We start from the raw sequence: 57671 nt of genomic DNA on the forward strand, positions 1-57671 counted from the left end.
TGTTAGGTGGTACGCGAGAAGAAATTAATAATGCATTGTCTCATGCATGGATTGATAATTCTAGTTTACGTACATATCGTCATGCTCCAAATACAGGGTCTCGTAAATCATGGGCAGCTGGGGATGCAACGAGCCGCGGTGTTCATCTTGCACTTATGGCACTAAAAGGTGAAATGGGTTATCCGACAGCATTATCTGCGCCAGGTTGGGGATTCCAAGATGTATTATTTAATAAACAAGAGCTGAAGTTAGGAAGATCTTTAGATTCTTATGTAATGGAAAATGTGTTATTTAAAGTATCATACCCAGCAGAATTCCATGCACAAACAGCTGCAGAATGTGCTGTGAAACTGCATCCAGTAATCAAAGATCGTTTAGACGAAATTGACCGTATTACAATTACGACGCATGAATCAGCAGTTCGTATTATTGATAAAGAAGGTCCGCTTAACAATCCGGCTGACCGTGATCATTGCTTACAATATATTACTGCAATTGGTCTATTAAAAGGCGATATCGTTGCGGATGACTATGAAAACGAAGTGGCACTTGATCCTCGAGTAGACGGCTTACGAGATAAGATGGTCGTTGTAGAAAATAAACAGTACAGTCTTGATTATCTTGATCCGAACAAGCGCTCAATCGCCAACGCAGTTCAAGTTCACTTTAAAGATGGTACAGTAACAGAAAATGTAGAGTGTGAGTATCCACTTGGTCATCGTTTCCGTAGAGAAGAAGCGATTCCGAAAGTCGTACAAAAGTTTACAGCGAACATTGCTGTTCATTATTCAAATAAACAACAGGAACAGATTCATGAAGCTTGTTTGAATGAAGAAAAATTAGAAAATATGAATATAAACGAATTTGTTGATCTTTTCTTAATTTAAGTGAGGAGGAATGGGCATGGCTTGGATTGTGAAACAACAGTCAACACAAGAAGAGTTGGCTAATCGCTTTCGAGCTTTAGTAGATGCACCTGAAATTTTACAAATTCCTGGTGCACATGATGCAATGGCTGCCCTTGTTGCGAAAAATGCTGGATTTTCAGCTCTCTATTTATCGGGAGCTGCTTATACAGCGAGCAAGGGTTTACCAGACTTAGGAATTGTGACGTCTACTGAAGTAGCTGAAAGAGCAAGAGATCTTGTACGAGCAACAGATTTACCTGTTCTCGTTGACATTGATACAGGATTTGGCGGGGTGCTAAATGTAGCACGTACTGCGATGGAAATGTTAGAAGCAAATGTAGCAGCCGTTCAAATTGAAGATCAACAATTGCCGAAGAAATGCGGCCATTTAAATGGGAAAAAACTCGTCTCTACTGAAGAGCTGGTACAAAAGATTAAAGCGATTAAAGAAGTTGCACCAACATTGGTTGTTGTTGCGCGTACCGATGCTCGCGGGGTAGAAGGTTTAGATGCAGCGATTGAAAGAGCGGTTGCTTACGTAAACGCTGGTGCAGACGCTGTATTCCCAGAAGCACTTCAATCTGAAGAAGAATTTCGTTTATTTACAAATAAAGTGAATGTTCCACTGCTTGCAAATATGACCGAATTTGGGAAAACACCATATTATAGTGCAGAAGAATTTGCAAATATGGGATTCCAAATGGTCATCTATCCAGTAACATCACTTCGCGTAGCCGCGAAAGCATATGAGCGTGTATTTCAATTAATTAAGGAAACAGGCTCTCAAAAAGAAGGACTTTCCAATATGCAAACGAGAAGTGAATTATATGAAACAATTTCATATCATGATTTCGAGGAATTAGATAACGGAATTGCGAAAACAGTTTTATCTGACGATCAATAGAACAAAGAAGAAAGGCGATGATGATACATCTTTGGCAAATACAGCTGCTTGATGTGGAAATTCATCGTCTTTTTATATCGGTGAAGTGTTTTGCTTAAGGGGTGAAAATATGATTTCTACAGAAGATTACTCCGTAAGAAAGTGGATGAATCAAGATTTTCAGTTTGTGAGAATAAACGATACGATTTCTGACGCAGTCCGGCTTTTTATTACATCCGAAAGAAATGAACTTCCTGTGTTAGAAGGGAAGCGAATGGTTGGAATTGTCAAATTACTAGATTGTGTTCAGTGGCAAGAAAAACATGGGGATGGGGATGCACCAGTCAAGATGATAGTGAATCATTTTTTTGAACGGGGCAGTGTATCTGTTTCTATGCAAGAATTAGAGCGTATTCCATTCTATGTAAGGAACGAACATGATGGGATACTGGAAGGAATAATAGAACAGCATGAGCTTTTTTCCTTTCAAAAATATATAGAACAGCAATTAAACGAGGCACAACATATGATTGAATGGTTAAAGTTATCATTTGACACTGCCTATGAAGGAATTACGATTGTTGACGAACATGGCGTCATTCAAATGTTTAATGAAACGTATAGTCGCTTTGTTGGGGTAACAAAAGAGGAAGCAATTGGTCAGCTCGTTGAAAATGTAATTGATAATACGCGGCTTCCAGTTGTGTTGAAAACAGGTGTTCCAGAGCGAAATCAAGTGCACCGTTTGCAAGGACAAAACTTAGTTGTGCATCGCATGCCAATATGGAAGCAAGGAAGAGTAATTGGTGCTGTTGGGATGCTCATACATGAAGGAATTTCGGATATTTATAAAATATTAGAGCGTTTTGATCAAAATGATAGTGCAATAAAACCATTGTTTGCTAAGCCGAAAAAGAAACAACGCCTTGTTCGATTTGAAGATATTCTTGGAGAAAGTCCGGCCATTTCTGAAACGAAAAAAATTGCTCGGAAAGCAGCACAATCAAAAGCATCTGTTTTGATTACAGGTGAAAGTGGTGTTGGGAAAGAGCAATTTGCACGGGCTATTCATGATACTGGGGTAACAAAGAATGGTCCATTCGTCAGTGTAAACTGTGCGGCAATTCCAGATAATTTATTAGAATCTGAGTTGTTTGGCTATGCTGAAGGAGCCTTTACAGGTGCGAAAAAGAATGGAAAAACAGGGAAATTTGAACTTGCACATAATGGAACGTTATTTTTAGATGAGATTGGCGATATGTCCTTATTAACACAAGTGAAGATTTTGCGTGTTTTACAAGAACGAGAAATTGAAAGAATTGGTGGTACACATCCGATTCATGTTGATTTTCGGTTGATTGCAGCGACGAATAAAGATTTAAAACAGATGGTGAGAGACGGAGAATTTCGAGAGGATTTATACCATCGTCTCCATGTGATTCCAATTGATATTCCACCGCTTCGTTATCGTAAGCAAGATATCCCGCTTATTGTTGAAGAATATATACAAAAACTTTGTCAAATTTACGGTGCCGAAGAGAAAACACTCGATAAGGAAGTATTAAGGCTTATGTTTCATTACAATTGGCCTGGCAATGTGCGTGAATTGATCAATGTGTTAGAAAGACTATATGCTCTATCAGATGATACGCATATACGAGCTAAGGATTTGCCAGAAGAGTTCTTTTACCGAGAAATGGAACAGAAAAAATTAGTACCAATGATTCACTCTTTACCAGAGCGGAAGCAAGCAATGAAAGTGGTTCGCGAAGAAGAAGAGCGTGGATTAATCGAACGTGTTTTACAAGAAGCGAATGGAAATAAATCGAAAGCAGCGGCGTTGTTAGGAATTTCTAGAGCTACTCTTTATAACAAACTGTCACGTTTCAAAATCTAAACAGATTGTTTTGAAAGGTGTAAAACTGTCTAGACAGTTTTACGTTTTATTCTCAATTTGACCTATTTCTATCAAGTTTTTAGTTTGGCACAGATTTTGCATATAAAGAAATGAAGACCGAATAGATAGGAGGATACATATGGGGAAAACAAAATTGCAATGGAATGAATTTTTTTCGCTGAACACGGTTGTAAATACAAATCTTTTTACACCTGAAGATTTTTCAGGTGATGAAGATTTAATTGCAAAAACGACAGAGCAATTTGTAAAGCAGGAGATTGTCCCACAAATCGAAAATATTGAACAGCACAATTATCCGGTTTCTCGTCAATTATTTCAAAAAGCTGGAGAGCTCGGGCTACTAAGCATTGAGGTTCCAGAAGAATATGGTGGATTTGAATTAGGAAAAACCGTTTCCGGACTTGTTGCGGAAAAGATGGGATATGCAGGAGCATTCAGTGTTTCATTTAATATTCATGCTGGCGTAGGGACATTGCCGTATGTTTATTTTGGAACAGAGGAACAAAAGGAAAAGTACTTACCTAAACTTGCATCAGGTGAGTGGATTGGCGCCTATGCTTTAACAGAGCCTAATGCTGGTTCAGACGCTTTAAGTGCAAAAACGAGTGCTGTATTAAATGAAGATGGAACCGCGTGGAAATTAAATGGGGAAAAGCAATGGATTACAAATGCTCACATGGCTGATGTATATGTCGTTTTTGCGAAAACAAATAAAGGAATGACAGCATTTATTGTCGAAAGAACATGTGAGGGCGTTTCGATTGGCTTAGAAGAAAAGAAGATGGGGATTAAAGGATCCTCGACTGCAACTCTTATTTTAGAGGATGTTATGATTCCTGCTGAAAATGTATTAGGTGAAGTGGGGAAAGGTCATCACGTTGCGCTCAACATTCTCAACTTTGCCCGTTTGAAACTCGCTTTCGGAAATATTGGAACAGCAAAGCAAGCAATTGGTTTGTCCGTTCAATACGGAAAAGAGCGAAAACAGTTCCAAACAGAATTGGTTGATTTTACGATGATCCAAGAAAAGATTGCAAATATGATCATCGCTACATATGGTGCAGAAAGTGCTGCTTACCGAACAGCGGGGGTGATTGATGAGGCGATTCATGAAACAGCCAAAGATGATAGCATCATTCAAAAGATGTCCCAATATGCAATGGAATGTGCAATTAATAAAGTGAATGCTTCAGAAATACTTGGGAATATTGTTGATGAAGCTGTACAAATTCATGGTGGTTATGGATATATGCAAGAGTACGAGGTAGAACGATTATATCGCGATGCTAGAATTAGTCGTATTTTTGAAGGAACGAATGAAATTAATCGATTAACAGTTGCAAAAATGTTATTGAAACAAATGCAGCAATTAGAACCTCAGGCCGATGAAATGATCGGTGAAAATGTAGAAAGAAATCATCGCTACATTTTATTATCGAAACAATTATTGAAGCAATCTTTGAAAACGCTATCTCAATCTCCTGATTTAAAAATTGAACAAGAGCAAGAATACTCACGTGTATTAGCTGACATGATGAAAGATGTATACGTAATGGAATCAGCATTTTTACGTACGAAAAAAGCAGTAAGTAAAAATGGTGAGGAAAAAGAACGTACAAAGCAATTCGTAACAGATGTTATTTGTGAAGAGGGATATCGTCAAATAGAAGCAGCGGCAATTAGTCTTTTATCTGCAGCTGAACAAGACGAACAAAATAGAAGCGTTTTATTAGACGAAATTCGCAATCTGTCCGTACCGCTTTATACGAATTTGTTCACGAAAAAGAGAGAAATCGCAAAAGCTATTATAAACCGTGCTAAGTATATTGTTTAAGTAGGAGGAGAAGGGTATGAAAAAGGTTGGTTTTATCGGTTTAGGGAATATGGGTCTTCCGATGTCTAAAAATTTAGTGGATTCTAATTTTAATGTATATGGAGTCGATTTGAATACAGAAGCTGAAGCTTCTTTTGAGCAAGCAGGTGGTATCATCGGTTTGTCGATTGCGAAATTAGCAGAAACATGTGACTTGATTTTTACAAGTTTACCATCTTCACGAGCAGTTGAAGCTGTCTATTTTGGGGAAGACGGACTGATTGAAAATAGTCATCCGAATGTTGTTTTAATTGATACAAGTACAGTAGCGCCGCAGCTCAATAAAAAACTTGCTGAAGCTGCAAATGATAAGAAAATTGACTTTTTAGCAGCTCCAGTAAGCGGCGGGGTTATCGGAGCTGAAAATCGCACACTTACTTTTATGGTTGGTGGTCAAAAAGAAGTGTTTGAAAAAGGGTTACCAGCTATGAAGGTGCTCGGCGCAAATGTTTTTCATGTGAGTGAGCAAATTGACAGTGGAACAACTGTGAAACTGATTAACAACTTGTTAATCGGCTTCTATACAGCAGGGGTCAGTGAAGCGCTTACGTTAGCAAAGAAAAACAATATGGACCTAGACAAAATGTTTGATATATTAAACGTTAGCTATGGCCAAAGCCGAATTTATGAGCGCAATTATAAAAGCTTTATCGCGCCTGAAAACTATGAGCCTGGTTTTACAGTGAATCTTTTAAAGAAAGATTTAGGATTTGCGATTGATTTAGCAAAAGAGAACGAACTTCATCTACCAATCAGTGAAATGCTATTGAATTTGTATGATGAAGCAGGAAAAGCTGGATATGGAGAAAAAGATATGTCTGCATTATATAAGAAGGTAAGTGAACAATTGATATCTAGTCATGAATAATGGGTGATGATAGCATTTTTATAAAATGAAAAAGGAGCGAATACAATGATTACAACAGATATTAAACGAGTGAAAAATCATATTAATGGTGAATGGGTAGAATCTACTGGTACAGAAGTGGAAGCAGTTCCGAATCCTGCGACTGGGAAAATTATCGCTTACGTTCCACTATCTCCAAAAGAAGATGTCGATCGCGCTGTTGAAGCAGCAAAGGCTGCTTATGAAACATGGTCTCAAGTACCAGTTCCAAACCGAGCTAGACAACTCTATAAATATTTACAGCTTTTACAAGAAAACAAAGATGAATTAGCAAAAATTATTACGTTAGAAAATGGAAAGACATTAAAAGATGCAAGCGGAGAAGTACAGCGCGGTATTGAGGCTGTGGAACTTGCAACATCCACACCGAATTTAATGATGGGACAAGCACTTCCAAATATTGCTGGTGGTATTGACGGTTCGATTTGGCGTTATCCAATTGGGGTTGTTGCGGGAATTACACCATTCAATTTCCCAATGATGATTCCACTTTGGATGTTCCCACTTGCGATTGCTTGCGGTAATACATTCGTTTTAAAAACATCTGAAAGAACACCACTTTTAGCAGAGAGACTTGTAGAGTTATTCTATGAAGCTGGTTTCCCAAAAGGTGTATTAAATTTAGTTCAAGGCGGAAAAGACGTTGTAAATAGCATTCTAGAAAACAAAGACATTCAAGCAGTTTCTTTCGTTGGATCTGAGCCAGTTGCGAAATACGTATATGAAACAGGAACGAAACATGGCAAACGCGTACAAGCACTTGCTGGTGCGAAAAACCATGCTGTTGTTATGCCTGACTGCAACCTTGAAAAAACAGTGCAAGGCATAATTGGTTCGGCATTTGCGAGTAGTGGAGAGCGCTGCATGGCATGCTCTGTTGTAGCAGTAGTGGATGAGATTGCTGATGAATTGATTGATGTTCTTGTCTCAGAAACACGCAAGTTAAAAGTAGGCGATGGTTTTCACGAAGACAATTATGTAGGACCATTAATTCGTGATACGCATAAAGAGCGTGTACTCGGCTATATTAATAGCGGCGTAGCGGAAGGGGCTACATTATTAGTAGATGGTCGTAAAATTAAAGAAGATGTTGGAGAAGGGTATTTTGTAGGAGCGACAATCTTTGATGGAGTAAATCAAGATATGAAGATTTGGCAAGATGAGATCTTTGCTCCAGTGTTAAGTATTGTAAGAGTAAAAGATCTTGAAGAGGGAATTAAACTTACAAATCAATCGAAATTTGCAAATGGTGCCGTTATTTATACTTCAAGCGGTAAACATGCTCAAACTTTCCGCGATAACATCGATGCAGGCATGATCGGTGTGAACGTAAATGTTCCTGCACCAATGGCGTTCTTCGCATTTGCTGGAAATAAAGCTTCTTTCTACGGCGATCTTGGAACGAATGGAACAGATGGTGTTCAATTTTATACACGTAAAAAAGTTGTGACAGAGCGCTGGTTTTAATAAAAACAGTCTGTAAACTGTTACACATTCTATTATTATTGGTACACCACTTATTTAAAAGTGGTGTGCTTTTTTTGTTCTCTTTATAGCTTCGTATACTTTTAAATAAAGCACCCTTTTTCTTAAATGAAAAACACCCCATTGCTTTGTATACAAAGCAATGGGGTGTACATATAATCTATAAGATTTTTTCCTATTTGTAATGGTTACGTCAACTATGTTTTTCTAAAGCTAATTTTATTCCAAATCCTATAAGAATAACCCCGGTAATCCCTTGAATATATCGATGTGTAGAAGGTTTTTTCATAAAAATACTAATTTTGTCAATTAATACTATATAAAAAGCAAACCATATTGCGGTCAATATGAGATAAGTTATCCCCATTATAAGAAATTGTATAAGTGTGTTTTGTTCAGGATTCAAAAACTGTGGTAAAAAAGTTAAAAAGAAAACAGCCACTTTCGGATTTAGGAGGTTAGTAAGGAATCCTTGCCGGAAATAAGATGTGCTTTCAAATTTATTTTTTTGGTTCAAATCACTTCCAGTTGTTACATCTTTATTTTTTAAAGACCATAATGCCTTAAAACCTAAATAAACTAAATAAATGGCACCAACATATTTAAAAATAGAAAATAAGAAGGCAGATTTAACAATAATAGCTGAAAGACCAATTACAGCAGCAAAAGTATGGATAAGAAGAGCGGTACATGTGCCTAAGACGGTTTTAAGGCCTCCAACTTTTCCTTGGGCGAGGGTATTTTTCGTAGCCATAGCGGTGTCAGGTCCAGGTAAAATAATAAGACAAATAGACATGATAACAAAAAGAAAATAGTTTCCCACTTTATTCTCCACCTTTCTAGAGTTAGTTGTATTTGATTAAATTAAAGATATTTTAACACAATTTCACTTCGAATATAGGGAATAATGCGAAAATTATTTCGTGTATGAAACATAAATAGGAGCATCTATATATAACCAAGATACTATTATGTAATAAGCTCTAGGAAATAACTCTTTTAGTATTCGAATGATAAGAATCAGTGTTTTATAACATAGGGAGTTAGAATTTTATCCTAACAAAATACGAATAACTATCAAGTCGTTTTAAATCAGAGGGTAAAAACCGAGTAAGAGGTCTATATCATATTCAAAACGTAAATAACTATCACAGTCATCTTAAAGACTGGATTGACCGTTTCAATGGAGTGGCAACTAAATACCTTGACCACTATTTGAGTGGGTTTCAATTCTTAGATGTTATTAAACACCAAAATAACGAAACAGTAAGTAAGATGGTTGTAGATAGCTGCTTATTCACAACTGATGCAACCTATGATAGGCTGAGATTATCAATATTTACCATTTAGGAAAATAGCTTATTGGACAAACGGGGACAGGTTATTTGATTGGGACTGCAGAACATTATAATATTACAATGCTTTTCCCTTGTTTTATTTTTCTAAATCAACTTAATATGAATGGAGTATATCATGATAATTAACAAACAAGAATCTTATGTTAATGGGCTAAATTATACTGTTAGATCTGCAATCGATAAAGATGCAAAAGATTTGTCTGAATTAAGATTACAGATTGATGGAGAGACGGAAAATTTGGACAGAGAAAAAGGGGAGGCGTTCATAGATATACCAGGATTTGAAGAGATTATAAAAACGGACACTGTGAATCCAAGAAACTTATTTTTAGTTGCTGTAGTTCATGATCGGATCGTCGGGTTTTCAAGATGCGAAGGAATTTATTTAAATAGATTCTCTCATAAAGTAGAATTTGGAGTATGCGTATTAAAAGATTTTTGGGGATATGGTATTGGGAAAAATCTTTTAAAAGAATCTATTTCTTGGGCTGACTCCAATGGCATTAAAAAAATTACTTTGAATGTTTTAGAAACAAACGATAAAGCTATTAAACTGTATAAAAGGCTTGGATTTGAAATCGAAGGTATATTAAAAAACGACAAAATTCTTGCCGACGATAAATATTATAACACCATTATTATGGGAAGATTTAATGAATAATATTTTATAAAACTGTATGTTCATAAATTCACATGTAAGTAAGATAATTTAAATATATGAAACTTCTATACTATATCCTAAATTCAACATAGATGTTTAACATATATAAATCCATTTTGATTTTTCGACATATAAGCCGCGGCTATGGATAACAAAAGGTGACCTGCACTCGTTTTCTCTCTTTGTTTTCACTATGTCTGGGCAGGAAAAGGATCTGACCGCTTCTATGCATGAACGGATGCTCTCTCCCACCTAAAAAGAAGGGTTTTATGTCGGTTTTTTAATTTGTATTTATATAGCCTAAAAAATAAAAGGGTTGGCAGAATACTAGAGGTTAGCAACAAAAGGTTAAAATACTAGTAAAGAGGGACTTTCGTATTTGGAAGTCCCTCTTTGTTAATACGATTCTTTACATTATGCATTAAGAAGATTAAAGAAACGATTTACAACTTCATCTGAAACATCAGCTAATTGTTTATATTTATATTGAGGATTTTGATCTTTATCAACTACGACGGAACGTACGCCTTCAAAGAAATCTTCATGTCTCATGAAATTTTTGGCAAGGACGAGATCTGTCGCAAAGCATTGTTCCAATGATTTTTCTTCTCCGTCCATGAGTTGTTTTAATGTTACTTTTAAAGAAAATGGTGATTTTGATAAGAGTGTTTCTTTTGTTTTCAGTGAGAAAGGACTACTATCTTTTTCTAAAGAATTGATGATTTCTTCTAATGTATGAAGAGAAAAATGTGTATCAATTTCTTCTTGCACAGAAGCGAGTTCACTTTCTGTAGAAGGAGATGTTGCAAATGTATCAAGTAGCTCTTTTAAAGACGTATGTACGTTTTGCTGATGCCAATTTACTTTTTCAATTTCAGCAAGAAAAGTAGGTAACGTTTCAGATGACATATAACGATCTGCAGCATTTATATACAATACATCAGAGGCTTTCAGGACAGATGCTGTTAAAGCTACATAACGACCTGTATGCCCGGGAGCTTTATTTAAGAAATAAGCTGCTCCGACATCTGGGAAAAATCCAATGTTCATCTCAGGCATCGCCCATTTGGTCCGTTCTGTTACAATTCTATGACTTGCTCCGTTTGTGAGGCCAACTCCTCCGCCCATTACAATCCCATCTAAACATGCGATAATTGGTTTTGAGAATTTGTAAATAAAAGTATCTATTTCGTATTCTTCTTCAAAAAATTGCTCTGCTTTTTGTAATGCAGTTTCATTTGAACGTGCCTCATATAATGTTTTAATATCACCACCAGCACAAAATCCTTTTGTACCAGCACCCTTCATAATTACGATTGCAATACGATCATCGTTTTCCCATTCTTTTAGTTTTTGACCAATAGGTTGTAGCATATCATAAGATAATGAGTTAAGCGCCTTCGGACGGTTTAATGTAATTGAAGCGATGCCATTTTCGCTCACGGAAAATAAAACATGATCAGTCATTTTGAATCCTCCTCTTATATATATCGTTCAGTTCTTATTTCTCGATAATAGTTGAAATGTCCTTTATCATATTCATTTAATACTCATGCAAGTATTATGCCAGGTTAAGAGGTGCTTATTTACAAGGAATACTCGTAAAAAGGTGTCTAACTGTCTAAACATATTGACATGTAGAAACGATACATGAGGGGGTGTTTTCAATACCTTCGCATTTTTTGGCGAGTTATTTTTGCAGGATTTCAATAATGGAAAAGGAATATTAAAACATCAGTTACTCGAAAAAATTGATTTCTATTGCTTAAACTTGAAAAATCAGGAAATGATATTTTAATGATTAGTAAGAGTCGATTGGGACCTTGATAAGTGGTTTTTATTTTACCAAATTGTCTAACTTTCACCAGTGTGAGAGTTTGTATATAATAAGAAATAGAGAAAGGGGAGATCGGAATGCCAGGGCCTTTACTATTATCGGTTATTATTTTGTCTTCTCTCATGATAGGAATAACGCAGTATTTTCATGAAAAAGATACGACAGAAGAGATCAAAGATAAAGTACGTCTCGTGTTTCCGGTTTTTATATTATCTATTTCACTTTGTTTTGTGTTAAATAAAGACGGATATGCTGCAGTAGTATTCTCCTTTTTTATAGCGATTGTGTTAGTGACGGTCTTGTATCTTGTTATGAAAGATTATTTACAAAAATGAAAGTGTCTGAAGGGCATTTTTATTTTTGTAAGGGATTAATAATTTCACATACCGTATTGTAATAAAAAATAAATCAAACATTTTAAAAAATATAGCGAATCTAAAAGTAGATTCTTCATCATGTATTCACTTGTCAATCTAGAAGAGCCGCTATACTATTAAAGTATAGAGAATAAAAAAGGAGTTGTAGTCATATGAAATTTGAAATGCATACAAAGATTATTTCAAATGAAAAAGAAACGAGATTACATATAGAAGAAAATGTTTTTCAATTAATACTAGATGGCTATCATTTATTTGCAATTCATGAAATATTGCCTTTATATAAAACCGAACAAGAAAAAACAGGAAGTGCGATGGTACATAAAATAGCGTGGGAAAATGAAAAAACTACATTACACTATCAACTTGTATCGTTACACTCGGTAAATTAAAGGAGAGAAAGGAAGGAAAAGATGAAGTTTTTTCATACAGCGGATTGGCATTTAGGAAAACTCGTTCACGGCGTATATATGACTGAAGATCAACGGATTGTTTTAGATCAGTTTGTACAAGCAGTGCAAGAAGAAAAGCCAGATGCCGTAATTATTGCAGGAGATTTATATGATCGTGCAATTCCCCCAACAGAAGCAGTAGATTTATTAAATGATGTATTGAAAAAAATAGTAATTGATTTACAAACACCAGTGCTTGCGGTGGCAGGAAATCATGATAGCCCAGATCGCATTCATTTTGGCAGTAGTTTAATGAAGAAACAAGGTTTGCATATTATAGGACAATTTCAATTTCCATACGAACCAGTTGTGTTACATGATGAGTATGGGGCAGTACATTTTCACTTAATTCCATATGCAGATCCTAGTATTGTAAGACATGTTATCCAAAATGAAGACATTCGTTCGCATGATGATGCGATGCGTATCTTTATGAATGAACTATCGGAAACGATGGATCAAGAAGTACGACACGTTTTTGTGGGACATGCATTTATCACATCTTCAGGAGAAGCTGAAGAGAATACAAGTGACGCGGAACGTCCACTTTCAATTGGTGGTGCGGAATATGTAAACAGCCATTATTTTGATAAGTTTCATTACACAGCGCTTGGGCATTTACATCAAGCTCATTTTGTGCGAAATGAAACAATTCGCTATTCTGGATCACCACTTGCTTACTCGATTTCTGAAGAGCATCATAAAAAAGGGTATTATGTGGTTGAATTGGATGAAGAAGGACAAACAACAGTTGAAAAACGATTGTTTACACCACGTCGTAACATGCGAACAGTAGAAGCCAAAATAGATGAGTTACTGCAGTATCCAACAAGTGAGGATTATGTATTCGTAAAGCTGTTAGATGAAAATCCAGTACTACAGCCAATGGAAAAAATTCGTTCTGTTTACCCAAATGCTATGCATGTGGAGCGTTCTATCCAAAGACGTGAATTTACAGATGCAAATGAATCGGTTGTTTCTAGACATAAAACCGATGATCTTTCTCTTTTGAAAGCTTTTTATAAAGAAATGAAGGGTTCGGACTTATCAGAAGAAAAAGAACGTCTTTTCTTAGAAGTATTACAAACGGTGCATGAACGGGAAGGTGAACGAGGATGAGACCGCTTCAGCTTACAATGACCGCATTTGGTCCTTACAAGCAACATGAAATCATAAATTTCAATGATCTTGGCGACCATCGTATTTTTGCTATTTCAGGAAATACAGGTGCAGGGAAAACGACGATATTTGATGCGATTTGTTATGCGCTATATGGAGAAGCAAGTGGAGAAGAACGAAGTGACACGAGTATGCTCCGCAGCCAATTTGCTGACGATAATGTATATACAAGCGTAGAACTACAATTTCAACTAAAGGGAAAAATATATGAAATAAAAAGGCAGCTCGGTCATAAAAAACAAGGAAATAAAACAGTTACAGGACATGCTGTTGAATTCTATGAAATTGTAGATGATCAGCAGATCCCTTGTGTCGATCGCTTTCATGTAACGGATGTGAATAAGAAAGCGGAAGATTTAATTGGGCTCAGCAAGCATCAATTCAGTCAAATTGTTATGCTTCCACAAGGGGAATTTCGAAAATTACTAACATCTGAAACAGAAAATAAAGAAGAGATTTTACGACGCATCTTTAAAACAGATCGTTATAAGTTAATGCGTGAATTGTTAGATCAAAAGCGTAAACAGTGGAAAGATGTGCTACAAGAAAAGCAAAAAGAGAGAGAATTGTATTTCCGTAATGTCTTTAAGTTGCCAGTTCGTGATGGTTCATTACTAGAAAGATTAGCCCTGCAAGAGCATGTGAATACACATCAAGTTGTAGAAGCGCTAGAGCAAGAAACATCGAGCTATGAGGCTGAAGTAAAACAATTAGAAACGCAGCAAGGCGTGCAAACAAAACAATTAAAAGAAGCAGACACTCGCTTTTATGAAGCGAAGTCTATTAATGATAAGCTGCAAGACTTACAGCGAAAAGAGCAACAACAAGCAGCTTTGCAAGCAGAAAGGCCGTTAATAGAGAAACAAGAGCAACAATTTAAACGTGCGGAACAAGCAAGCCGATTATTGCCATTTGAACAATGGTACGAAGAAGCATTGCAAAGTGAACAAAAGGCTGAACAATTTTTGAACCAACTATCCTCTAAGAAAGAACAAACAGTGCGTGCATTTGGGCTGGCCAAGGAACAATATGAAGAATTAAAAGGAAAGGAATCCGTGCGTGAGGAAGCGAAGCGAAACGTACAGAAATTAGAAGAATTGCAACCGATTATTGCTTCATTAGCAGAGAAGAAGACAAAATTGCAAGAGGCAGAGCAACAGAGTGCGAAGCTGAAAGTAGAAGTTACCAAGCTAGAACAACAACAAGGAGTGAATCAAGTTCAAAAGCGAGAGGTAGCTGGAGAATTAAAACAGTTGGAAGAGGATCTCACGCAGTATGTAATAAAATTAGAAGAATTAAGTGGTATGCGAGATGATGCAAAAGTATTAAAACAAGCATATGATGTTGGGCAAGAAGTACAAAAATATGAACAGGGAAAAGAAGCTGCGCTTGAAAAGATGAGAGTAGCTCTTCAAGCTTATGATGAAGTAGAGCAGCGCTGGTTAAATGAACAAGCAGGAGTGTTGGCCCTTCATTTACACGATGGAGAATCTTGTCCGGTATGTGGTAGTATGTCTCATCCGAACAAGGCAACTGAACGAGGAACTTCTATTGATGAAAAGCAACTTAATGCACTTCGTGAAAGCAAAATAGCTGCAGAAAAAGTTCACTTCCAAATAGAAGAAAAGTGGAATTTCTATCGCTCGCAATATGAACAAGCTATAGCAGAAGTAATGAATCGTGGATATCGTGCAGAAGGATTGGCTGAGGCATATCAAACATTAGTACAAAGTGGAAAGCAACTAGCTGCTGAAGTCAATGAATTAAAAGAAAGTGAAGAAAAACGTAAAAGACTAGCACCACAGATGAAGCAGTTGGAAGAGCAAGTAGACAGATTAGAAAAACAAAAACGTGAAGTCGAAATGACGCAACACCGCACTGAAATGGAATGTATGCAGTTACGTACGTCATATGAACATGATCAGCAAAAAATTCCAGACAACTTACAAACGTTAGAAACGTGGAAACAACAATTTGAAACAGCTGTTTCTACACTTCGTCACATGGAGGAGGCATGGAAGAAAGTACAAGAAGCGTATCAGCACTGGCAAAATGAAAATGTTCGTATGCAAGCAGAGTACGACGGTGCAGTGAAACAAGTTACAGGGGCAAAAGAGAAGAAAGAAGAAGCTTTCGTACGCTTTATGACAGAGCTGGAACAAAGTGGTTTTGCAGATCAACAAACATATAAAGAAGCAAAATTATCTGAAGCAGAAAAAACAAATCTACAGCATAAAATTCAAAACTATTATTCGTCCCTTGAAGTGTTAACAAAACAAATCGAAGAGTTAGCAAATCATTTGAACGGGAAAGAATGGGCCGATATTACGGCGTTAGAAGAGCAGTTAAAAGAATTAGAAATTCAGCTTGATATTATAAAAGAAAAACGTCAGCGTGCGAACAATGCTGCCGAGTATATTTCGGATTTACATGAAAATATTAGACGGATTGATGAACAAATCCATGAAGAAGAAACTGCCTTCCAAGAGCTTGTTGATTTATATGAAGTCATGAAAGGTGATAATGAAAGTCGCATCTCCTTTGAGCGCTATATTTTAATTGAATATCTAGAACAAATCGTTCAAATTGCAAATGAACGCCTTCGTAAATTATCAAACGGACAATTTTACTTGAAACGAAGTGAACGAGTGGAAAAACGCAATCGTCAAAGTGGATTAGGTTTAGATGTGTATGATGCGTATACTGGTCAAACACGTGATGTAAAAACATTATCTGGCGGCGAAAAATTCAATGCGTCACTTTGTTTAGCGCTCGGTATGGCTGATGTGATTCAGTCCTATGAAGGCGGTATTTCCATTGAAACGATGTTTATTGATGAAGGCTTTGGCTCACTAGATGAAGAGTCATTAACAAAAGCAGTTGATGCTTTAATTGATTTACAAAAATCAGGTCGCTTCATCGGTGTAATTTCACACGTACAGGAATTAAAAATTGCGATGCCAGCAGTGTTAGAAGTAACGAAGCAAAAAGATGGTTGTAGTCAAACTCAGTTTGTGGTGAAATAACCTATCGAAAAGGTCCAAGTCATCTTAGAAGGCTGCTGAAAAGTACCTGCTTTGAGTAAGTAATGGAAGTTTTATCATATATAGAAAACGAAAAGAAGATAACCATCTATATACAGTAGGTGGTTATCTTCTTTTTTCTTTAAATGGACTTTTTCAGTGCTCTCTCACCTTAGTGATCACTTTTTTCGAATACCTCATCGAGCTTTTCGAATATAGTACGTTGCATATCTGGTAGTACATGGCTATACGTATTAAGGGTAGTACCTATATCGGAGTGACCTAACCTTTCTAACATTAGTTTTACATGTATGTTTTTGGCTATGTTAAACGATAGTGTTGATATTTTATCAAAATGAAAAAGGACCTCAAATGGGTCCTTTTTCATTTATTAAAACTTTCTCAACTTTCAATAAAATAATTTATATCTAATTATGTTAAAATGTGAATAGTATAAATTTTCAGAAAAGTGGGAAGTAATGTAAATATTTAAATAAAGGGGAATGAACAAATCACGCAAATGTTAAATAATTGGTATGTTGAAATCCGTAAAAGACATTTAGAAAAAGCGCAGCAACTAAAAAGTGAAATTGACAAAAAAATTTATAGTGTAGATGATGATCAAAACGTGCTTGTATACTATGCCTTATTAGATTTTCGCCATCAATACATGATGGACAGTTTAAGTATAAGCAAAGATAGCTTCAATAAAATAGAGTCATTTAATATGCCAACTGATGATCTCTTATTATACTATTATCACTTTTTCAAAGCGATGCACTCAACTATAATTGGAGATTACAATTCTGCTAAAGAACATTATGAAGAAGCAGAGAAAAAGCTAAAACAAATTCCAGACCAATTAGAACACGCCGAATTTTATTTTAAACTCTCTACATTTAATTGTCATAATCAACAATATGTTTTAGCTTTAAAACAAGTATCTAAAGCTAAAGAAATTTTTTCTAAATACAACGGTTATGAATTAAATATAGGATATTGTAATAACATTTATGGATTAGCATGTATACATTTAAAAGATTATGAAATAGCAGAAGAATACCTTATTTCTGCAATGAACATATTCCAAAAACACCAAGAGGAACAAGCTATATTATACGTTCGGCATAACTTAGGATTTATGTATGCGAATCAAAATTTATCAGAATTAGCAATCCGTTATTTATCCGAAGTATCTCAAAAAATACCAAACAACTACAAAGCAATTTTAATCGAAGCATGCGAACATGAAAAAATAGGTGAAAAAGATATTGCATTCAAGCTTTTTGAAAAAGGTCTAAAAATTAGTATAGAATTAAAAATTGAAGAATATCAGCACCATTTTAAAATTTTAAAAGCAATAAATGAAGAGGTTCCTGGACAACAATTAGAAACTTTAATAGTAGCAGGTAACGAATATTTCGAACGAGAAAATTTATATGAATACATTAACGAATATAATGAAAAATTGGCAATAAAGTTCTATCGTGAAGATAATGATTCAAAAGCAAGTAAATATTTTTACCTAAGTTCAAAAGCAAGAAAAAAAAGCCATGATAGGGAGGTACTAAAATGAAAAAAATAATTTTTGGCTTAATGGGAATCATAGCAGCTGTCACTTTAATAGTTGGTAATGATAATACTCTAAAAGAAACGCAAACATCCGCTGAAAAGATTGTACAATATTCACATGGTCATACTGGTGGTTAATAAATAAAGAGTATTCGGGAAGTTAATAAAGGTTGATTAAATCACGCTTAGTTACATAGATAAATATCATTTGTTTACCTCACTATTAAAACCTTGCTGTTTAAAGCAAGGTTTCTTTGTTGGGAAAAATTAAATTTTATGCAAAAAAAAATGAATAAAACGTCAAAAGGACCTATTATCCGTAGCAGGTCCTTTGTGACATTGACAATAGAAGGTTAACAGGAGATTACCTATATATTAACAAAATTGATAGCTTGCCCCCATACGTTCGTGTTGAGAAATAAAAGATTCACTGAAAAGTGGAACGAGTGATGAGGTATATTGAAGGGTTCTGGTGCAAAAACTTCAGGACAATTGCAACGAATCTATTTTTGTTAAGTTAATTGTAGATTATGTGATTAAAAATGGCATGATAGACAAGCAAGTCTTGCAAGAAGAACCTTTTAAAACAGTGGGTAGTATTGTTGAGTTGTTCCAAGACGATATGGATTATGCAAGAGGAGTTATAGGAATTATTGACCAGATTAATAGTAATGCTGAAGTGTTTATAGGGTCAGTTCAGTTATGCGGCTGTTTTTTCTGTTGTACTTTAAAATGCTATCATAACAATTCTAGAAAAAGGTAATTAAAGAGGTTGAGGAAAGAAGAACTGTGGGCTAACAATAATAATTTTTTTATGGAAAATTATTTAAAAACCAATATAATTAAACAAAGATTGTTCGTATATGAAATTCGATTGAAGATTGAAAACAAAAAGAGGAGGGCTATAGAATTGAGTCAAAATAATATAGACTTTGGCTATTTTATTGGCCAAATCGTCACCCACATAGATACAGATACAAACGTTTTTTTAAGGCTTATTTTTGAAGAGGGTCGATTATCGGCTGAATGCCCTTGGAGATTACGTAAGAAAAAAGAAATTCTTGTAGGTGAAACGGATTGTATATCTGCACCAGAAAAATATTCACGTTTACATTTAAACCGATTACTAAAAAATAAAAAGATATTAAGCATCTCATATTATGAAGAACTAGTTTTGCTTACGATTGAATTTGAAGGTGATTTGTTCTTTGATTTGTTCCATAATAGTAGTTATTTTGAAGGCTGGACACTACAAGGTAACAATGGATTGGAGGTATTTACTCTACCTGGCGGGGAAGTATGTTATTGAACGAACGGGTACTTTAGTTGAAGAAGAACTACATATCGATGTAAACTTAGAGAATGTAGCAGACCAAATTGGTCAATATATACTGTAAGGGGGGAACGCAAGTGGCAGAAATCAAATTTGATATAAAAGAAACCTTAGGCGCTTTATCACAGTCCCCTAAAGGTTGGAATAAAGAACTTAACTTAATTAGTTGGAATGGTAAAGAGCCAAAATATGATCTGCGTGATTGGGCACCTGAGCATGACAAGATGGGAAAAGGTGTAACATTGACAGCTGAAGATTTAAAAGCGTTAAGGGATATCTTAAACCGTATGGAACTATAAAAGTATATTGGGCACTTAAGGCACAGTTATAGTCTGTGCCTTTTTTAGTGCATATTTAGATACATAGGGGTTTATGTTCTCGAAGTTGTGTAAAGTTAAACCATTTGTGAAAAAGTGTCATTGAGACATCTCTTAGGGGATGATGATTCGTAATAAAAATTATCAATTGAATTGTTGGATGGTGTTTTAGTAAGTACCTTACAAAAAATTCTAATGTATCAGGAAACAACTTCTGTTTTAGATGTAACATACACTCAATATGCATGTTTGTTAAACAAATTTTATTCTAAAGCAACAGTAAAAACTAAATACGTTGTGAAGTAAAAAAACAATTTTGAATAGTTATTTCAAAATTGTTTTTTTATATTATATATGATGTGGATTTCAGCGTACTTCCCTTTACTACTTGATGTATGTATATGTAAGAATGGGTCTATAAACATCATCCGACCTTTATTGCTCCATCTTCTTTTTTCTGATATTTTGGCTTATAAATATATTGAGATACGATAAGTAAAACAACAATAAAAAATACTGGGAATATACTCGATACATACATACCATTATACATCAGAGTTGTAATGAAACTACTTAGGATAAATAGTGCTGTATACACATGAGAAACTTGTTGTTTTAATCGAATTTTGAATACTTCCATCAATGTTTCGCATGTTACAAATAGGATAAGAATACTTAAAAATATCACATTTGTATCATAAATGATTAAACAACAGATTAGGCCGAAAAAAGCTAGATATTCAATGAGTAATGGAATATTACGTGGCATAAGATATTACCGCACTAAGTAAGGCAGTGGATCAACTGCATTTGTTTTTTCAAAATTCCATTCTCCATTATGTAATTCAAAATGAAGATGTTGCCCAGTTGAGTGTCCTGTATTTCCCATTTGACCTAAAACCTGTCCAGTTTGAACGCGATCTCCGGCTTGTACGGAACGATTTTTCATGTGTGCATACACAGTTGTATATAATTTCCCTTTTATAGAATGGGTGACAAATACGACGTTCCCATAGCTGCTAGAATAGTAGGATTTAATAACTTTTCCTGCAGCTGCAGCATGAATAGAAATATCCCCAGTTGCTGTAAAATCGACACCATAATGCATTTGGCCCCATCTGACTTCAAAGGGCGAGCTAACTCGTCCTTGTGTTGGAAATGTAAAAACGGCAGGTATAGAAGGTGGAGTAGACGTTTCTTGTGGTTTGTTTTGTAATACATAATGCTGTGCTACATATCCATACCCCGAGCCAAAACGAATTTTATACCATGTACCTACTGTACCTACAACTTGTATTTGCGTTCCGTTTTGTAATGAACCAATAACAGCAGTATTTGTTCCCGCCCCACTTCGTACTCTTAATGTAGGGGTCGCAACATAATAAGAAGCATTACCTTGTACGGTGATTCCTTTGACTAATGGTTGAGAGCCATTCGATACAAAGTCTTTTTTTACATATCCCACTTTTCCGTTGTGAGAAATAAGATACCAGTCATTATGTGTTTCTTGAACAGAGATAAATGTTCCATTTGGTAATACGTCAAGGATTGAGGAGTGTATACTTGGTTCTGAACGAACATTTAAAGCACTTGCATTTACGATATGTTGGTTATGGAGCTGATTTAATTTTGTTAAAGATAGATCTGACTTATGTATGTAACCAATTTTATTTTGGGCGTTTACTTTATACCAGTTACTTGTTGTTTCAAGAATGATAACAGGTGTGTTGTATGAAATACTTCCAATGGAATCACTATTCGTTGTCGTACTTTGGTACAGCTGTACAGTATCAAGCTTTACGTATCCAATTTTTGTGTTGGTTTTTTGCTCCGCGGCAGCTGTTTGCAAGCCTTCTTCAGCTATGGATGGGAGAAGGGTAGCGACTGCGACAGTTGCTGCTGTCAATGCTGTAGCTTTCATATTCATCGTATAATAAGCCTCCTTGTAGTTTTTGTTGCAAAATTTAGAATTATATTAAAATGATAACAGATTTATCAATATTATGGAAATAAATGAGAGGTAATCTTATTTTTCTCAACATATAAGTTGTTTGTACAAAGGATAAGTAATATTGATAAATAGGAGATAACAGTCAACTATATTTCTCTGAAAGAAGCTGCTTTTTTCATTCGGGGATAGGCAATAACACTTACGGTAGGAGTGTAATAAATTTGGGATAAGTGTTTTTTAAAAGTAAGACTTGCGCTATTAGCAGATAAAATGAATGGAAATTTTAAAATATTATATATATTATTGGTCCAGATATAGAATATCCATATTGCAATGTAGTACTATAATATGGATGGAATATCCATATTTTTCGGTGTATAGCAGTATTTTGCTACAAGGGATGGTAAATTGAGTCTTTGATATTTTTATGAGAATTGATTATGAGTTCAAATAGGAATTAAGTAAAGTAAAGCATTTAATATATGAGTTGATTTGTAAGGAGGTTCGTACGAATAAAATGGTGGATGCTAAGGAATTAGTTAAAGAATTAGTAAAAGGTGATCCTGTTAACCAATCCTTTGATATAGTGAAATCAGAAGTGAAACAGACAAAGAAGGGAACGGATTACCTTTTTATTACGCTTAAATATGGAAATTTTACAATCATAGCAAATCGCTGGAACTGTACAGAAGAGGACAAGAATATTTTTGCGAACGGGGTGACTATCTGGATAAAGGGGAGCGTTACGGAATTTAAGGGAAATCCACAAATTGAAATTGATGAAATAAAACTACATCAATTACTATCAAAAGATACGAAACAAGAAGATAAAGAATCTATTCTTCCTGTTTCTAAGAAATTTGCTGAGCCAATGAATAATCAAAATAAGTCACATGAAATGGTAACGTATTTTAGGAATTCCCTTGCAGATGCAGAACGAATTAGTCCGGATGCAAGTAGAATTCATATATCGATTCTTGATGAATATGAGAATATAAAAAAAGGCTATTTAGCTGAAGAAAAATCCAAAGAGATTTTCAAAAAAGCAGAACAAGTCGCATCTAAAGGGAAGAAAGTCATGGATCCTGTTGAGGTTGTAGTGAATCCTTTTGTAGGCTACAGAAAATCCTTTTATGGACAGGATATTAATAGTGAGGGGGCCCCAGAGGAGTTAGTACCTTTTTGGTTACCTGCACTCTTATATAAGAATGGAAAACTTTCCCCTCATCCAATGAATAGGCCGTGGGTAGCAAGAGAGTGGCTCAGAGCATCTTCAACAGATTCGGTCAGGTTGGATTATCAAACAATTGGAGAAATCGATAGCGTAGATGTATTTCTTTCCTCTCATAAAGCGGATTTCAAAACATGGAGCGAAGTATGGGACTATGTAGATAAACTATCTATTGCAGTAACAGGAGAGAAGATGGCCCATTTAAAACATCCAACATATGTAAGAGGTGGAACTGGACAGAATTGTTATGTTCGACTTGTTGAGATTGGTCAAGGTATGACACGTAATATTATGGGGGTTTACAATGACTTGATTGGACATAAAAAAGATTTACCTCCCTTGCTAGAACGTTATGTATCTGTGGAAGATGAAAAGGAAATTGATATATTAAGTGGTCAGGAATATATAAATAGGACAGAGCAGCATGTAGGACAGATGAGTGATAAATTTCCAGTTTCAGGATCTCAAAGGCAGGCGATACACCATTTTTCAACTATGCAAGACAGTGAGATATTGGCTGTCAATGGCCCTCCAGGTACAGGGAAAACAACGATGCTTCAAAGTATCGTTGCTACTATGTGGACAAGAGCTGCAGTTGAGAAAAAACAGCCACCAGTCATTTTTGTAGCATCAACGAATAATAATGCTGTGACAAATGTTATAGAAAGTTTCGGTAAAGTAGAAGAGATAGATTCGCCTACCTTGGCTGGTAGGTGGCTTCCTCAAATTAATAGCTACGGTTTATATTTGGTGAGAGAAAAAAAAGAAGGTGCAGAAGCTTTTCAATGTTATCATCCAATTAATAAGACGAATCTTTCTAATGGACTGCCACATCTCATGGAAGATAGCACATATGTATTAGAGGCTGAAAAGTATTTTTTGGAGAAATATAATCAATATACAGGAGCTGCAATTACAGATGTAAATGAGGCGGTTACTGACTTACATGACAAGCTCATTCAAACGGTACAGCGTATTGAAGGCCAAACAAAGGTATATGTGTCTATCTCTGATAATAGTGAATTTATGGCGAAGATGGATACGAATGAGCGTTATCAGGCATTTAAATTAGCCACGCATTATTTTGAGGGACAATGGATTCTTGAGATGAAGCAAGAATTAAATAGGGACGATGCATATTTAGCGCTTACGCTGGAAAGTCAACAAAATAAATGGCATCGCTTTGCTAAGATAACGCCTTGTTTTGTTTCAACGATGCATATGACACCTTCCTTTTTTCGGTATGGCTTAACTTCTATTGAGTATCTATATGATTTTATTGACTTGTTGATAGTAGATGAGGCTGGACAGGTAAATCCAGAAGTAGCTGGAGCGACATTTGCGCTCGCAAAAAAAGCACTCGTAGTAGGGGATACTGTTCAAATTCCACCTATCTGGAATATACCATTAACGATTGACTTCCAAAATTTAATGAAGTTAGGAATTGTATGCAATGAAAAGGAAGCTCTTAAGCTTATACAAGATACGTATTTAGGTGCTTCAAGTGGATCAGTAATGAAAATTGCTCAAAGGGCATCAAAATATAGAATTGAGAAATCATTAGCACGGGGCATGTTCTTAAAAGAGCATCGACGTTGTGTAAAAGATATTATTAGTTATTGTAATAGACTTGCATACAATGGATTCTTAGAGCCGTTTACGAAAGAGTTCGAAACTAATACTTTCATCCTTCCGCACATGGGATACGCACATATTGAGGGAAGTCACGACAATACAAATGGAAACTCAAATATTATTGAGGCTGAGGCAATTATTACCTGGATTAATCAAAATAGAAAATTTTTAGAAGAATACTATTCAAACTATCATGAAAGAAAAGTATCTATTGATGAAATTATAGGGATTATAACACCATTTACTAAGCAAACAAGTGTATTTAAAAAAATTTTAAGTAAACAAGATTTAGGTAAGCTCACAGTAGGTACTGTTCATGCATTACAAGGGGGCGAAAGAAATATCTGTATTTTTTCACCTGTGTATGATGTGAATCATGAAGGCAGTTACTTTTTTGATAATGGAGTCAACATGCTAAATGTAGCTGTATCAAGAGCAAAACATAGCTTTTTAGTATTTGGTGATACCCGTATTTTCAGTCAAACGGATCATATAATTAGTTCTAAAAAAACACCTTCAGGTCTGTTAGGTGAATATATATTGAATGATTCCAATGAAATTAATCTTACGAAATCACTAGACAGTTCTAACGTATCTAACCCATATATATTAGGGGTAAAGTAAAGAGAATAAGCGCGTGAAAAATAATAAATAGAAGGATTTGCTAAAGCATTTTGTATTGAAACACAAGATGGTATTTACCAAGAAGTATTACTATTTTCGACGTAAGGCGAGCTACTTCTGATAAAAATGCAGAGGTAGCTCTTCAAAACGGAGTTCGTTTGTGGCCGTCATTTCACAAGTTTAGAAGAATTGACTTTAGAATTGAACGACTACGTAAACTGGTTTAACAATTTTAGAATTCATGGAACACTAGACTATTTGAGCCCTATTCAGTATAAACGGGAACACCTTAAAAGAATTGTCTAGTTTCGTGTTGACATACCAGAGATGTGTCAGCTCAACCATCTAATAGACGATTAACGATTGAGAACGTACTTGTTGTGGAGACACAATGGAAAAGTAGGCTAGGTATTTACGTTTAAGAATAGTTTAAATACATTTTAAGCCCGTATTTTGCTGAAAGTAAAAAGGATAAAATAGGTGCTATATAATGGAGTAAGGTATTTATATTTTAACGATTAAAAACGTAATGTAATGCGTAAATTTGTTAAGTTAAAGGGAACGGAGATAGGTTTGAAAAAGAGGGAATGAGTTGGGGCGAAATTAATGGAAGAAAGACGGAAGGAATGCTGTGGGGGATTATTCGACTGGCTTGTAAAATAGGTAATGGGGAATAGGTGTGACTCATACAAAAATAAAAAGCGTAGGAAAGAACTACGCTTGATATAATGGATGACATAACGCCTTGTCTTGCAACTGTTTCTATTGTAACCCTATCCCTTATACGCTTGTTTTAAAGTTTTCATGTCAATTTTTTTCTTCATTTGGAGCAATGCTTTCATAACTCTTTCTGATTTTTCAGGATCCGGGTCGCTTACCATCTCGGTTAGGTCGGTAGGAATAATTTGCCACGACACACCGTACTTATCTTTCAGCCAACCGCACACTTGAGCCTTCTCGTCTCCGCCTTCAGAGAGCTTTTCCCAATAATAGTCCACTTCTTCTTGTGACTCACAATTGACAATAAATGATATTGCCTCTGTGAATTTGAATTGCGGACCGCCATTTAATGCTACGAATTCTTGTCCTTCCAGTTGGAATTCCACGGTCATTACTGTCCCCTCTGGTATTCCGTGGATTTCATTCCTTTCTTTTCCATAGCGAGTGATTCTTCCAATCTTGGAATTTTTAAAGATAGAAGCGTAAAACTTCGCCGCCTCTTCTGCTTGTGTATCGAACCACAAGTTTAATGTGATTTTTTGGATTTTGTTTTTCACAATTTTCTCCTCCTTAATTTTCTGTACTATTATTCCCAATCAAATTTTGATAAACAACCTGTTTTTCAAAATTTGATTGAGAATAACATGACTGGTGTTCAGTTTGAAAAATGTTTTAGACTGCAGATGCTGTCATAACAGTCTTTTCATATATAGGGTGTAGTCAAATCATGCAAAAATAGTTGTAGACTGACCTAAGGTACATTTCAATTCTCTTTATAAAAAGTAAAAGAAGGTATTAGACTAGGAACTAGTTTCTAACGAAATAACGGTAAAATCAATACCCTTCAGTCTGATACTTTATTTGAATAGTCTACTGTTGATTTAAAATAAAGTTTGATAATTTGTAAAAAAGTTCGATAATTTATAATAAAGTTTGATCAAAAGTCCTGTATTAATATTATCAATGCAGGATTTTTTTGTTCCGCAATCGGGCCAGATTGTTGAGGAACGTTTTCAGGCAATAAGATGTGCATAATTTAGCAGTACTCCAACAGAAGTCCCCTTCCTCAAGCACGTGCAGGACATAGCCCAGGTGGTAGGGAGAGGATGAATGTTGGTCGTGCATAGCACGAAATTTCTATTTCCTTTTTATGTAACATCATGTATGATAGTACTAGAAATAGATGAGAACGTGCATTCTGTTTTGTGTTTAGGAATCGGAAACACTACAACGAAAAAAGAGGAAGGTGATGACAATGTTGCTAAGTCAAAAATACGAAATTTCCCCAACCAAAGAACAAAAAGAAATGTTAGAGCGTTGGCTACAATATTGTCGTCAAACCTATAATTTTGCTCTTTTAGACAAACAGAGAAAATATAAAGAAAACAAACAATCCTATACACGTTCTGATATGCAAAAGCAACAAACAATAGATAAGAAGACCTATCCTTTTCTAAAAGAAGTGCCATCACAGCCTTTACAAGAAGTATTTTTACGACTGAAAAAGGCATATGATGGCTTTTTTCGTGGGGATTCCAACTATCCAAAATTGAAAAAGTATAAAGAATATAACAGTCTCACTTTCACGCAATTTGGATTCAAACCGAATGGAAAACTATGTTCAGGTTTAATTGTACCAAGAGTACACAGGGAAAATGTATTTGATCTAACTTCTCTGGATTGGCAAGCTACTTTTGATCTTTTACATCAAGTTAAAGCATTGCTTGATAAAGAATATAAGCTAGATGGTAACAATGAAGTGGGTATGATTATAAAGGAGGGAAGTGCAAAACGATGGATTTTGAAATGGTTATGCAGGAACTGGAAGCGCTCGGTAAGGAACGAATCAAAAAGACTTACATAAGCAATGGTGCACACGAGCCGCTTTTTGGCGTGGCTACAGGTGGAATGAAGCCGCTCGCAAAGAAAATCAAGAAAAATCAGCTTTTGGCCGAGCAACTTTACGCCTCCGGGAACTACGATGCCATGTATTTTGCCGGCATCATTGCGGACCCAATGACAATGACTGAGGCGGATTTTGAGCGTTGGATGGATGCGGCGTATTTTTATATGCTGTCCGATTATGTGGTTGCAGTAACTTTGGCAGAAACCGATTTTGCGCAAGTTGTTGCCGATAAATGGATCGCAAGCGGTGAAGAACTTAGAATGTCGGCAGGCTGGAGCTGTTACTGCTGGCTTTTGGGTAATCGTCCGGACGGTGAATTTAGCGCAAGCAAGATTGCCAGTATGCTTGATCAGGTGGAAAATACGATTCACGATTCTCCAGATCGAACGAAATCCGCTATGAATAATTTTATCTACACAGTCGGGATTTCATATTTGCCGCTCCATGATAAGGCGGTTGAAACCGCGAAGGCAGTAGGCCCAGTCGAAGTCAAACGGGGCAAGAAAAAAAGCAGTATCCTGCTTGCTTCCGAAAATATTCAAAAGGATATAGATAGAGGACAGCTTGGTTTCAAACGCAAAAATGTAAGGTGTTAGCATAGTTTGTAGTGTAACTACACTAACGGGAACGAGAGCTCAATACATCATTCGAAGGTTGCTGACAAGTAAGGATCGGTGGCTATTCAGCAATCGGGCGTTTTAATGGAGGAAGGATCACAGAAATGGTCAAACTTTTTTATAAATAAATGATTCAATTGAATATATTAAGAGCGTGTTTTGATCAATCTTTTTATCAAAACACGCTCTTTCTTTTTGTGCATTAATTAAGGCTATTAGTATAGATTTAATCAAACTTTATTCCAAAGCTACAATTGTTGTTGATTTAAAATAAAGTTTGATAATTTGTAAAAAGATTGATAATTTATAAAAAAGTTTGATTAAAAGTCCTGTATTGATATGCAGGATTTTTTTGTTTCGCAATCGGGCCAGATTTTTCTTTTATTCTTTATATAAATTTTTGTGTAATGACATCCATATTTAATATAAAGTCAGGAAACTATCTAAAATGGCAGGGATGGGTCTTTCTTTAACATTTCAATGTTCGCTAATACCTATGAGAGTCCTTGGTTTCATTACTACAAAATCCCTTAATCCTTTTGAAAATAAAATGTCATCATTCATTTATTTTCTATGTAATTCAAATAAATTTCTATATGTGAAAGGCATTTGTTTTTAGGGATTTTCCAAAGTTGAAAAATATACGATATTCGCTGGTTTTGCGTGTATTTGTTAGTTTTGTAAAGAAAATTACCTTGCAAAGTACAAAATCCGGCTCTAAATAATCTTTATTTTCCCAATTAACAGTTTTTTGTTTTTTGTATAATTAGATTACATAAAAGAATAGATCACCCGTGATACTAGTTTATTTATGAACATAAAAATAGTCCTTGCTAGCATTTTATTCGCGCGCACTCCCTTAGTAGAATGAAGCCTAGAATAGACGGGAGTAAACGTGTTAGAAAGATTGTAAGCACCATGGGGTGGGGAATTCTTTAATTGCAGCTATTCATGTAAAAGAGGCATTTTCTTTTTTATTGCGTTCTAACAAAAATGGGGGGAAGAAAATGAAAAGAAAACAAAAAGTTCCGTATAAGGTAATAGCAACGGCAGTAATGTCTGCAATGCTGTTCACGACAACAGCATTTGCCGAAAACGAAACGAACAGCAAGGAACAGCAAGAAAATGTAGAACAAATTGTAAAGCAGGGGCAACAAATTTTCTTGGACGAGAAAAAGAAAGAAGCGCAAGAAGTAAAGGACAAACTTGGATATGAGAAAACAAAGAAGGAAATTCAGCCGTACACACCTTCAGAAAAAGTGAGAGTTATTGTGGAAGTTCAGCAGCCTTCAGGTTTAAAGTCTATTGGAGAAAAGAAAGCAAGCTATAAGGCGGTTCAAGATCAAGTAATTGCTCAAATCAAAAAAACAAAGTCTAATGTAAAAGTGAAGCACCGTTTTTATGAAGGGTTCAATGGTTTCAGTATGGAGACAGAATTCCAAAATGTGAAAAATATGAAAGATATTCCTGGTGTCACAAATGTACACATCGCAAAAACCTTCGAGCCTTCTATGGGATCAAGTAAAGAATTGGTCCAAGCACAAAAGGTTTGGGAACAGTATGGGTATGAAGGTGAAGGATTGCTCGTAGCAGTTGTGGACTCTGGTATTGATCATACTCATCAAGATATGAAGCTAACAGAAAAAGGACAACAAAAAGAGAAATGGAAACAAGAAAATATTCAAGAAAAATTTGCCGAAACAACAGTCAATGACGTTTGGTATAGTGATAAGATTCCAACGGGATACAATTGGGCGGATGAAGATACAGACGTTATTCCGAGAGATCCTCATGGTATGCATGTTGCTGGTACAGTAGGCGCAAATGGAAATGAAGAAGCTGATGGAGTAAAGGGCATTGCGCCTGGGGTACAGTTGCTTGCTGAAAAAGTATTTTCAGATAAGGGCGGCGGTGCTTATGAGGATGATATCATTGCAGGTATTGAACATGCAGTGACAATGGAAGCAGATGTCATCAATATGAGCCTAGGTTCGGATGCAGGGTTTGTTGGAGAAGAAAATGATCCGATTCAAAAAACAATTCGTCAAGCGACGGAACAAGGTACATTAGTAGTTGTTGCCGGAGGAAATTCAGCGTACAGCACAAAGAATAGTCTTTTGCCTACCTCCAAACAACCGTATGCGGAAAACGCTGATATAGGAACAGTAGGAGAACCAGGTGTAAGTCCGTATGCTTTATCAGTCGCTTCCTATGAAAATCCGAAAATACATATGGGATCCATGAAGAGCGAAGATGGATTTGAGCTCCCGTATAAAGATCAAACGCAGTATAATTTCAAACTTTCAAAGACTTTATCAGAGAATGAAAGCTATGAAATGGTGTATGTGGGCGAAGGGAGAGCGGAAGACTTTTCTGGTAAAGATGTAAACGGAAAAATCGTCGTTGCAAAACCGAAGCAGCCTTATGCGTTTTATTCGTACATTCAAAACGAAGCAAAAAAGAAAGGAGCAAAAGCGGTTATCGTAGTACCGCCTTCAATGATAGAAGATTATCCGTATTTAAATTTTAGTCCTGTCTTTATTCCAGCGGTAACAACTAGTAAAGCGGTAGGAGATGAGTTAATTGCAAAGCTTACAAGTGGAAAAGTTGTCAAGATGAAGCTGACAGGGAGTACTTGGGTAGAAAATGCAGATAAGAATACAATATCTGATTTTTCGTCATTCGGAGCACCACATACATTAGATTTTAAACCAGAGCTTTCTGCACCGGGCGGCAATATTTATTCTACTGTGCCTGGTAACGAATATGAAGTGATGAGTGGAACATCGATGGCGGCTCCGCACGTAGCTGGTGGTTCAACGTTGCTATTGCAAGCTCTTTACGAAAAAGGACTTTCTCATTCTAAAGACACAGCGTTAAAAGCGAAACTCGCATTGATGAATACGACGGCGATTGTTATGGACCCGAAAACGAATGGACAAGTTCCTTATTCACCGCGTATACAAGGATCCGGATTAATGCAAATTCAAAATGCGATCAATACGCCTGTACTTGTATCCAACAAGGGTGCTTCGCTTGAACAAGCAGGAGCGGTGGCATTGAAGGAAATAAAAGGCCAAACAGCGCGTTTTGATTTGAATTTAGAGGCTTTAAGTGAAAACGTGCCTGAAGAAATGGAATATACCGTATATGTAGATGTGCTGACTGACGATACAGAGACGAAAGAGTTTGATTTAAATAATGATAATAAGACAGATGTTTCTAAGAAATATTTAACACTAACAAGCAAGAGAGTGAAAGGCGCATATTCACTTATTAACGGAAAAAAAGTCACAGAATCAAAAGGAACTACTATCAAAATAAAACGCGGTCAAACGAGTAGTTTACAAGTGAATCTACTGCTTCCGAAAGAGTTGCAGAAAAATACTTTTGTAGAAGGGTATGTTCGACTTATTCCTACAGGTGCGAATAAAGATACGAGCGTACCACTAACTGTACCATATATGGGTTTTTATGGGGAATGGGATTCTATGAAAAACCTTGATCCAGTTGCATGGGATGAAAATGTATTCTTAGGATATACAGTGTTATGGGATGATGTGTCAGATCTTCCATTGGGATATGATCCGAAAACTGGTAAATTTAACGAGGAGCGAATAGCTGTCTCAACTCGTTCGATGCCGCCTGGTATTTTTTCAAGCTTTACAACGCTTCGTAATTTAGCAAAAACAGAGATGTATGTAGAAAATTCAAAGGGAGAACGTATTAAATGGCTAGGAGATTTTAGCGAGTACACAGGAGAGCCATGGAAATTCCGAAAGAATATTATGGCGTATAGAAACTTCAGCAACCAAGGCTATTTATGGGAAGTTAAAGATGAAAAAGGACAGCATGTACCAGATGGAACTTACAATTACGTTATTAAAACAACATTAGATTACAAAAACGCTAAGCCGCAAGAAGTAAAGATTCCGGTTAACGTGGATTCAGTAGCGCCTAAAGTATCAGACATTCAAGTACAACCTAAAAATGGAGAATATGAAATTTCCTTTAAAGCGGAAGATAATGAAAGAGGAAGTGGCTATAATGGTGCTATCGTTTGGTATAACGGGAAATACAAATCATTACAACCTGGACAAAAATCGTTAACCGTTAAAGAAGAAGTGAAAGGTGTAGTCGTAATGGCAGCAGATTACGCATACAATCAAAGCTACAGTGTATGGGGAGACCCTTCTTATATCAACGAAGGAATGCTCGTAAGCTATTTCAACGTGTATCCATACAAAGATGTAAATGCAAACACCCCTGTTCAAATTACAGGATATACTTCCAATCGTGTAGATTGGAAAGTGTACATCAAAGATGAAAAGGGTAATATAGTTGATACAATTACAAAAGAAGATGAGCATACTTTACGTGTTTCCTGGACACCGAAACCGGAGCTTCAAAACGGTACGTATACGGTTGAGGCTGAGGCTGTAAATGATAGTGGCTTTAAGGTAACGACAAAACCAAAAACAGTTACGGTTCTACAGCAATAAATGTGATGAGAATTTTCTTATATTAATGGAAGAGGGAGGGGGTCCCAAAAGTAGCTGAATAGTTACTTTTGGGAGGCATCCTTTTTATTGAAATAATGTAAAAAATAATACAAACCAGCCTTAAATTAAGGCTGGTTTGTATTATTTCACAGCTTCTTTTAATTCTTTACCTGCTTTAAATGCAGGTACTTTTCCAGCAGCAATTTGAATTTCTTCACCTGTTTGTGGATTACGTCCTGTACGAGCTGATCGTTCGCGTACTTCAAACGTGCCAAATCCGATAAGCTGTACTTTGTCACCAGTTTGCAAAGCATTTGTAATCGAATCAAATACGGATTGCACGGCTACAGTGGCTTCCTTTTGTGAAATTTCAGCTGTTTGGGCAACATGTTTAATTAATTCTGTTTTATTCATGTCTTCACCTCGTATATAAATTTTTGATATGAATACTATCATAGTGCATAAAAGAATAGAGACAGTTTTTTCTAACTGTAAGAAAGCAATGATAACAGCGATATTACTCTAATTTCGGTGAAAGTTGGTAAATCCCTGCTAACTCTAGCTGAATTTCTTTTTTACGGTATTTCTTAATTCATATGTATATAAATACATATGAATTAAGAAACCGACATAAAACCCTTCTTTTTAGGTGGGAGAGAGCATCCGGCCGGTCAGATCCTTTTCCTGCCCCATACCAAGTGAAAACAAAGAGAGAAAACGAGTGCAGGTCACCTTTTGTTATCCATAGCCGCGGCTATATGCCGAAAAATCAAAATGGATTTATATAGTTGAGTAAAAGCCCGATTGGTAAGGGCTTTTACTCAGTGGAGATGAAGAAAACCCCATTGATTAAAGTTTCGCTTTATAAAATTCCTATGTAAGAGTAGTGTGGAAAGATTCTATTAAGCACGTATACACTTTATCTATGTAAATGTGTTACAGTGGTTCTTACATATATAAGATATAATAGAGAGGAGTAAGTGATTATGATCATTCGTCAAAAAAAAGAAGAACTGATACTGATTCGGCAACATGATCATGGATTTCTGTCAGGAGAAATAGCAAAACATTTTACGACTCGTTTTTTTGCAAGTAAGGTTTATCTGAAAGAGTCTATCGCTGCTATTTATGAGCATGACCGTTGCTGGATTAAATTAGATAAAACTCCGATTTGGAATGATGCAAAAGAATTACCATACTCTTTTATGGATTGTCCGAGTTCATTACGGTTTGTTTTTTATACATTAGGGCTTGATGAGATTGAAGCTACGAATCCATATGGAGCACTACTTTGCAGTAAGCACTTTACTTCATTTCCACTTAATAATGAAGATACTGAAATGGTTCATTTTTATCAACAAGAGCAAAATCGTCAAAAAAGACTTTTGAAAACGTTAACAAACATTGCGCAATCTACTCTTGAGGAACATTATAAACTTCTCAAATTTTGTGATGAATTGTCTCTCTATGCCTGTATGAATGAACCTGGTGTAAAGAAAAATGAAGAAATTGATTTATTTAAAGAAGGATTTGAAGGGATGGAAATATATAATCGATATAGTGACAGTCCTATAATAGCTGAATGGATAGATGAAAAAAAGATTCGAGTTACACCATTTCCTTTTGCAACGGAATTTAAAACCCATGTAAGATTCAAGTCTTTACATAAGAATGAAATAGAAAAGAGTGGGATAGTTCAAGCAGATAAGAACGTAGAATTCAAAAAACAAGAAATTTGTTTTATCAGGTAAAATGTGTGAATGATACCCATTTTCATTATTTGTTGCATATGTACAGTTATATATAAATTTTAAAAGGCTAATGAAAAAAGGCTGACTCATAAAGAGATAAGTCAGCCCTTTTTCTGTTATATTAAGATTCTATATGATGATTAACTTGCAATCTGCTTATCGGATGCTTTTAACTTTTCAGCTTGCAAGAATCGATTTGTTTCAGCGACAACAACACCGCTCAATCCAATGAGACCAATTAAGTTTGGAATAGCCATGAGTCCATTGGCAATATCAGCAAATGTCCAAACGATGCCTAGTTTTAAGTTTGCACCAAGGGCAACAACCACAATGAAAATAATGCGGTAATATCGGACTGCATTACGGCCGAATAAATATTCTACACATTTTTCACCGTAATAGGACCACCCTAAAATTGTTGAGTAAGCGAATAAGATAATTGCGATACCAAGAATCATACTACCAGTGTTACCAAATACAGATTGGAAAGCTAGAGTCGTTGCTTCGACACCGGTTTTCCCTGATTTCCAAGCCCCTGTTGTAATAAGTACTAGACCTGTAATTGTACACACGATAAATGTATCAAGGAAAGTCCCTGTCATAGAGACAAGTGCTTGTTTAGCAGGTATATCCGTTTTGGCGGCTGCGGCTGCAATTGGTGCACTTCCTAGTCCAGCTTCATTTGCAAACACGCCTCGCGCCATCCCAATTTGGATTGCCGATGCAATGGTTGCTCCAGCAAATCCGCCAGCAGCAGCTGTACCATTAAAAGCACCAGAAAAAATAAGTGAGAACGCTTCTGGAATTTGATCAATGTGATAAAAGATAATAATAAGTCCTGCAAGTACATAAAAGAAAGCTTTAATAGGGACGAAAAATCCTGTGACTTTCCCGATTTTTTTTACACCACCTAAAATGACAATCGCAATTAAGAAAGCCATTAAAATACCAGTTAAGGCAGGAGGAAAAGAAAAGTTAAGTCTCATAGCTTCCGCAACGGAATTAGACTGTACCATATTACCAATTCCGAAAGAAGCAGTTGTCCCAAAAATAGCAAATAGAATAGCGAGCCATCTCTTTCCTAAACCTCGTTCTAAATAATACATTGGGCCACCGGAGTATTCACCATTAGGCCCATTCACTCGATATTTTACGGCAAGAATGGCTTCTGCATATTTCGTTGCCATGCCAAACAGGGCAGTCATCCACATCCAAAAAATTGCACCAGGACCTCCAATTGATACTGCAGTTGCAACACCAGCTATATTTCCCATTCCAATTGTAGCGGCCATAGCAGTCATTAATGCTTGGAAATGGCTAATATCTCCAGAAGAGGATTTATCTTCTGATTTTCCAAATGCTAGTTTATGTGCATACAAAAGTTTAACAAACTGCAAACCTCTTAGGCGCACTGTGAGAATGATTCCAGTTCCTACAAGAAGGAACAAGGTAGGTAGTCCCCATACGTAATGATTAATCTCTTCTAATACTTGACTTACTGTCTCCATCTCTATTCTCCTTTTAGAAAAAATAAAAACCATTTCACATGAATGAAATGGTCTCTGGAGAAACAAGGGATAGAAAAATAAACCGATGTAAATCGGCATTTTCTGTCGCTTGTCTCTGTCCTTTTACCTGAGAGATTATCCGTCAATTTGACGGATTTGCTCCTTCGGTGCTCTGTTTCCTCCGTGTTGTTGTACAACAGGAGGGAGTCTCTCCAGAGATTCGTCCCCATGCAGTTCTACTTGTAACCAAGACCTGAGAGTTTCAAAGCTAATTCATTAACTTTTTGCCCCGTCGGTAGATCGATTGATCTTCTCCTGAATGGTTCATCCGAATTATGTGATTAATAGAAGCTACTTTAGTCAGTTTAATTGAATGAAATCTAATATTAATATGACACAGCTTCTAGATAATAACTAGCGCAATTATATGATGCTTGCAAATAAATTGCAAATATTAATTATCCGAAGATAGTTTTTTAATATTTCGACTTCTTATTCTTTAACCTCAGTTCATTGATATGTATTATTACAAAAGTGTAAGGTTTTTGTAATGAAAATAGATAATTTAAATGTAGTGCTTGTGATAGTATACGAAATATCAAATTACAAAAATCTAAAGGTGAAAAATATGAAAAAATTATTCGTATCGATCGTAGCAATAGTCCTTGTTTCAATTGTCTATATAGGAATTGCTGAAAAAAATGATTTATTTGATATTAAAAAATGGGGAGCAAAAGAATACTATGTTCAAATTACTGAAGATGGTAAAGAAGAAATGGCTGAAGCGGATGATGGAACAACAGCTAAGCTGTATTGGTATACATTGAAAGCATATAATGAAAAAGGCGATGAGATAACCGTAAAATTTTTCGCAAATAAAAACTTGAAGTTAAATGCGTTTCTACGTGTTGATATAGGTGGTAAATATAAAGATAAAACTTACGGAATTGACAGTTATGAAGAAGTCAAATCAGACGACATACCTAAAAAGGCAAAAGAACAGATAGAAAAAAATAATATATAGTCCGGCTAGAGGACACCAATTCTTTAGAACAGCTCAAGCAGCTGTTTAAGAATCCGGTGGCCTTTTTATTTTGCAAAGGGAGATGTGGAGAATGAAGCCATTAAGATATCAATTACGTGAATGGAGTAAGGAGACGAAACAAGCAAAAAATAGAAAAGAAAGCCACTTAGCAAAACGTTAATCGGTTGAAGCGAAGGTTAGCAAAGATAAGATTTTACGAAAAATATAAGATATGGATAAGTAATGGGAAAAATATTCATAGTGAAATCTATAGATATTATATAATGATTTTTATGATGAAAAGTGCTGTATACGTTGCTTTTAAGCTGTTAAAAACTTATAGATAAGAGTTTATTCGGGTTCTTTTTTTTATTGCACCTTTTTAAAAGAACAAGCATATATTATAGTGTGAGACAAGCATAGGTCGCTTATTTCACGCTCATCAGAAAACTCCTTAACACGAAAGGGCACCTATTGGCACGGTGCTCTTTTTTTATTGAACGAAATGGACACCAAAAAAAGAGACAAGCATATATTATAGTAACTCATTAACTTTAATTGCTTTAACTTTCGTTAATGAGAAATCTCAAAATCCCTTAAAAGAGTGCTCGCGGAAACGAGTGCTCTTTTTTATCGGATAAATCGCAAAATCTATGATGTATTCTAAAGGAATTAAAGACTAATTTGTGATACCATGAATGCGTTGATGTCAGGTAAAAAGACTACATGTGTAGAAATAAAATAAAGATTGATAATTTGCAAAGAAGTTTGATCAAAATATAGTTAGCTTTTTATAAGAATGCTGATAAATCAAGATTTCTAAAAAAATTTTGAATAAACTTTATTTTAAAATGGGTGAAATTGACGTGACATACCCATCATTTTTGAGGGTGATGGGGAAATATCCTATACGTACTAAACCCTAACAGTAATATTACTTTTTAGATTTAATAATTTATCATAAAAATCCGCGTACTAAAATAAATTTTCTGTTATTTTTGATTTGTTTGTTTTATCGCTGTAATATGAAAGCATCAGGTTAAATTGAAACGAGGGAGATAGATTGAAGGTAATTAAAAAAATAGGTCGTTTTTGCTCAGTTGATCATGATGGTTATATGATTAATGATTCACATATGAATAAAGTTCAACCAGCTTTTTTTGAGGTTATACAGGAAGTGAAGGATACTTGTATTCGCCTTTTAAAGAATGATTTACATAGTATTTATATTAGAGGGTCTATTCCGAGGGGGATAGGAATAGAGGGAATCGCAGATATAGATACTATCGTCTTAGTTGGAAAGGATCCTAAGGTGATAGATTTAGGCGGGAGAGAAAATATAGAGAAAGAAATTTTGAGGAACTTTCATTGTGTATCTGGAGTGGAATTCAGTTTTTATCATGTAGAAGATGTGCTAGATTCTACTAACTTTTTATTTGTTAGCTTTATGATTCAGACGCACAGCATATGCATATTTGGTGAAGATGTAAGGTATCAGTTGCCAAAATATAAAGTAAGTATAGAGTTAGCAAATGAGCATCTCATTCATTTACAAAAGCAAATAGAACAAGCCCGTGAAGAACTTATTCATCATAATGGTAGTGATGATATACAAGACTGTTGCCGCTGGATTATGAAAATTATTGTTAGGGCGGGACTAGCACTGACAATTGATAGGGAGGCATTGTATTCAAGAGATTTATATCCGGCTTATGAATTATTTAGTAAGCATTTTCCTGACCAAGAACAACAAATGAGAAAAGCGCTCCAATATGCGATTGCTCCTTCGGAAAATGCACAAGAAATTTTAGCGTTTTTGGATGGTTTTGGAGATTGGATAATGAAAGAATCTGATCAATGGTTAACTACTAATAACTTTAGTTAATTATAATTATATTATGCAAACAAGTGTTTTCTTGAATTTTATAGAATCATGTATGAAGAGGCGGGAGATGAAAAACATGGATTTTTATATTGTTGATGTTTTTTCACAAGGTAAATATACCGGCAATCAACTTGCTGTTTTTACAGGTGCTTATCAAATTTCGGGTGAGGAAATGCAGCGAATTGCCAAAGAGATAAACTATGCTGAAACAACGTTTATTGTATCTAAGGAGGAGAGCAACGAAGGATATAGTGTACGCATTTTTACGCCAAACGAAGAAGTACCTTTTGCGGGACACCCGGCGTTAGGAACGGCTTTTATACGTAAGCGTCAAATATTCCCCACCTACTATCTGTAAATAACCCATGAGATAATCTCCTTACATACTACATGTGGAGGTTTTTTTATGAAAAGACACCTATTAAAGAAAGAATGGGAAACTTATATTCAAGACTATAAAAACAGTGGATTATCAAAAGTTGCCTGGTGTCAAAAACAGAACCTACCAGTTCATCAGCTATATTACTGGCTGAAAAAATTATCACTTGAAACTGAAGATCAAAATAAAAATGAGCGTGTGAATTGGATTTCTATGAATGTTCCTGTCGTAGAAGAAAACATACATGCCACCATTCGAATTCACATTCAAGAAACAACCATTGAATTGGATGTTCTCAAATACATCGCGAGGTGCTAGAGGAAGTGCCATCATGTATAGTGTGGTTGAAACCGCAAAAGAGAACAATCTAAGTCCCTATCATTATCTTCGTTATTTGTTTGAAACGCTACCCAATATCGATTTAAACAATAAAGAAGAAATTGATAAAGTCTTGCCGTGGTCAACGGATTTACCGTCTAGATGCAGAGTACCGAAAAAAAGTGAAGTAAACAAAAAATAACTCCAAAATCAACTTTTATTGTATATTTTAGAGTTACTTTACGTTTACTTTTAAACACAAACCTTTATCCAAAAGCAATCATACCGTTCTTAACAGAATATGGTCTTCAAAGTAGGAAGTCCACAATTTATGTTGGGGACATGGGATAATATGTAGCAATTCGTAAATGAAAATGAGAAATTCAGTCAAAGTTAAAATCGTAACTAGATGAATATAAATGATAGAAAACAGCACCTCTTTTCCCTTGCATTAACTGCCCGTAAAGAAGCCCCTCACTGATTAAAGTTTCACGTTATCTAGTTAAAAATAGACAATTATAAGCATATGTTGTGGTTAGGGAACCTCAATAAATGTGTGAAGATTTATTGTAGAGGAGAGAAATGTGATGGGATTAACAATTTTACATATAGAGGATGATGAAGAAATTGGATTATGGGTAAGTGAGTTTTTTACTGAACGGGGATATAAAGTGATTTGGTTGAAGTCTGGCCTTCATGCATTTGAATACATGGAACAAACGGACGTTGTTATTATGGACATTATGCTTCCGGGGTTTGATGGTTATACGGTTGGACAGCGAATGAAGCAAAAGTTCCCTGAAATACCAATTATGATGCTCACAGCGAGAGCTTCAATAGAAGATAAACTGCAAGGGCTTGCTTTTGCAGATGATTATATGACGAAGCCGTACCATCCTGATGAACTCGAGGCCCGCATTCATGTTCTCTTAAGGCGACTCGGTGTGGTTTCTCCGGATCATATACAGTTGAACCATTTAAGTATTGACCGGAAAGCCAACCGTATTTTGAGTTCACAAACGAATAAAGAGATTGTCTTAACTGGTAAACAGTTTCATATCTTTATGTTTCTCTTCAATCATCCAAATCAGATTTTGACTCAAAAGCAAATATATGAAGCTGTGTGGGAAGATTCATATATAAAAGGGGATCGGACTCTTATGGTCCACATTCGTCATTTGCGTGAAAAAATAGAGATCGATCCCAGTCATCCTCAGATTATCGAGACGATTCGCGGCATCGGTTATCGGTTGAAGTTATGAATATTCGAAGATCGCTCGTTACCAAATATTTATTATTGATCCTTGCCTCTTTATTCATGTGGCCTATTTTGCCAGCAATCTATTATTTACCTGACATTTTGCTTAAACAAGATGCGATACATGAGCCACTGGAAATAGAAAAAATGTGGGAACATGAAGCTGAACAACTAAATGAAGCTAATGAGAATATAATCAATGAAAAGCTCGGTAAGATACAAGGACATTATCCGAAAGCTGAGCTGTTTTGGGTCGACAAAGCGGGGGAAACCCATGTGATCAATCAGCGTATCGTAGAGATTCCTGATCAATGGACACCTTTGAACCTCATCAACTATCTCGATAGGAAAAAGCAACAAGATATATTCACTGTGACAGCTACGATTGGTAAAGATGGTGAACAAGGATTTATGGTATTTCATATCCCAAAATCTATTACGACGCTTGCGATTCAGCCAGTAAATGGAGATCTCTTTTTAATCCTTATTATTTTTGTCGTAGGTGTTTCGATTGTAGTGGTATCTTTGTTATTTTTTTTTAGTATTCGCAAAAGACTTGTACAACTTCAAAGCGCAATGTCAGATACCGTAAATGATGGAATACCTGATAAGGTTACAGTCAATAACAGTGATGAGGTTGGACAATTGGAAAAGGCCTTTAACAGAATGATCAATCAGTTAAAAGACAGCCGGAAGCGCGAGAAGGAAGAAGAGTATCTACGAAAACAATTGATTGCGAATATCTCTCACGATTTACGGACGCCTTTAACCGTTATTAGACAGCATGCCTACTCCATTCAGAATAACCCCTCATCCTTAAAAGCAACCGCATCGGTACAAATTATCGTCAACAAACTAAATGATGTTGGAAAATTACTTGAAAATCTTCTTACTTACACATTACTTTCAGCTGGAAAGTATCCATTAGAGAAGAAAAACATAGATGTGATTGAAGAGTTACGTAATGCTGTCGCCGAGTGGTATCCGGTTTTTGAGAAAGAAGGTTTTGAAGTGAATGTCCATTTGGCTGACTGTTCATTGATTTGGCAGGTGGATCCTCTCTGGCTGCGCAGTATATTGGATAACCTGTTTCAAAATGTCATTAGGCATGCCAGTTCTGGCGGATATATTTGTGTAGAAACAATTGATCGTGAAGGCGACTTATTTATGGTCATCAGAGATAAAGGGCGGGGAATGGAGCACCACTCAGAAGCAAAAGGAGCGGGCATCGGGCTATCCATCGTTTCGCTCATGACCAGGGAAATGGATGTTTTTTGGGAGGTATCCAGTTCTCCACAAGGTACATGGCATTATTTAAGGCAAAAATTAAACTAGATTTAAACTTGAGGTCACCTCGATTTTCCATTCGCTCAATACAATGGATATCGAGGTGATTTTTTATGAGAGTTAAAAAAGAAATGGGCTGTGAGCAGGTTAGTGTCAAATTTGGATGCATGTGTATACAAAAAAATGGGGTAGATCAGTCTCAAGAAAATAATAGGAAAGGGTGTTTTTTAAGTGGATTCAAAGACTTCTATTGACAAATCTAACATGGATACAAATTCTGCATTGCCTTCACCAAAGAAAAGAGAAGGAATGAGCCTAAAGCGATGGCCATCTTGGATTGGGTATATAGCCATTGCTTGGTCAGCCCTTTATGGATCGATGCATCTTTACTGGGTGCTTGGAGGAGAGGGGTATCCTTTTAAGAATGAAGATGGTATGGATTTGTTTGCTGGAAAGGTTACTTATCTTCCGTCACAGGTTGGAGGTATCATATTTGTTGTTCTTTGTCTGATAGGTATATTAGTTGGATTTTCAATGAGGAAGCCAGTGGAAAAGACTTTCCAACAGCGGCTTATCCTCATTTATGCCTGGGGGTGGGCGGCTGCTTTACTCCTCTTTGTACCGGATGCCAGTCTGATTGCGGCCATGGCTTATGCTTTTTTATTAAAATTTAAATTTGACTGGCTGATGCTCAATCAAATTATATGTGTTCTAGGAGGAATATCTTGGGGGTTTTTCGCTGTAGCTTATCGAAGAAAAATACGCCATGCATGTGAATATTGTGGAAGGAAAGCGGACGGGAAAACATCTCTTCTCATGCGATGGAGTCGATGGATTACCTATCTTGCGGCTCTTGCTCCTATTCCATACGCAATTACGCGCTATGCTTGGGCATTGAAAATCCCGCTAGGAATTGACGCGAAGTTTTTGCAGGACTTTTCAAATGTTAACCCAGCGCATCATATTACTGAATGGGCTTTCGGATCGATATGTATCGCCGGTAGTATTCTTACGCTGGGTTTGATCCAGAAATGGGGTGAAACCTTTCCGCGATGGTTCCCATTCGTTAACGGTGAAAGGGTGCCAATCCTGCTGGCGGTGATTCCAGCATCGTGTGTAGCGATTGCTGTAACCGCTGCTGGCTTCACTTTTACTTTCGCTTTTATCGCGGTTAAACTTCACCTCGTGTCTACAGATAATATTTTGCTGAGTCACATTTGGGGTTCAATAGGGCCAATGCTTTTATGGATTCTCTGGGGGATAGCGCTAGGTCTTGCTTCTATCGCTTATTATTATCGTAGACGAGGTCAATGTAATTACTGTGGTAGAAATGAAAATGATGGTGGGGTGAAAGGAATTGAAGATTAGTCAAATGAAATGGGCTGGTTATGCCGCATGTATCTGGTCGCTCTTGTATATTCCGATTCACGTTTATTGGGCATTTGGAGGAATGGCATGGATGCCTGGGGTTTTGAAAGATGAGGCGATGTGGGAAGTAGTAAACTGGGGAGCATCTGCAATGTTGTTAGTAGCTGCAATACTTGCGCTTTCACTGGTTCATCCTTGGGGGAAAAGTATCCCACGATGGTTAATGCTTGTTATGGGCTGGACTGCTTGTATACTTCCGTTCATGCATGCTGTATATGGCTATGTTACAAAGGGGCTCTTATTGGCTGGCATTATTCGTTTAGAGTTCTTTGATTTCTCTGTATGGGCAACTTTAAACGTCGAATATTTGATCCTAACTGACTTTTTACTTTTCGAACCTTGGTTTTTAATCGCAGGGATCTTATTCGGATTGGCTACTTTGCACTATCAGAGTGATATAAGGGGAGTAATGGATCAACAATGTAATATTAAATAAGGTTTGAGCAATAAATAATGTAAAAAACCTGAAAAGTTACTGTAATTAATAATAATTGTGGATAAAATTTCAGATGTCTTATCCAATTAAAGGGCGCGATTGTGGAGCAACACAGGCAGAAAATGATCAAACTTTTTTATAAAACCGAAACAAAAATCTGCTGGATAAGAGTCCATTTTGATCAATCTTTTTTCAAAATGGACTCTTTTTATTTACCGTAGAATACGGGTTGACGCGATATTTTTAATCAAACTTTATTTTAAAGCTACAAAATTAAGTGCAGAATAAAAATTCCCCATGAATATTTTGTATTCTTTTTACATCCTGTATTTTTCTTAAAAAGAAAATTTAATATCGATGCACCACCAATGGTAATATATAGAACAGTTTGTAACATTCGCCAAGGATGTATCTCAGAACAAAAAGTAACCTGCACTCGTTTTGTCACTTTGTTTTAGCACGGCACGTGGCAGAAAAAGGCCCTGACCGTTTCTATGCATGGATAGACGCTCTCGTCTTTATTAAGAATCGAAAACCATGAGTGATTTCAATAGCAGCTGTCTCCACGGGAGGATAGACCTCGATAACGATGTGGGAAACTAAGACATCAATGTTGTAGTCAGTATTTTTAGGGAAAAAACAAGTCTAGAGTTCCCTTTTTTATAGGAAGCTCGAGCATTCAACCCACTGATAAAGGGAAACCCAAAGGGCATACTAAGATTATATTTAAAGTGGGAGGATATAAATTTGAGTACAATAGAGAATGCATTATCTATCTTCGCCTTAGGCGGCTTGAATGAGATCGGGAAAAATATGTATGCAATCGAATATTCAAACGATATCGTGATTATCGACTGTGGCAATAAGTTTCCAGATGAAAGTTTATTAGGAATTGATTTGATTATCCCTGATATAGCTTACTTAGTAGAAAATAAAGATAAAGTTAGGGCTTTAATTGTCACACATGGACATGAAGATCATATCGGGGGGATCCCGTTCTTCTTAAAAAAATTGAATGTACCCGTTTATGCCACACGCTTCACACTAGGATTAATTGAAATCAAATTAAAAGAACATAAACTTCTAAGAGAAAGCGAACTTGTTGAAATCAACTCAAACTCAAACTTGACAATCGGAGAAATGAGTGTAAGCTTTTTCAAAGTGACCCATAGTATTCCTGATTGCTTGGGAATGGTCTTTCACACATCAGAGGGTAATATTGTACATACGGGGGACTTCAAGTTCGATTTAACCCCTGCGAATAATGAGAATTCGGATATTCATAAAATGGCTGAAATCGGCAAAGAAGGGGTCTTGCTTCTATTGTCTGAGAGTACCAATGCAGAACGTCCTGGTTTGACCCCATCGGAACAAATGGTAGGTGAACATGTGGAAGCAACTTTCATGAAAGCCGAACGCAAAGTTATTCTTTCTACCTTTGCTTCAAATATTAGTCGCGTTCAGCAAGTCGTGAATGCAGCGCAAAAAACAAATCGAAAACTTGCGTTGCTTGGACGAAGTATGGTTAAGGTCGTAGCGGTTGCTATGGAACGTGGTTATTTAACAGTTCCAGATGGAATGTTAATTGACCCACATGAAATCAATGAAATGGCTCCTGAAAGGGTGGCTATTTTATGCACGGGGAGTCAAGGAGAACCATTGGCTGCTCTTGCTCGCCTGTCCACTGGAAACTTTCGCGGTGTCGACATTTTACCTGAAGATACGGTTATCTTTGCAGCAGGTCCAATACCCGGGAATGAACGAAATGTCACGAGTATCGTAGACAACTTATTTGCACTTGGAGCCAAAGTGATTTATGGATCAGGAAGTACATCCGGAATGCATGTTTCTGGCCATGGTTATCAAGAAGATTTAAAACTAATGCTTACATTAATGAAACCAAAATATTTTATTCCCATTCACGGTGAATTTAGAATGTTACACCATCACCGTTTGTTAGGTGAATCCGTTGGAGTAGAGCAAGGAAACACGTTTATCATCAATAATGGCGATGTCGTCGATATTGAACATACCATTGCCCGTCAGACCCGGAAAATACCGGTTGGGAATACCTACGTAGACGGGGGGGATGTTGATAATATTGGGGAATTTGTGTTACGAGACCGCAAACAACTTTCAGAGGATGGGCTGCTCATGATTGTTTTAACTATGAGCAAAGCGGAAGGAAAACTGATTTCTGAACCCGATACCATTTCTCGTGGATTTGTGGATAGAGATTTCTCGGAACTCCGAAGAGACGTTAATCGACTTACTACAAAAACTGTTAACGAGCTACAAGAAGCAAATAGAAACCAATGGAATGTAATGAAAAAACAAATAAAAAAATCAATACGACAATATGTATATACACATACTAAGAAAAAGCCAATGATTGTTCCTATACTTATTGAAATTTAATAGGGGGGAAGTTTTAAAAAAAATGAATTAATTGATCTTCAACAATTGGGCGCAATTCTCTAATAAGAATTGTGCTCTTTCTTTTGTATTGGACCATTTAATGGAATAAGAATTCCAAGTGTCCTGTTATAAAAATGTTTTAGACCGAACATCGTTGGTCTGATTAGATTTCTCTATTCTTATTTTTCTAATTTAATAAAATAAAGATTTAGACTGAGGACTAAGTTTCATTTCGTGAAGAAAGTTTTTATTAAAATAAAGGTAAACGTCAAATATTCCCCACCTACAATTTGTAAATAACTGTAGCTTTATAATAAAGTTTGATTAAAACATCTCGTAAACCTATATTCTGTGACAAAATAAAAGAATCCATTTTGAGAAAAGATTGATCAAAATGGATTTTTTTCTAGCAGTTTTAAGATTAGTTTTTATAAAAAAGATTGATTGTTTTCAAGCTATTCAACAATCGCCCCATTAGCTGAATAAGCCATTAACCGTTTATTAATTTCCTTAATGCTTTCAACTCTTCCAAAGCACCCTATGCCAAATAATACCTCATCTTCATGTAAATAAAGTTAATCAAATTAATACTAATCCCCTTTACATATATGCCATTTTTTAATGTTAGAGCAGTCTCAACAGCTATAAACTAAACCTACTTAAAATAAATTCAAAAGATGGACGTGTAATTTTACTCCCTTAATGTATAAAATATGAAACCACATCATTAGAATTGGATATTTTTATTAAAGAAGTATTCAGATTTTAGTTGTTGTCTGGTATTTTATTTTTATCTATAAGTTTAGGATCTATAACATTATCTCTTTTAGTAATTATGATATATTTCGCATTAGTATAAATCAAATTAAAATCATCAACTTGATTTTTGGTTACATACTCAGTAATTTCCTCAGGAATTTCACTTTCATCTTTTATGAAGTCCTCATATTTTAAAAACTTTTTCTTATAGTAATGATTATTCTCATAATCGACAAAAGGTTTAATAAGAAGATCTGAGAGATAAGTACTATTACTTTTATACTAAAGAATGAAATCATTCGAAAAAATAATCTTGATGAAATTCTATTACACTTCCAAGGAGGTTCAGTACCGGTCACTTTTCATCATGAAACAAATGTCGTATGGATGAAACAAAATGACCCTACGTTTGGGAAGGTTTTAGATAGAAAAGAAGTAGCGGAAGTATTGAATATTGATGCTTCACATATCGATAATCAATATCCGATTCAAGAAGTATCAACAGGATTGCCAGTTATTCTTGTTCCTTTAAAATCGTTAGCTGCGGTTAAGAATGTAAAAATAAATAAAGAAAAGTATTTTCAACTGATTGCACAAACAGAGGCAAAGGCAATTATGGTATTTATTTCTGAAACGTATAAGGAGGAAAATCACCTTAATGTTCGTGATTTTGCGGAGTATTATGGTATTCCAGAAGATGCAGCAACTGGGAGTTCAAATGGTTGTTTAGCAGCATATGTAACAAAGCACCGCTATTTTGGTAAAGAAAAAATAAATTTACATATTGAACAAGGCTATGAGATGAATCGTCCTTCTTTATTACATGTTCGTGCGGAAGAAAAAAATCATTTGATTGAGATTTTTGTAGGTGGGGAAGTAACAAGCATTGCTAACGGGAAATGGAACGTATAATACAAATAAAGGGGGATCTATATGATTTTAAAATCAATTTTTTGTCATGTAGAAAAAGAGCAAAAAGAGTTATTTTCAACTGCTCAAGAAAAATGGAAAGAATTAACGAAACTAGAAGGATTCCATGGGCAATTTGGTGGATGGAATGAGGGGACAGCTTGTATATTTGCTGTTTGGGGAAATATGAATACATACCAGCAATTTATGAATGAAACGCATGACACAATCTTTTGCAATAGCAATCAAAAGGATACATATACATCCTGTGAAACAGAATTATATCAATCTTTATTTGATATGACAGAGACTTCATTTACAGAAGTAATTCCAAATAGTTCTTTTGCAAGAATCGCAATATGCGATGTGAAAAATGGAGATGATCAGCAGTTTTTACATGTGCAAGAAACGGTTTGGAATATAGGTATGGAAAAATCAGAAGGGATGTTAGGTGGCATTGTTGGAAGGTCCCTTACAAAGCCTAATCGTTATCTCGTTCTTTCTTTATGGAAAGACGAAGAATCGCATCAATATTATGTGGAAGAAATTTTTCCAGCGTTATATGAATCAGCAAATGTATCGGCGTATGTGTCAAATGTAAATGGGAAACAGGTTACATACGTCGATGAGTGGTCTGTATGCCCCGCATATTCTTAATAAAAAGAGTGGATACATGATGTCATATCCAAGACATATTATTTCAGCAGTAACAGTTTTCTTGAATGAGAAGAATGAAATTTTGGTACAAAAAAGTCCGAAACGAGGATAGGAAATCCCTGGTGGCCAAGTAGAAGAAGGGGAAGCAATTCGTCAAGGGGAAGAGAATCGAAAGTAGAAACAGGGATTGATATATTTTAGATGCCTACAAGCAGCTATTTCTCGGTTTTTAACATTAATCCAACAGAAGTCCTCTTCCTCAAGCACGTGCAGGGCATATTGTTTGGCGTTAGGCTTCCGAAACACTATAACGAAAAAAAAGGAAGGTGGTTTGAAGTGAAAACTGTTACTTTTAACGCTCCGCCTTCCGAACAACAAAAAAAGACAGTTCAAACATTCAATTTTAATGGAGTGAATGGAGGGCTATTCACACGGGAAAAATGGAAGAAGTTAAAAATATTTTCCAATTTATATTTTTAAATACTTGCAAAAACAATTTGAATATTGTATATTTTATAGCAATAAGTGAATGTTATTTCAAAAGCGATGAAAAGGACACGAGTTATTTTTACGGTTATACAGAGAAGGAAGGAAAGCTGAGAACTTCCTAGCGCAGAAAAATGACTTACCACCTTAGAGCTGTATTGGGGAAAATAAGTATCCAATACCGTATAGCCACGTTACGGAAAAAGAAGCTATCAAAATCCTTTATAGAAAAGGTGCGATAGGAATCTGGGTGGAACCACGGATATAAGCATATTCGTCCCTATTACTAGGGATGAGTATGCTTTTTTATTTTTTAATTTTATATCATGATAAGCAAAGAAAAGGACACGAGTTATTTTTAACGGTTATACAGAGAAGGAAGGAGAGCTGAGAACTTCCTAACGCAGGAAAATAACTTACCACCTTAGAGCTGCACTGGGGAAAAACATAGTATCTAGTGCCGTGTAAGCGACGTTACCGCAAAAGAAGCCATCGTATTTTAAAATATGATGGGAATCTGGGTGGAACCACGGGTAAAAGCACACTCGTCCCTACTATAGGGATGAGTGTGCTTTTTATTATGAAATGGAGTGGTAAAGATGAGCGAACAAGTAATTCGAATTATTTTTCCAGATGGCAGTGCAAAAGAATATGTAAAAGGCATTACTTTAGAAGCGATTGCAGCATCGATTAGCTCGAGCTTAAAAAAGAAAGCTGTAGCTGGGCAGGTAAATGGTCAATTATTTGATTTACGCCGAAACATTAATCACGATGCGAAAATTGAAATTATAACTGTAGATTCGGAAGAAGGAATACAAATCGGAAGGCACACTGCTACGCATGTGTTAGCACAAGCGGTAAAAAGATTATATCGCAATGTAAAATTAGGAGTAGGACCAGTTATTGAAAATGGATTTTATTATGATATGGATCTTCCTGATAGTATGACTGTTGAAGAATTATCTCAAATAGAAAATGAAATGCAGAGCATTATAAACGAAAATTTAGAAATGGAACGAATGGAAGTTACTAGGGATGAAGCGAAAAAGATTTTTCAAGACTTGAATGACCACTTAAAGTTAGAGCTCTTAGATGATATTCCAGCCCATGAAATTGTAACAATTTATAAGCAAGGGGAATTTTTAGATTTATGCCGCGGGCCACATTTACCGTCAACTGGATATATGAAAGCATTCAAGTTGACTCACGTTTCTGGTGCATATTGGCGCGGTGATAGTAATAATCAAGTTCTTCAACGGATATATGGTGTTGCTTTTTCTTCACAAAAGGAATTAGAAAATCACTTGCAGTTTGTAGAAGAAGCGGCAAAGAGGAATCATCGTAAGCTTGGCAATGAACTTGAATTATTTATGTTCTCTGAAGAAGCACCAGGAATGCCTTTTTATTTACCGAAAGGGCAAATCATACGAAATGAATTAGAATCTTTTCTAAGAGAATTGCAACAGAAGCATGATTACCAAGAAGTTCGTACTCCTTTTATGATGAATCAAGAGCTATGGGAGCAATCAGGACACTGGGATCATTATAAAGATAATATGTATTTTTCAGAGGTCGATCATAAAAGCTTCGCGCTAAAACCAATGAATTGTCCTGGACATATGTTGATGTTTAAAAATAAGCTACACTCCTATCGAGATTTACCAATTAGAATGTGTGAGTTCGGTCAAGTGCATCGACATGAATTTAGCGGTGCGCTGAACGGTTTATTAAGAGTACGTACATTTTGTCAAGACGATGCACATATATTCGTTACACCGGAACAAATTGAAAGTGAGATACAATCGGTAATCAAACAAATCGATTTTGTCTATCGTACATTTGGTTTTGAATATGAAATAGAACTTTCGACAAGACCAGAAGATTCAATGGGAGATGACGAACTATGGAATAAGGCAGAAGGCGCACTTGAAAATGTACTGAAATCATTACATTATAACTATAAAATTAATGAGGGGGATGGTGCATTTTATGGACCAAAAATTGATTTTCATATTAAGGATGCATTAAGAAGAAGTCACCAATGTGCAACAGTTCAACTTGATTTTCAAATGCCAGAGAAATTCAACTTACATTATATTGACGATAAAAATGAGAAAAAACGACCTGTCGTCATTCACCGTGCTGTATTAGGATCACTTGATCGATTCTTAGGTATATTAATTGAACATTTTGGTGGAGCATTTCCAACATGGTTAGCTCCTGTTCAAGTAAAGGTGATTCCTGTTTCAGTAGAAGTACATGAAGGGTACGCGAAAGAGATGGAGGAGAAGCTGAGACATGCTGGTATACGAGCTGAGCTAGACGTTCGTAATGAAAAACTCGGATATAAAATACGAGAAGCACAAATGAAAAAGACTCCTTATATTCTTGTAATCGGGGATAAAGAAATCGAGAATGAAGCTGTAAATGTACGTAGGTATGGAGAGGAGAAATCTGAAGTTGTTTCGCTATCTGCATTTATAGAAAGTGTACAGGATGAAATTTATAAGAAATGCTCTAGATAAAAAATATTAAATAAGAGTCACTTTTGAACTACAACCAATGAACTCAACCGTAAAGCTAACACTTAAGCATGAAAATCTTTTGGAGACAGACTTTGTGGATGATGATGATACTTTCGAGGGATATAATAATGGATGGCCAGCCGTTTTAAGTAACTTGAAGAGCTTGCTCGAAACAGGACGTACTTTGCCACCAATACATGTAGACTAAATTTTACTGTAGATTCAAAATAAAGTTTGTCCATATGTAAAAACTTGAACAATAATCCTGTATATAAATTTTAATACACAATTCGTTTTATAAACTATTTAGAAAAGTAAAAAGATGTCAGACAAGCTACCGAGATATGGGTAGCTTGTTTGATTTATCGACTTGCATATCGTGTGTTTTTCCTTCTAAATACAAAACTTAAAATAATTCAACGGTTTCTGATTGTAATGACTCAAAGGTTAAATGTATAATACGGAATTATTTTACCAATTGTACGGAAAAAAGATGATAATAGCTACATATGTACAGTGCTGTATTACTTCGTTTACTAATTGGAACTGTTCTTTTTGTATAGACCTTACTGGAAAATTCAACAAATCAAATAGTAAAGTGAGTAGAGATAAACGCATGCCTCCATCCTCAGATTAAGATTTTTCTATGCTAAAGCCGTAAGAATTACAGCGATACCATTAAAGCATCCGTGAATAATTATGCCTGGAACTATTGATCCAGATCTTTCATATGTCCACGCAAATATAAGCCCAGAAATGAAATTGATTGGTAAGGTGTTGTAAGTAGGAATGTGAACCAACATGAATATGAGAGAGCTAAACGCTATCGCAACTGCTATACCAAATCTACTTCTTAACCACTTATAGAGAAATCCTCTGTAAAAAACTTCTTCATAAAATGGGGATATAACAGCAGCGGAGATGAAGCCGATTGTAAAATTTATTGGTGTCAGTTGTGTTTGAAAACTTTCGGTTTTACTATTTTCATAACTGATTCCTAGTACATCCATAATGATTACAACAACAACACTGAGCACAATTAAAGTTATTGTCCAAAAAATAGTAGAAACCCAGTAACGTTTAGTAAAAGATCGTAGTCCAATATCCTTCCATGTTAATTGAAATGGCTTCAAAGTAATGTGATAAACCCCGAGTAGAAAAACAATTGCCATTATTAAACCAGTAAGAGTATCTGTATATAATTTATTTTGAAATAAATTACTGAAAAATTCATTAAACAAATATTCTAAGAAGAATGGTACTAAGATAAAAGTTAGGATAAGCATTAAGATGAATTCTTTCAAAGACCAATCCATCTTTTCTACTACTGAATTCTTATTACTTATCAAAGTGTTCGCCTCCCTGACCTTGGTATGTGATTATTTAATTATATAAGGTGACGTAACGTTACCTACAAGTCTTTTTTAGGGAGTGATGTTTAGTCTTACTTTTCAACAGGTGAGGTATCAAAAAAATAAATATAACCTTGTATACTCTCCGATATTATGACGAAATTAGTTTATTTAAACTAGAAGTAAAAGTAGAAAGAGGTAAAAGATAGTATTCTAAGGAAGGAACATACTAAAACTTGAGGCAAGATAAATTGGAAACACCTGTTACCTTTGATTGCAAAGAGTGAAGATAAAAATTATGCAGGTAGGATTGATGGATTCACTGCCCATGTATCTTTTATTCCAGAAGAAAAGATTGGGATCGTAATCTTGGCAAATAAAGACACCACATATTTACCGGATTGTATAGCGTATCATGTTTATGATCAAATACTTAGCCTTGAGCCGGTGGACTGGAACAAGCAACAGGGAAAAGAGTTAAAAAAATTACTTGAAGGTATTGATCAACAAGAAGAGATGGAGCCGAAACCTGATGCAGTTCCTTCTCACCCGTTATATGATTTCATAGGTCATGTTGTACATCCTGCTTATGAAAATGTAGAGATAACGGAAAAGAACGGAAAATTATATATGGAATATCGTTCGTTGGCGTTTACGTTAATTCATCATGATAATGATATATTCCAAGCGGAAGAAACCTGATTTTGGGTTTCGGTTTCTACGAATGAAGAAGGTGAGATTTATAGTCTTCAGATGCCGCTAGAACCTATTGTTTGAGAAATTATTTTTATCAAACAATAAAATTCGCTGTACTTTTTATTTGTTAGTCGAATGGATGATAGTTGTGCTGTAGTAAATGAGAAAAGGATAGATGAAAATGATCTGTTTTCATCTATCCTTTATTCGTTATATTTTATAGAGGAGGTAAATCAATCTTTCCTTCTTCAAATAATTCTTTAATCATATGCTTCGTATAACCGGCAGCTTGGGCAAATGTGATTTTCGCAGGCATCGGGGCTTCGTTTACATCGACCACAACATCGATAATACACGGTTTATCTTGCTTTACTGCTTTTTCAAAAGCAGGGAGTAATTCATCAATATGTTCGACACGGTAACCAACTCCGCCGCATGCTTCTGCATATTTTGCGAAATCAGGATTTGTTAAGTCTGTACCAAATTCAATATTTCCCATCACTTCTTGTTCGAACTTAATCATAGCAATTTTGTGGTTGTTTAAGACAACGACAACAATGGGTAGTTTATATTTAACGGCTGTGACAAAGTCGTTCATTGTCATACCAAATCCACCATCACCGCATATTGCGAAGACTTGTTTATCAGGATACGCAATTTGCCCAGCTAGTGCCCCAGGTAGTCCGCAACCGAGTGTCGCGAGCCAGCTGGAGATGATAAATTGCTGGTTCGTCATTCGAAAATGACGTGCAGCCCACACTGTTACATTTCCGACATCAACGGATAAAATTGCATCATCATTTGCCACGTGCTGCAGTGCATGCATGACTCTTTGTGGTTTGATTGGAGTAGAAGAGTCTTCTTCTTGATTATGCAATTTTTCTTCCCATTTTTTCATGAGTTCTTGATGATGTTCTAAGAAAGAACGATTGCTATGCTTTTCAACATTTTGTGTGAACCACTTCAACGTTTTATCGGCGTCTCCAGCCAGCCCAATATCAGTTGGATAACGTTTTCCGATTTGTGCAGGATCCGTATCGATATGAAGTGTTTTTGCTTTTTCTGGTAAGAACCCTGTGAAAGGATAAGAAGTACCGACCATGATTAATGTATCCGCATGCTGCATTGCTTCATAGGCAGGTTTTGTTCCGATTAATCCTAGCCCACCGATACAAAGAGGGTGTTCATCTGGAATGATACCTTTTGCTGGAAGTGTTAAGACGATTGGTGCACCAATATGCTCGGCGAATGTCAGTAAAGACTCTTTCGCATGTTTCGCTCCTTTCCCAGCTAAAATAACAGGTTTCTTTGCCTCGTTTAATGCCAATGATGCCAATTTTAAATCCTGTTCTTGCGGAAATAGTTCAGGTAATGTAAAAGAAGAACTTGTTACACGTGCGCCAGCTTCCACTTCAAACTTCGGCACATCATCTGGAATTGTAAGAACAGATACACCTTTTTTCGTATACGCCATACGAATGGCTTGGTTTACAACGGCTGGAAGTTGCTCGGCTGACATGATGCGTTGGTTATATACAGCTACATCATCAAACATTCTTTCTAAATTCACTTCTTGGAAAAATCCGGTACCGAGTAAATCAGATTCAATTTGACCCGTAATCGCAAGAACAGGTGCTTGATCTAGTTTTGCATCATATAATCCATTCAATAAGTGAATGGCCCCAGGCCCAGCAATCGCCATGCATACCCCAAGTTTTCCTGTTAATTTTGCATAAGAAGCAGCTGCTAGAGCACCAGCTTCTTCATGGCGAACTTGAATAAATTTTATTTTATCTTGTGCTTTGCGAAGCGGTTCAATAATGGAATTAATTGAATCGCCAGGCATACCATATACGTGGTCAACGCCCCACTCAATTAATAAATCAACAAGAACTTCACCGGCAGTTTTTCGAAACATGATAGTTCCTCCTTACATACTGAGATACTATTATGTTTCGGAAAAAAAGGTAAAATATACAAATGATGAATGGGATTCTTTTTTTTAGTGATGACCCGCAAATAGTGTGAAAATCGTAATAAGTAAAAATCCGAAAAGAGTCCAAGAAAGAAAAGGGAGTATCGATAAGCGTTTCTTCGCTTTCCAAAGCATTTCATGTATTGTTACATATCCTAAAGATCCGATGGCACTTCCCATTGTGAAGCCTTGTAAATGAACTGCTTTTCCATTCATCATAATACCGAATACGGTGCCGACACCAAGGATGACCGATAATAAAAGAATCGTTAAGATAAAAGAAATGGATTTATTCTGTGTGAATAAGAAAGAAATCATTAAAGCTAAACCTTCAGGGATGTGGTGAATAATAATGGCCAGTAAGAAGGGAATGGCAGATTCGTGATGGTTTGCGAAGGCCGCTCCTAATGCGAATCCACTTGGCATATTGTGAATAAAAATCGCGAACGAAAGAAATAAAAAAGTTTGCCATGCTTGCTGATCTTTTTTATGTATCATAGGATGGTGACAATAGTTATCCATTAACATCATTAATAAAGCTCCAAGTGAAATCCCTAGTATAGGACCGATCATCTCAAAGCTTGAAAATGTTTCGGGAATAATTTCTAACAACAACCCAAGTAAAATACCGCCGCAAAGTGCATATAAGCGATACATTTTTTCTTCAATGAGTTGCCTTGTTGCAAGGCCGACTACGCCTCCCAGCAATAAACCACCAAATGAAAATAACGTAACGATCATCGGAATCCATAATCGTTCCATCGAATCACACTCCAATTTTGTACCTTCTTTTTACCTTACTATGAAAGAGAAGAGATTAGTCCAAGTTATTTAGTGATAAATTTGATTATTTGTTATGGTTTATATATTCAATTTAATTTAATTGAAAAAGAAAGTATTTGTTTGTCAACGAATTGGAGTTTATCAGAATATGAAAATCCGAAACTATATGATGCTGAAAATAATGGTGCACCAGAGTGTGACCTTATATAGCAATGACATTCAATCCAGTTACACAAGTTCAACATTATACGACAATGAGAAAATTTTATGAAGATGAAGTCATTGTAATTCAGCATTTATATGTTTCGCAAACTATAGTGTAAAACGTAAACAAACTTGGTGTGTAGTTTTTAACATGTTTGTTTGCGGATTTGTTTAATTCGAATATAATATTTTCAAAAGATTTAATTTTCTGTTAAAATAAGGTAAGTGTATAAACATAGTAGAGTTTAATTAACACTGGAGGCGAAGCTATATGGTTGAATTTAGAAAGGCAAAACTAGAAGATGTACAAGGAATTATTAAGGTCTGTTCAGATGGCTATAGAAATACATATCCAGAACTGCTG

At 35.8% G+C, this 57671-nt stretch carries 43 protein-coding genes, 7 pseudogenes, 1 riboswitch and 2 other annotated features (2 of these 53 cut by a window edge); of the genes and pseudogenes, 39 read left to right on the top strand and 11 right to left on the bottom strand.

The annotated features are described in order from the left end of the window. The 6 genes from prpD to QRE67_RS11440 form a co-directional block, all read left to right on the top strand. Positions 1–887, top strand: the 3' portion of a protein-coding gene (prpD, locus tag QRE67_RS11415; RefSeq protein WP_286124949.1) for a 2-methylcitrate dehydratase. 550 nt of this gene lie to the left of the window's left edge; only the last 887 of its 1437 coding nucleotides appear in the window; the start codon falls outside the window, past its left edge; it ends in the stop codon at positions 885–887. Positions 888–903: 16 nt separating this feature from the next. Beyond that, complete coding sequence (gene prpB, locus QRE67_RS11420; RefSeq protein ID WP_286124950.1) at positions 904–1812, top strand: methylisocitrate lyase; 909 nt, start codon at positions 904–906, stop codon at positions 1810–1812. Between the two features lie 109 nt (positions 1813–1921). Continuing rightward, positions 1922–3688 carry a sigma 54-interacting transcriptional regulator gene (locus QRE67_RS11425; protein ID WP_286124951.1) on the top strand — a complete coding sequence of 589 codons (1767 nt, stop codon included), beginning with the start codon at positions 1922–1924 and terminating at the stop codon, positions 3686–3688. A gap of 139 nt (positions 3689–3827) precedes the next feature. Further along, positions 3828–5543: an acyl-CoA dehydrogenase FadE gene (locus QRE67_RS11430; RefSeq protein ID WP_286124952.1), complete on the top strand. Its 1716-nt coding sequence runs from the start codon at positions 3828–3830 to the stop codon at positions 5541–5543. Between the two features lie 16 nt (positions 5544–5559). Continuing rightward, positions 5560–6450 carry an NAD(P)-dependent oxidoreductase gene (locus QRE67_RS11435; RefSeq protein ID WP_286124953.1) on the top strand — a complete coding sequence of 297 codons (891 nt, stop codon included), beginning with the start codon at positions 5560–5562 and terminating at the stop codon, positions 6448–6450. A 45-nt stretch (positions 6451–6495) separates the two neighbouring features. Beyond that, positions 6496–7956 carry a CoA-acylating methylmalonate-semialdehyde dehydrogenase gene (locus tag QRE67_RS11440; protein ID WP_286124954.1) on the top strand — a complete coding sequence of 487 codons (1461 nt, stop codon included), beginning with the start codon at positions 6496–6498 and terminating at the stop codon, positions 7954–7956. A 211-nt stretch (positions 7957–8167) separates the two neighbouring features. Here QRE67_RS11440 and QRE67_RS11445 read toward each other — a convergent pair whose 3' ends face one another. Further along, a complete protein-coding gene (locus QRE67_RS11445; RefSeq protein ID WP_286125258.1) occupies positions 8168–8770 on the bottom strand; it encodes a LysE family translocator in 603 nt (200 codons plus the stop codon). A 287-nt stretch (positions 8771–9057) separates the two neighbouring features. On the opposite strand from QRE67_RS11445, the pseudogene QRE67_RS11450 reads away from it, so the two are divergent. Then, positions 9058–9324: pseudogene (locus tag QRE67_RS11450) on the top strand (IS1595 family transposase); the annotation flags it as partial. Between the two features lie 123 nt (positions 9325–9447). Then, positions 9448–9993: a GNAT family N-acetyltransferase gene (locus QRE67_RS11455; RefSeq protein ID WP_286124955.1), complete on the top strand. Its 546-nt coding sequence runs from the start codon at positions 9448–9450 to the stop codon at positions 9991–9993. A gap of 414 nt (positions 9994–10407) precedes the next feature. Here QRE67_RS11455 and QRE67_RS11460 read toward each other — a convergent pair whose 3' ends face one another. Then, positions 10408–11460, bottom strand: coding sequence for an enoyl-CoA hydratase/isomerase family protein (locus tag QRE67_RS11460; RefSeq protein WP_286124956.1), 1053 nt, complete (start codon positions 11458–11460; stop codon positions 10408–10410). Positions 11461–11907: 447 nt separating this feature from the next. On the opposite strand from QRE67_RS11460, the gene QRE67_RS11465 reads away from it, so the two are divergent. The 4 genes from QRE67_RS11465 to QRE67_RS11480 all read left to right on the top strand — a co-directional run bounded on the left by QRE67_RS11465 (position 11908) and on the right by QRE67_RS11480 (position 16864). Beyond that, on the top strand, positions 11908–12165 hold the full coding sequence (locus QRE67_RS11465) for a hypothetical protein (RefSeq protein WP_286124957.1): 258 nt from the start codon (positions 11908–11910) through the stop codon (positions 12163–12165). A gap of 194 nt (positions 12166–12359) precedes the next feature. Further along, a complete protein-coding gene (locus QRE67_RS11470; RefSeq protein WP_286124958.1) occupies positions 12360–12599 on the top strand; it encodes a DUF2584 family protein in 240 nt (79 codons plus the stop codon). Between the two features lie 21 nt (positions 12600–12620). Beyond that, on the top strand, positions 12621–13778 hold the full coding sequence (locus QRE67_RS11475; RefSeq protein WP_286124959.1) for an exonuclease SbcCD subunit D: 1158 nt from the start codon (positions 12621–12623) through the stop codon (positions 13776–13778). Next, positions 13775–16864: an AAA family ATPase gene (locus QRE67_RS11480; RefSeq protein ID WP_286124960.1), complete on the top strand. Its 3090-nt coding sequence runs from the start codon at positions 13775–13777 to the stop codon at positions 16862–16864. Before QRE67_RS11475 ends, QRE67_RS11480 begins: the two co-directional genes overlap by 4 nt. Positions 16865–17033: 169 nt before the next feature. Here the strand turns inward: QRE67_RS11480 and QRE67_RS11485 are convergent. Continuing rightward, positions 17034–17177, bottom strand: a pseudogene (locus QRE67_RS11485) (site-specific integrase); the annotation flags it as partial. Positions 17178–17354: 177 nt separating this feature from the next. Between QRE67_RS11485 and QRE67_RS11490 the strand changes: the two are divergent. The 5 genes and pseudogenes from QRE67_RS11490 to QRE67_RS11510 all read left to right on the top strand — a co-directional run bounded on the left by QRE67_RS11490 (position 17355) and on the right by QRE67_RS11510 (position 20065). After that, complete coding sequence (locus QRE67_RS11490; protein WP_286125259.1) at positions 17355–18437, top strand: response regulator aspartate phosphatase; 1083 nt, start codon at positions 17355–17357, stop codon at positions 18435–18437. Continuing rightward, a complete protein-coding gene (locus QRE67_RS11495) occupies positions 18434–18571 on the top strand; it encodes a hypothetical protein (RefSeq protein ID WP_286124961.1) in 138 nt (45 codons plus the stop codon). The genes QRE67_RS11490 and QRE67_RS11495 overlap by 4 nt, the downstream gene beginning before the upstream one ends. A gap of 352 nt (positions 18572–18923) precedes the next feature. Then, positions 18924–19127, top strand: a pseudogene (locus QRE67_RS11500) (hypothetical protein); the annotation flags it as partial. 216 nt (positions 19128–19343) lie between these two features. Then, entirely contained in the window at positions 19344–19742 is a 399-nt protein-coding gene (locus tag QRE67_RS11505; protein ID WP_286124962.1) for a hypothetical protein, read from the top strand. A gap of 101 nt (positions 19743–19843) precedes the next feature. Then, the gene (locus tag QRE67_RS11510) at positions 19844–20065 is read left to right on the top strand and encodes a YdbC family protein (protein WP_286124963.1); all 222 of its coding nucleotides are present in this window, start codon (positions 19844–19846) and stop codon (positions 20063–20065) included. A 442-nt stretch (positions 20066–20507) separates the two neighbouring features. On the opposite strand, the gene QRE67_RS11515 is transcribed toward QRE67_RS11510, so the two are convergent. Further along, entirely contained in the window at positions 20508–20852 is a 345-nt protein-coding gene (locus tag QRE67_RS11515) for a hypothetical protein (protein WP_286124964.1), read from the bottom strand. Positions 20853–20858: 6 nt separating this feature from the next. Next, positions 20859–22010 (bottom strand): SH3 domain-containing protein, encoded by a 1152-nt coding sequence (locus QRE67_RS11520; protein WP_286124965.1) that lies wholly within the window; start codon positions 22008–22010, stop codon positions 20859–20861. Between the two features lie 541 nt (positions 22011–22551). Between QRE67_RS11520 and QRE67_RS11525 the strand changes: the two genes are divergently transcribed. Beyond that, on the top strand, positions 22552–25524 hold the full coding sequence (locus QRE67_RS11525) for an AAA domain-containing protein (RefSeq protein WP_286124966.1): 2973 nt from the start codon (positions 22552–22554) through the stop codon (positions 25522–25524). A 144-nt stretch (positions 25525–25668) separates the two neighbouring features. Next, a pseudogene (locus tag QRE67_RS11530) lies at positions 25669–25830 on the top strand (IS3 family transposase); the annotation flags it as partial. A gap of 467 nt (positions 25831–26297) precedes the next feature. Here QRE67_RS11530 and QRE67_RS11535 read toward each other — a convergent pair. Further along, positions 26298–26801: a VOC family protein gene (locus QRE67_RS11535; RefSeq protein ID WP_286124967.1), complete on the bottom strand. Its 504-nt coding sequence runs from the start codon at positions 26799–26801 to the stop codon at positions 26298–26300. A 692-nt stretch (positions 26802–27493) separates the two neighbouring features. On the opposite strand from QRE67_RS11535, the pseudogene QRE67_RS28650 reads away from it, so the two are divergent. From QRE67_RS28650 to QRE67_RS11550, 3 genes and pseudogenes are all read left to right on the top strand, one after another. After that, positions 27494–27859: pseudogene (locus tag QRE67_RS28650) on the top strand (RNA-guided endonuclease InsQ/TnpB family protein); the annotation flags it as partial. A 179-nt stretch (positions 27860–28038) separates the two neighbouring features. Further along, positions 28039–28746: a DNA alkylation repair protein gene (locus QRE67_RS11545; protein WP_286124969.1), complete on the top strand. Its 708-nt coding sequence runs from the start codon at positions 28039–28041 to the stop codon at positions 28744–28746. Between the two features lie 1028 nt (positions 28747–29774). Further along, positions 29775–33269 carry a S8 family serine peptidase gene (locus QRE67_RS11550; RefSeq protein WP_286124970.1) on the top strand — a complete coding sequence of 1165 codons (3495 nt, stop codon included), beginning with the start codon at positions 29775–29777 and terminating at the stop codon, positions 33267–33269. 141 nt (positions 33270–33410) lie between these two features. On the opposite strand, the gene hbs is transcribed toward QRE67_RS11550, so the two are convergent. After that, entirely contained in the window at positions 33411–33683 is a 273-nt protein-coding gene (gene hbs, locus QRE67_RS11555; protein ID WP_286124971.1) for a non-specific DNA-binding protein Hbs, read from the bottom strand. A gap of 572 nt (positions 33684–34255) precedes the next feature. Between hbs and QRE67_RS11560 the strand changes: the two genes are divergently transcribed. Next, a complete protein-coding gene (locus QRE67_RS11560; protein WP_286124972.1) occupies positions 34256–35020 on the top strand; it encodes a DUF3891 family protein in 765 nt (254 codons plus the stop codon). A gap of 140 nt (positions 35021–35160) precedes the next feature. Here the strand turns inward: QRE67_RS11560 and QRE67_RS11565 are convergent, their stop codons facing one another. Then, positions 35161–36528, bottom strand: a complete 1368-nt coding sequence (locus QRE67_RS11565; protein ID WP_286124973.1) for an alanine/glycine:cation symporter family protein — start codon at positions 36526–36528, stop codon at positions 35161–35163. 105 nt (positions 36529–36633) lie between these two features. After that, positions 36634–36754, bottom strand: a riboswitch (glycine riboswitch). Positions 36755–37156: 402 nt separating this feature from the next. Between QRE67_RS11565 and QRE67_RS11570 the strand changes: the two genes are divergently transcribed. The 14 genes and pseudogenes from QRE67_RS11570 to QRE67_RS28655 all read left to right on the top strand — a co-directional run bounded on the left by QRE67_RS11570 (position 37157) and on the right by QRE67_RS28655 (position 52505). Beyond that, positions 37157–37552: a YxeA family protein gene (locus QRE67_RS11570; protein ID WP_286124974.1), complete on the top strand. Its 396-nt coding sequence runs from the start codon at positions 37157–37159 to the stop codon at positions 37550–37552. Between the two features lie 1063 nt (positions 37553–38615). Further along, positions 38616–39437, top strand: coding sequence for a nucleotidyltransferase (locus QRE67_RS11575; RefSeq protein ID WP_286124975.1), 822 nt, complete (start codon positions 38616–38618; stop codon positions 39435–39437). Between the two features lie 76 nt (positions 39438–39513). Then, a pseudogene (locus QRE67_RS11580) lies at positions 39514–39774 on the top strand (PhzF family phenazine biosynthesis protein); the annotation flags it as partial. A gap of 69 nt (positions 39775–39843) precedes the next feature. After that, positions 39844–40134 (top strand): IS66 family insertion sequence element accessory protein TnpA, encoded by a 291-nt coding sequence (tnpA, locus tag QRE67_RS11585; RefSeq protein WP_286124976.1) that lies wholly within the window; start codon positions 39844–39846, stop codon positions 40132–40134. After that, positions 40100–40336, top strand: a pseudogene (locus QRE67_RS11590) (transposase domain-containing protein); the annotation flags it as partial. The gene tnpA and the pseudogene QRE67_RS11590, both read left to right, overlap by 35 nt. A 385-nt stretch (positions 40337–40721) precedes the next feature. Further along, entirely contained in the window at positions 40722–41396 is a 675-nt protein-coding gene (locus QRE67_RS11595) for a response regulator transcription factor (protein WP_286124977.1), read from the top strand. A gap of 68 nt (positions 41397–41464) precedes the next feature. Continuing rightward, positions 41465–42727 (top strand): HAMP domain-containing sensor histidine kinase, encoded by a 1263-nt coding sequence (locus QRE67_RS11600; RefSeq protein WP_286124978.1) that lies wholly within the window; start codon positions 41465–41467, stop codon positions 42725–42727. Positions 42728–42910: 183 nt separating this feature from the next. After that, positions 42911–44047: a hypothetical protein gene (locus QRE67_RS11605; RefSeq protein ID WP_286124979.1), complete on the top strand. Its 1137-nt coding sequence runs from the start codon at positions 42911–42913 to the stop codon at positions 44045–44047. Continuing rightward, positions 44037–44543: a DUF3995 domain-containing protein gene (locus QRE67_RS11610; RefSeq protein WP_286124980.1), complete on the top strand. Its 507-nt coding sequence runs from the start codon at positions 44037–44039 to the stop codon at positions 44541–44543. Before QRE67_RS11605 ends, QRE67_RS11610 begins: the two co-directional genes overlap by 11 nt. A gap of 747 nt (positions 44544–45290) precedes the next feature. Then, positions 45291–46961: a ribonuclease J gene (locus QRE67_RS11615; RefSeq protein WP_286124981.1), complete on the top strand. Its 1671-nt coding sequence runs from the start codon at positions 45291–45293 to the stop codon at positions 46959–46961. A 1080-nt stretch (positions 46962–48041) separates the two neighbouring features. Then, on the top strand, positions 48042–48632 hold the full coding sequence (locus tag QRE67_RS11620; protein ID WP_286125260.1) for a PhzF family phenazine biosynthesis protein: 591 nt from the start codon (positions 48042–48044) through the stop codon (positions 48630–48632). Between the two features lie 21 nt (positions 48633–48653). After that, complete coding sequence (locus QRE67_RS11625) at positions 48654–49286, top strand: YdbC family protein (RefSeq protein ID WP_286124982.1); 633 nt, start codon at positions 48654–48656, stop codon at positions 49284–49286. A gap of 537 nt (positions 49287–49823) precedes the next feature. After that, positions 49824–50057, top strand: a binding site (T-box leader). A gap of 42 nt (positions 50058–50099) precedes the next feature. Beyond that, positions 50100–50328, top strand: a binding site (T-box leader). Positions 50329–50371: 43 nt separating this feature from the next. Continuing rightward, the gene (gene thrS, locus QRE67_RS11635) at positions 50372–52297 is read left to right on the top strand and encodes a threonine--tRNA ligase (protein ID WP_286124983.1); all 1926 of its coding nucleotides are present in this window, start codon (positions 50372–50374) and stop codon (positions 52295–52297) included. Between the two features lie 10 nt (positions 52298–52307). After that, a complete protein-coding gene (locus tag QRE67_RS28655; protein WP_353507080.1) occupies positions 52308–52505 on the top strand; it encodes an SRPBCC domain-containing protein in 198 nt (65 codons plus the stop codon). A 436-nt stretch (positions 52506–52941) separates the two neighbouring features. Here QRE67_RS28655 and QRE67_RS11640 read toward each other — a convergent pair whose 3' ends face one another. Further along, positions 52942–53646, bottom strand: a complete 705-nt coding sequence (locus tag QRE67_RS11640) for a CPBP family intramembrane glutamic endopeptidase (protein WP_353507063.1) — start codon at positions 53644–53646, stop codon at positions 52942–52944. A gap of 273 nt (positions 53647–53919) precedes the next feature. Here QRE67_RS11640 and QRE67_RS11645 point away from each other — a divergent pair, with 273 nt between their 5' ends. Continuing rightward, positions 53920–54351 (top strand): DUF3471 domain-containing protein, encoded by a 432-nt coding sequence (locus tag QRE67_RS11645; protein WP_286124984.1) that lies wholly within the window; start codon positions 53920–53922, stop codon positions 54349–54351. Between the two features lie 211 nt (positions 54352–54562). On the opposite strand, the gene QRE67_RS11650 is transcribed toward QRE67_RS11645, so the two are convergent. Next, a complete protein-coding gene (locus QRE67_RS11650) occupies positions 54563–56263 on the bottom strand; it encodes a pyruvate oxidase (protein WP_286124985.1) in 1701 nt (566 codons plus the stop codon). Between the two features lie 84 nt (positions 56264–56347). Beyond that, positions 56348–57082, bottom strand: coding sequence for a ZIP family metal transporter (locus QRE67_RS11655; protein ID WP_286124986.1), 735 nt, complete (start codon positions 57080–57082; stop codon positions 56348–56350). Between the two features lie 496 nt (positions 57083–57578). Here QRE67_RS11655 and QRE67_RS11660 point away from each other — a divergent pair, with 496 nt between their 5' ends. Further along, on the top strand, positions 57579–57671 hold the start of the coding sequence (locus QRE67_RS11660; protein WP_286124987.1) for a GNAT family N-acetyltransferase. 435 nt of this gene lie beyond the right edge of the window; only the first 93 of its 528 coding nucleotides appear in the window; its start codon is at positions 57579–57581; its stop codon lies off the right edge, out of view.

This window comes from Bacillus sp. DX3.1 (genome assembly GCF_030292155.1).
Lineage (GTDB): Bacteria > Bacillota > Bacilli > Bacillales > Bacillaceae_G > Bacillus_A.

What these genes read in the sequence shown, in the direction of transcription:
- QRE67_RS11435 (WP_286124953.1), top strand. Translation starts at nt 5,560, where the DNA reads ATGAAAAAGGTTGGTTTTATCGGTTTAGGGAATATGGGTCTTCCGATG.
- QRE67_RS11475 (WP_286124959.1), top strand. Translation starts at nt 12,621, where the DNA reads ATGAAGTTTTTTCATACAGCGGATTGGCATTTAGGAAAACTCGTTCAC.
- QRE67_RS11570 (WP_286124974.1), top strand. Translation starts at nt 37,157, where the DNA reads ATGAAAAAATTATTCGTATCGATCGTAGCAATAGTCCTTGTTTCAATT.
- QRE67_RS11430 (WP_286124952.1), top strand. Translation starts at nt 3,828, where the DNA reads ATGGGGAAAACAAAATTGCAATGGAATGAATTTTTTTCGCTGAACACG.
- QRE67_RS11560 (WP_286124972.1), top strand. Translation starts at nt 34,256, where the DNA reads ATGATCATTCGTCAAAAAAAAGAAGAACTGATACTGATTCGGCAACAT.
- QRE67_RS11465 (WP_286124957.1), top strand. Translation starts at nt 11,908, where the DNA reads ATGCCAGGGCCTTTACTATTATCGGTTATTATTTTGTCTTCTCTCATG.
- QRE67_RS11515 (WP_286124964.1), bottom strand. Translation starts at nt 20,852, where the DNA reads ATGCCACGTAATATTCCATTACTCATTGAATATCTAGCTTTTTTCGGC.
- QRE67_RS11545 (WP_286124969.1), top strand. Translation starts at nt 28,039, where the DNA reads ATGGATTTTGAAATGGTTATGCAGGAACTGGAAGCGCTCGGTAAGGAA.
- QRE67_RS11525 (WP_286124966.1), top strand. Translation starts at nt 22,552, where the DNA reads ATGGTGGATGCTAAGGAATTAGTTAAAGAATTAGTAAAAGGTGATCCT.
- tnpA (WP_286124976.1), top strand. Translation starts at nt 39,844, where the DNA reads ATGAAAAGACACCTATTAAAGAAAGAATGGGAAACTTATATTCAAGAC.
- QRE67_RS11595 (WP_286124977.1), top strand. Translation starts at nt 40,722, where the DNA reads ATGGGATTAACAATTTTACATATAGAGGATGATGAAGAAATTGGATTA.
- prpB (WP_286124950.1), top strand. Translation starts at nt 904, where the DNA reads ATGGCTTGGATTGTGAAACAACAGTCAACACAAGAAGAGTTGGCTAAT.
- QRE67_RS11495 (WP_286124961.1), top strand. Translation starts at nt 18,434, where the DNA reads ATGAAAAAAATAATTTTTGGCTTAATGGGAATCATAGCAGCTGTCACT.
- QRE67_RS11445 (WP_286125258.1), bottom strand. Translation starts at nt 8,770, where the DNA reads ATGTCTATTTGTCTTATTATTTTACCTGGACCTGACACCGCTATGGCT.
- QRE67_RS11470 (WP_286124958.1), top strand. Translation starts at nt 12,360, where the DNA reads ATGAAATTTGAAATGCATACAAAGATTATTTCAAATGAAAAAGAAACG.
- QRE67_RS11460 (WP_286124956.1), bottom strand. Translation starts at nt 11,460, where the DNA reads ATGACTGATCATGTTTTATTTTCCGTGAGCGAAAATGGCATCGCTTCA.
- QRE67_RS11520 (WP_286124965.1), bottom strand. Translation starts at nt 22,010, where the DNA reads ATGAATATGAAAGCTACAGCATTGACAGCAGCAACTGTCGCAGTCGCT.
- hbs (WP_286124971.1), bottom strand. Translation starts at nt 33,683, where the DNA reads ATGAATAAAACAGAATTAATTAAACATGTTGCCCAAACAGCTGAAATT.
- QRE67_RS11565 (WP_286124973.1), bottom strand. Translation starts at nt 36,528, where the DNA reads ATGGAGACAGTAAGTCAAGTATTAGAAGAGATTAATCATTACGTATGG.
- thrS (WP_286124983.1), top strand. Translation starts at nt 50,372, where the DNA reads ATGAGCGAACAAGTAATTCGAATTATTTTTCCAGATGGCAGTGCAAAA.
- QRE67_RS11655 (WP_286124986.1), bottom strand. Translation starts at nt 57,082, where the DNA reads ATGGAACGATTATGGATTCCGATGATCGTTACGTTATTTTCATTTGGT.
- QRE67_RS11440 (WP_286124954.1), top strand. Translation starts at nt 6,496, where the DNA reads ATGATTACAACAGATATTAAACGAGTGAAAAATCATATTAATGGTGAA.
- QRE67_RS11650 (WP_286124985.1), bottom strand. Translation starts at nt 56,263, where the DNA reads ATGTTTCGAAAAACTGCCGGTGAAGTTCTTGTTGATTTATTAATTGAG.
- QRE67_RS11625 (WP_286124982.1), top strand. Translation starts at nt 48,654, where the DNA reads ATGATTTTAAAATCAATTTTTTGTCATGTAGAAAAAGAGCAAAAAGAG.
- QRE67_RS11425 (WP_286124951.1), top strand. Translation starts at nt 1,922, where the DNA reads ATGATTTCTACAGAAGATTACTCCGTAAGAAAGTGGATGAATCAAGAT.
- QRE67_RS11455 (WP_286124955.1), top strand. Translation starts at nt 9,448, where the DNA reads ATGATAATTAACAAACAAGAATCTTATGTTAATGGGCTAAATTATACT.
- QRE67_RS11550 (WP_286124970.1), top strand. Translation starts at nt 29,775, where the DNA reads ATGAAAAGAAAACAAAAAGTTCCGTATAAGGTAATAGCAACGGCAGTA.
- QRE67_RS11480 (WP_286124960.1), top strand. Translation starts at nt 13,775, where the DNA reads ATGAGACCGCTTCAGCTTACAATGACCGCATTTGGTCCTTACAAGCAA.